At 64.5% G+C, this 50,645-nt stretch carries 49 protein-coding genes (1 of these 49 running past the window's edge); 32 read left to right on the forward strand and 17 right to left on the reverse strand.

The genetic code is table 11. The annotated features are described in order from the left end of the window. Both DBO33_RS17495 and DBO33_RS17500 read right to left on the reverse strand, forming a co-directional pair. On the reverse strand, nucleotides 1-376 hold the 5' portion of the coding sequence (locus DBO33_RS17495) for a polysaccharide pyruvyl transferase family protein (RefSeq protein WP_234390893.1). It extends 959 nt beyond the left edge of the window; only the first 376 of its 1,335 coding nucleotides appear in the window; its start codon is at nucleotides 374-376; its stop codon lies beyond the left edge, outside the window. Nucleotides 377-452: 76 nt separating this feature from the next. Continuing rightward, entirely contained in the window at nucleotides 453-1,934 is a 1,482-nt protein-coding gene (locus tag DBO33_RS17500; RefSeq protein WP_325050718.1) for a sugar transferase, read from the reverse strand. A gap of 585 nt (nucleotides 1,935-2,519) precedes the next feature. Between DBO33_RS17500 and DBO33_RS17505 the strand changes: the two genes are divergently transcribed. From DBO33_RS17505 to DBO33_RS17520, 4 genes are read left to right on the forward strand one after another with little or no spacing between them, the layout of a single operon-like run. Next, nucleotides 2,520-3,743 (forward strand): class I SAM-dependent methyltransferase, encoded by a 1,224-nt coding sequence (locus DBO33_RS17505; protein ID WP_107655990.1) that lies wholly within the window; start codon nucleotides 2,520-2,522, stop codon nucleotides 3,741-3,743. Then, nucleotides 3,740-4,537 (forward strand): sugar phosphate nucleotidyltransferase, encoded by a 798-nt coding sequence (locus tag DBO33_RS17510; RefSeq protein WP_107655991.1) that lies wholly within the window; start codon nucleotides 3,740-3,742, stop codon nucleotides 4,535-4,537. Before DBO33_RS17505 ends, DBO33_RS17510 begins: the two co-directional genes overlap by 4 nt. Beyond that, nucleotides 4,534-5,184 carry a PIG-L deacetylase family protein gene (locus tag DBO33_RS17515; RefSeq protein ID WP_107655992.1) on the forward strand — a complete coding sequence of 217 codons (651 nt, stop codon included), beginning with the start codon at nucleotides 4,534-4,536 and terminating at the stop codon, nucleotides 5,182-5,184. Before DBO33_RS17510 ends, DBO33_RS17515 begins: the two co-directional genes overlap by 4 nt. 2 nt (nucleotides 5,185-5,186) lie before the next feature. Then, a complete protein-coding gene (locus DBO33_RS17520) occupies nucleotides 5,187-6,215 on the forward strand; it encodes an NAD-dependent epimerase/dehydratase family protein (RefSeq protein WP_107655993.1) in 1,029 nt (342 codons plus the stop codon). Here the strand turns inward: DBO33_RS17520 and rfbC are convergent. Then, a complete protein-coding gene (gene rfbC / locus DBO33_RS17525) occupies nucleotides 6,199-6,771 on the reverse strand; it encodes a dTDP-4-dehydrorhamnose 3,5-epimerase (protein ID WP_107660358.1) in 573 nt (190 codons plus the stop codon). The two genes, DBO33_RS17520 and rfbC, sit on opposite strands and share 17 nt — an antisense overlap. Nucleotides 6,772-6,845: 74 nt before the next feature. On the opposite strand from rfbC, the gene DBO33_RS17530 reads away from it, so the two are divergent. From DBO33_RS17530 to DBO33_RS17590, 13 genes are all read left to right on the forward strand, one after another. After that, a complete protein-coding gene (locus DBO33_RS17530) occupies nucleotides 6,846-7,943 on the forward strand; it encodes a class I SAM-dependent methyltransferase (RefSeq protein ID WP_107655994.1) in 1,098 nt (365 codons plus the stop codon). Beyond that, nucleotides 7,940-8,794 carry a glycosyltransferase family 2 protein gene (locus DBO33_RS17535; RefSeq protein WP_107655995.1) on the forward strand — a complete coding sequence of 285 codons (855 nt, stop codon included), beginning with the start codon at nucleotides 7,940-7,942 and terminating at the stop codon, nucleotides 8,792-8,794. Before DBO33_RS17530 ends, DBO33_RS17535 begins: the two co-directional genes overlap by 4 nt. 29 nt (nucleotides 8,795-8,823) lie before the next feature. Next, a complete protein-coding gene (locus DBO33_RS17540; protein ID WP_107660359.1) occupies nucleotides 8,824-9,906 on the forward strand; it encodes a glycosyltransferase family 4 protein in 1,083 nt (360 codons plus the stop codon). Further along, nucleotides 9,903-11,051 carry a glycosyltransferase family 4 protein gene (locus DBO33_RS17545; RefSeq protein ID WP_107655996.1) on the forward strand — a complete coding sequence of 383 codons (1,149 nt, stop codon included), beginning with the start codon at nucleotides 9,903-9,905 and terminating at the stop codon, nucleotides 11,049-11,051. Before DBO33_RS17540 ends, DBO33_RS17545 begins: the two co-directional genes overlap by 4 nt. A 64-nt stretch (nucleotides 11,052-11,115) precedes the next feature. After that, nucleotides 11,116-12,369 carry a lipopolysaccharide biosynthesis protein gene (locus DBO33_RS17550; RefSeq protein ID WP_199856979.1) on the forward strand — a complete coding sequence of 418 codons (1,254 nt, stop codon included), beginning with the start codon at nucleotides 11,116-11,118 and terminating at the stop codon, nucleotides 12,367-12,369. Then, a complete protein-coding gene (locus tag DBO33_RS17555; protein WP_107655997.1) occupies nucleotides 12,366-13,370 on the forward strand; it encodes a CgeB family protein in 1,005 nt (334 codons plus the stop codon). Before DBO33_RS17550 ends, DBO33_RS17555 begins: the two co-directional genes overlap by 4 nt. 21 nt (nucleotides 13,371-13,391) lie before the next feature. Beyond that, complete coding sequence (locus DBO33_RS17560; protein ID WP_107655998.1) at nucleotides 13,392-14,777, forward strand: hypothetical protein; 1,386 nt, start codon at nucleotides 13,392-13,394, stop codon at nucleotides 14,775-14,777. Continuing rightward, nucleotides 14,768-16,102, forward strand: coding sequence for a polysaccharide biosynthesis tyrosine autokinase (locus DBO33_RS17565; RefSeq protein ID WP_107655999.1), 1,335 nt, complete (start codon nucleotides 14,768-14,770; stop codon nucleotides 16,100-16,102). Before DBO33_RS17560 ends, DBO33_RS17565 begins: the two co-directional genes overlap by 10 nt. Further along, nucleotides 16,099-17,484, forward strand: a complete 1,386-nt coding sequence (locus DBO33_RS17570; protein WP_234390895.1) for a glycoside hydrolase family 55 protein — start codon at nucleotides 16,099-16,101, stop codon at nucleotides 17,482-17,484. The genes DBO33_RS17565 and DBO33_RS17570 overlap by 4 nt, the downstream gene beginning before the upstream one ends. Before the next feature lie 4 nt (nucleotides 17,485-17,488). Further along, nucleotides 17,489-18,079 (forward strand): YdcF family protein, encoded by a 591-nt coding sequence (locus DBO33_RS17575; RefSeq protein WP_107656000.1) that lies wholly within the window; start codon nucleotides 17,489-17,491, stop codon nucleotides 18,077-18,079. Nucleotides 18,080-18,096: 17 nt separating this feature from the next. After that, nucleotides 18,097-19,440 (forward strand): glutamate-1-semialdehyde 2,1-aminomutase, encoded by a 1,344-nt coding sequence (locus tag DBO33_RS17580; RefSeq protein WP_407670516.1) that lies wholly within the window; start codon nucleotides 18,097-18,099, stop codon nucleotides 19,438-19,440. Between the two features lie 11 nt (nucleotides 19,441-19,451). Next, complete coding sequence (locus DBO33_RS17585; protein WP_107656002.1) at nucleotides 19,452-20,633, forward strand: glycosyltransferase; 1,182 nt, start codon at nucleotides 19,452-19,454, stop codon at nucleotides 20,631-20,633. 436 nt (nucleotides 20,634-21,069) lie between these two features. Then, nucleotides 21,070-21,783 carry a choice-of-anchor P family protein gene (locus DBO33_RS17590; RefSeq protein ID WP_107656003.1) on the forward strand — a complete coding sequence of 238 codons (714 nt, stop codon included), beginning with the start codon at nucleotides 21,070-21,072 and terminating at the stop codon, nucleotides 21,781-21,783. Nucleotides 21,784-21,868: 85 nt separating this feature from the next. Here the strand turns inward: DBO33_RS17590 and DBO33_RS17595 are convergent, their stop codons facing one another. After that, nucleotides 21,869-22,486 (reverse strand): class I SAM-dependent methyltransferase, encoded by a 618-nt coding sequence (locus tag DBO33_RS17595; protein ID WP_107656004.1) that lies wholly within the window; start codon nucleotides 22,484-22,486, stop codon nucleotides 21,869-21,871. 290 nt (nucleotides 22,487-22,776) lie between these two features. Here DBO33_RS17595 and DBO33_RS17600 point away from each other — a divergent pair, with 290 nt between their 5' ends. Next, nucleotides 22,777-22,995, forward strand: coding sequence for a hypothetical protein (locus DBO33_RS17600; protein ID WP_107656005.1), 219 nt, complete (start codon nucleotides 22,777-22,779; stop codon nucleotides 22,993-22,995). Nucleotides 22,996-23,071: 76 nt separating this feature from the next. On the opposite strand, the gene DBO33_RS17605 is transcribed toward DBO33_RS17600, so the two are convergent. Then, entirely contained in the window at nucleotides 23,072-23,785 is a 714-nt protein-coding gene (locus tag DBO33_RS17605; protein WP_159080334.1) for a methyltransferase family protein, read from the reverse strand. A gap of 254 nt (nucleotides 23,786-24,039) precedes the next feature. Between DBO33_RS17605 and DBO33_RS17610 the strand changes: the two genes are divergently transcribed. The 6 genes from DBO33_RS17610 to DBO33_RS17635 are packed head-to-tail and all read left to right on the forward strand — an operon-like array spanning nucleotide 24,040 to nucleotide 28,973. Then, nucleotides 24,040-24,366 (forward strand): hypothetical protein, encoded by a 327-nt coding sequence (locus DBO33_RS17610; protein ID WP_107656007.1) that lies wholly within the window; start codon nucleotides 24,040-24,042, stop codon nucleotides 24,364-24,366. Beyond that, nucleotides 24,363-24,644, forward strand: a complete 282-nt coding sequence (locus DBO33_RS17615) for a helix-turn-helix domain-containing protein (RefSeq protein ID WP_107656008.1) — start codon at nucleotides 24,363-24,365, stop codon at nucleotides 24,642-24,644. The genes DBO33_RS17610 and DBO33_RS17615 overlap by 4 nt, the downstream gene beginning before the upstream one ends. Further along, nucleotides 24,589-25,725 (forward strand): radical SAM/SPASM domain-containing protein, encoded by a 1,137-nt coding sequence (locus DBO33_RS17620; protein WP_107656009.1) that lies wholly within the window; start codon nucleotides 24,589-24,591, stop codon nucleotides 25,723-25,725. The genes DBO33_RS17615 and DBO33_RS17620 overlap by 56 nt, the downstream gene beginning before the upstream one ends. Continuing rightward, on the forward strand, nucleotides 25,726-26,859 hold the full coding sequence (locus DBO33_RS17625; RefSeq protein WP_107656010.1) for a radical SAM/SPASM domain-containing protein: 1,134 nt from the start codon (nucleotides 25,726-25,728) through the stop codon (nucleotides 26,857-26,859). A gap of 6 nt (nucleotides 26,860-26,865) precedes the next feature. Continuing rightward, entirely contained in the window at nucleotides 26,866-27,828 is a 963-nt protein-coding gene (locus tag DBO33_RS17630) for a hypothetical protein (protein WP_107656011.1), read from the forward strand. Further along, complete coding sequence (locus DBO33_RS17635; RefSeq protein WP_159080335.1) at nucleotides 27,825-28,973, forward strand: 2OG-Fe(II) oxygenase; 1,149 nt, start codon at nucleotides 27,825-27,827, stop codon at nucleotides 28,971-28,973. Before DBO33_RS17630 ends, DBO33_RS17635 begins: the two co-directional genes overlap by 4 nt. Before the next feature lie 382 nt (nucleotides 28,974-29,355). Here DBO33_RS17635 and DBO33_RS42840 read toward each other — a convergent pair whose 3' ends face one another. Continuing rightward, nucleotides 29,356-29,523 carry a hypothetical protein gene (locus tag DBO33_RS42840; protein ID WP_159080336.1) on the reverse strand — a complete coding sequence of 56 codons (168 nt, stop codon included), beginning with the start codon at nucleotides 29,521-29,523 and terminating at the stop codon, nucleotides 29,356-29,358. Nucleotides 29,524-29,780: 257 nt separating this feature from the next. Between DBO33_RS42840 and DBO33_RS17640 the strand changes: the two genes are divergently transcribed. Next, nucleotides 29,781-30,320: a hypothetical protein gene (locus DBO33_RS17640; protein WP_107656013.1), complete on the forward strand. Its 540-nt coding sequence runs from the start codon at nucleotides 29,781-29,783 to the stop codon at nucleotides 30,318-30,320. 358 nt (nucleotides 30,321-30,678) lie between these two features. After that, on the forward strand, nucleotides 30,679-31,446 hold the full coding sequence (locus DBO33_RS17645) for a hypothetical protein (protein WP_234390896.1): 768 nt from the start codon (nucleotides 30,679-30,681) through the stop codon (nucleotides 31,444-31,446). A gap of 397 nt (nucleotides 31,447-31,843) precedes the next feature. Here DBO33_RS17645 and DBO33_RS17650 read toward each other — a convergent pair whose 3' ends face one another. The 5 genes from DBO33_RS17650 to DBO33_RS17670 form a co-directional block, all read right to left on the reverse strand. Next, nucleotides 31,844-32,641, reverse strand: a complete 798-nt coding sequence (locus tag DBO33_RS17650) for an FAD-dependent oxidoreductase (protein ID WP_325050803.1) — start codon at nucleotides 32,639-32,641, stop codon at nucleotides 31,844-31,846. A gap of 145 nt (nucleotides 32,642-32,786) precedes the next feature. Beyond that, a complete protein-coding gene (locus DBO33_RS17655) occupies nucleotides 32,787-33,410 on the reverse strand; it encodes a hypothetical protein (RefSeq protein ID WP_199856676.1) in 624 nt (207 codons plus the stop codon). Between the two features lie 10 nt (nucleotides 33,411-33,420). Next, nucleotides 33,421-34,329, reverse strand: a complete 909-nt coding sequence (locus tag DBO33_RS17660) for a hypothetical protein (RefSeq protein WP_107656015.1) — start codon at nucleotides 34,327-34,329, stop codon at nucleotides 33,421-33,423. Then, nucleotides 34,326-34,697 carry a hypothetical protein gene (locus DBO33_RS17665; protein WP_107656016.1) on the reverse strand — a complete coding sequence of 124 codons (372 nt, stop codon included), beginning with the start codon at nucleotides 34,695-34,697 and terminating at the stop codon, nucleotides 34,326-34,328. Before DBO33_RS17665 ends, DBO33_RS17660 begins: the two co-directional genes overlap by 4 nt. A gap of 181 nt (nucleotides 34,698-34,878) precedes the next feature. Next, complete coding sequence (locus DBO33_RS17670) at nucleotides 34,879-35,505, reverse strand: helix-turn-helix domain-containing protein (protein ID WP_159080337.1); 627 nt, start codon at nucleotides 35,503-35,505, stop codon at nucleotides 34,879-34,881. Between the two features lie 507 nt (nucleotides 35,506-36,012). Here DBO33_RS17670 and DBO33_RS17675 point away from each other — a divergent pair. Then, entirely contained in the window at nucleotides 36,013-36,858 is an 846-nt protein-coding gene (locus tag DBO33_RS17675) for a class I SAM-dependent methyltransferase (RefSeq protein WP_107656018.1), read from the forward strand. Nucleotides 36,859-36,905: 47 nt separating this feature from the next. Here DBO33_RS17675 and DBO33_RS17680 read toward each other — a convergent pair whose 3' ends face one another. Next, a complete protein-coding gene (locus DBO33_RS17680; protein WP_107656019.1) occupies nucleotides 36,906-37,151 on the reverse strand; it encodes a hypothetical protein in 246 nt (81 codons plus the stop codon). A 76-nt stretch (nucleotides 37,152-37,227) separates the two neighbouring features. On the opposite strand from DBO33_RS17680, the gene DBO33_RS17685 reads away from it, so the two are divergent. Further along, nucleotides 37,228-37,938, forward strand: coding sequence for a helix-turn-helix domain-containing protein (locus tag DBO33_RS17685; protein ID WP_107656020.1), 711 nt, complete (start codon nucleotides 37,228-37,230; stop codon nucleotides 37,936-37,938). Between the two features lie 99 nt (nucleotides 37,939-38,037). After that, complete coding sequence (locus DBO33_RS17690) at nucleotides 38,038-38,364, forward strand: hypothetical protein (RefSeq protein ID WP_107656021.1); 327 nt, start codon at nucleotides 38,038-38,040, stop codon at nucleotides 38,362-38,364. Nucleotides 38,365-38,449: 85 nt separating this feature from the next. Here DBO33_RS17690 and DBO33_RS17695 read toward each other — a convergent pair whose 3' ends face one another. From DBO33_RS17695 to DBO33_RS17705, 3 genes are all read right to left on the reverse strand, one after another. Next, nucleotides 38,450-39,268, reverse strand: a complete 819-nt coding sequence (locus DBO33_RS17695) for an alpha/beta fold hydrolase (RefSeq protein ID WP_234390897.1) — start codon at nucleotides 39,266-39,268, stop codon at nucleotides 38,450-38,452. 227 nt (nucleotides 39,269-39,495) lie between these two features. Further along, on the reverse strand, nucleotides 39,496-40,035 hold the full coding sequence (locus tag DBO33_RS17700; protein ID WP_107656023.1) for a hypothetical protein: 540 nt from the start codon (nucleotides 40,033-40,035) through the stop codon (nucleotides 39,496-39,498). An 854-nt stretch (nucleotides 40,036-40,889) separates the two neighbouring features. Then, nucleotides 40,890-42,932 (reverse strand): hypothetical protein, encoded by a 2,043-nt coding sequence (locus DBO33_RS17705; RefSeq protein ID WP_159080338.1) that lies wholly within the window; start codon nucleotides 42,930-42,932, stop codon nucleotides 40,890-40,892. 1,122 nt (nucleotides 42,933-44,054) lie between these two features. On the opposite strand from DBO33_RS17705, the gene DBO33_RS17710 reads away from it, so the two are divergent. Next, nucleotides 44,055-46,454: an MrcB family domain-containing protein gene (locus tag DBO33_RS17710; RefSeq protein WP_159080339.1), complete on the forward strand. Its 2,400-nt coding sequence runs from the start codon at nucleotides 44,055-44,057 to the stop codon at nucleotides 46,452-46,454. A gap of 36 nt (nucleotides 46,455-46,490) precedes the next feature. Here DBO33_RS17710 and DBO33_RS42845 read toward each other — a convergent pair whose 3' ends face one another. Beyond that, a complete protein-coding gene (locus DBO33_RS42845; RefSeq protein WP_159080340.1) occupies nucleotides 46,491-47,564 on the reverse strand; it encodes a hypothetical protein in 1,074 nt (357 codons plus the stop codon). A 195-nt stretch (nucleotides 47,565-47,759) separates the two neighbouring features. Between DBO33_RS42845 and DBO33_RS42850 the strand changes: the two genes are divergently transcribed. Then, the gene (locus DBO33_RS42850) at nucleotides 47,760-47,999 is read left to right on the forward strand and encodes a hypothetical protein (RefSeq protein ID WP_159080341.1); all 240 of its coding nucleotides are present in this window, start codon (nucleotides 47,760-47,762) and stop codon (nucleotides 47,997-47,999) included. A 77-nt stretch (nucleotides 48,000-48,076) separates the two neighbouring features. Further along, nucleotides 48,077-48,316, forward strand: a complete 240-nt coding sequence (locus DBO33_RS17720; RefSeq protein ID WP_159080342.1) for a hypothetical protein — start codon at nucleotides 48,077-48,079, stop codon at nucleotides 48,314-48,316. Between the two features lie 834 nt (nucleotides 48,317-49,150). On the opposite strand, the gene DBO33_RS17725 is transcribed toward DBO33_RS17720, so the two are convergent. Next, a complete protein-coding gene (locus tag DBO33_RS17725; RefSeq protein ID WP_107656028.1) occupies nucleotides 49,151-50,248 on the reverse strand; it encodes a hypothetical protein in 1,098 nt (365 codons plus the stop codon). Nucleotides 50,249-50,645: the final 397 nt, after the last annotated feature.

A 50,645-nucleotide genomic window follows, 5' to 3' on the forward strand; every position in this document is an offset into this window, starting at 1 on the left:
CCGGTATGTCGTCGTGGGTGGGGACAGCCTGCTGCGCTGCGGCACGAAGCCGACGCAGTCGCTCTTTCGGCGGATCCGTGAGTGCCCGCCACCGCAGCGCCGCCGCCCCGGCGGCCCACGCGCCTCGGGTGGACTCGCCGCGTCCCCACTGCCCGCCCGATTCGGCACAGATCGGCTCCGCATCGGGCAGCAGCGCCCGCAACACCCGGGGGTGGTCGGTCAGCATCCCGATGCGCGCGTCCGGCCAGTGTTCCCGCAACCGCCGCACGGTCACCGCCATCATCGCGATGTCGCCCCGATTGCGCAGCGCGTACTCGCCGTTCTCGATCAGCACTCGAATCTGGTCGGTGCCGCATACTGTGCCGAAATCACTCACGCCGGCAATGCCTTCCGCAGGTCCGGCGGATCGCCGGAGAATTCGATGGACACCCGAACGACGGCCGCGTCACAGCTCAGTAGGCCCCGTGGCCGCTCGTGACGGTGGTGATCGTCCTGGCCAGGATCATCAGGTCCAGCCGCATGGACCAGTTGTCGACATAGAAGAGGTCCAACCGCATCGCCTTCTCCGGTGGCAGGTCCGACCTGCCGCTGACCTGCCACAGTCCGGTGATGCCTGGTTTGACGAGGAGCCGCCGTCGCATCACCGCGTCGTAGGTGTCGACCTCACGTTGCACTTGGGGACGCGGGCCTACCACGCTCATCTCGCGGCGCAGCACATTGAAGAACTGGGGGAGCTCGTCGAGGCTGTACTTGCGCAGGACTCGGCCGAGCGGCGTGATGCGCGGATCGTTCTGCAGCTTGAAGAAGACCGGATTGCCGCCTGCCTCCTCGATCAGCACGCCCACGTGTTTGTCCGCGTCGGCGTACATGCTCCGGAACTTGATCATCCGGAAGGGCGTGCCGTGCAGGCCGATTCGTTCGGCGCGATAGAACACCGGGCCCGGGCTGGTGAGTTTGATCAGCAGCGCGATGGCGAGCAGGGTCGGCGCGGTGGCCAGGATCGCGAGTAGCGCGAAGCCCAGATCGAAGGTGGTCTTGCCGAGCGACCGTGTTCGTGGATGCCTGGGCTTGCCGATGTGCAACATCGTCATGTCGGACACGGACCGCCTGGTCAGCCGGTGTTCGGCGACGTCGACGAGGCCGGGAGCCACGATGAGTTCGACGCCGAGCGCTTCGAGGTCCCAGGCGAGCCGGCGGAAGTCGTCGGGTTCGCCCACGTCGCCTGCCGTCACTACGACGGCGTCGGCGCGGGTGCGGTTCACCGCTTCGGTCACCGATCGCAGATCGCCGACTCTCGGCACTCGCCGCCCCGCGGCATCGATGTCGCGCTCAGCGGCGCCGGCCGGGGTGCATACGCCGATGACCCGGTAACTCGCGGTCGGATCGTCGGCGAAGGCCGACGTGATCGCCTGTGCTGCCGAACGATTCCCGACAACGAGTACCGAAGCAGGGTGTCGGGCACCGAGTCGGTAGTACGTGGCGAACTTGCGGCACAGCGCGCGCGTGCCGAGCAGGCCGACCAGGCCGAGTGGCAGGGCGACTACGAAATACTCGCGGGTGGCATCGAGCCGGAGCGCGAACGATACGATCGCGATGACCGCGAACAGGTACAGGGTCGCCGTCAGCACCCGGCGGTATTCCTCTGTGCCATAACCTATTACGCGCGGTGAGCGGGTATCGGACACCTGGAGGGCGGTCACCCACCCGAGACCGAGACCGACGGACATCGTGACGTGCAGCAGCTCGCCTGGCAAGGAATCGGCGACCGATTGCTCGAACAGCGGAACCAGATGTGCCACAAGGACAGCCACACAGACAACCGCGAGATCAGTCGCGCGCAGCAGCCGGATGTACTCGGCGCGCCTGCGCCGACCTCGCTGAACGGCCGGCGGCAGTCCGAAGACAACGCCTGGCCGGTGCATATCCAATCGCATAGACACACGTTCCTATTGCATCGACGAGCGTGGCGATATCGGTTGTGGAAACCGACGCTCGCAGAGGCAGATAATCCCGACCGTGGACAAAAAGATTTCCCGGCTACGGCCGGGAAATAGCGCCTGAACTAAAGCGCGAAAGCGAGTGTTGCAGATGGATCCAGGAATGAAAACCAGCGCGCTCGGACTGAGACCCCCATCACATTTCGAGCTAGTAGCTATAACTTTGCCGTCATTACTATGATCGGCAGCTATGTCGACTATTGGCGTTGCGGTCCTGGAACTTACAGAGGTGTAGTTCGAGTGCGTGCAAGCGGTGAATGATGAACGAATACGGGCGGAAACCTGTTCGAGGAACGCTGGTGGCAGTGTGGAAACCGGCCCACGGTCACTGTAAAGCGGGCACTGGCGGGCGCAAGTTGCCATGGGTATGCTGTCGCGCAATATGGAGGAATGAAGGTATTGCCCGTCCGCCTGGATTCGTGTGAGCATGGCCTGTAACGGTCGGTCGATTCATAACGACGTAGGAGAGAATGTTCCAGCTTCAGTAGATTAACTTTTCGGTCGATCCGAGTGGGAGCTCGCATGTTTTGTCGGCTTTGTGATTCGGGCTTGGTGAGTGTGCTCGATCTGGGCGCTTGCCCACCTTGTGAGAAATTCTTAACGGCAGATGAACTCGATGAAGTGGAAATGAACTATCCATTGCATTTGAGATTGTGTGCAAGCTGCCTGCTGCTGCAGATTCCGGCCCTGATCACGCCGGAGGACACCTTCACCGAGTACGCCTACTTCTCCTCCTACTCCGACAGCTGGGTGCGGCACGCGAAGTCGTTCGTGGACCAGGCGGTTACGCGCTTCGAGCTCGGCGCGCGCTCGCTGGTGGTGGAGGTGGCCAGCAACGACGGCTATCTGCTGCAGCATGTGGTCGCCGCCGGCGTGCCGTGCCTGGGTATCGAACCGTCGGTGAACGTCGGCGCGGCGGCGCGGGAGCGGGGGGTCCCGACGGTCACCACGTTCCTGGACGAGGAATCGGCTGCGAAGATCCGCGCCGAGCATGGACCCGCGGATCTGGTGGTCGCCAACAACGTTTACGCCCACATCCCGGATCTGCTCGGCTTCACCCGATCGCTGCGCGAAATGCTGGCCGATGACGGATGGCTCGCCATCGAGGTGCACCACGCGCTGAACCTGGTGCGGCTCGGCCAGTTCGACACCATCTACCACGAGCACTTCCAGTACTACACGGTGCTCTCCGCCCAGCGTGCGCTCGCCACCGCGGGCCTGAGCGTGGTCGACGTCGAACACCTGACCACCCACGGTGGGTCGATCCGGATCTGGGCCCGGCCGGATCCGGTCGCCTTACCCGGTCGCCGGGTCACCGCGGCCCTCGCGGAGGAAGCCGCAGCCGGATTGCACGAGGTCGGCGGCTACTTGTCGCTGCGTCCGCGCACCGAGGTGGTCCGCCACGACCTGCTTCGTTTCCTGCTCGACGCCCGCGACAAAGGAAAACGGGTCGTCGGCTACGGCGCACCGGGTAAGGGCAACACCCTGCTCAACTACTGCGGTATCCGGGCCGACCTGCTCGAGTACACCGTCGACCGCAACCCTTACAAGCACGGCCGATTCACCCCGGGCACCCGGATCCCGATCCACCCGCCCGAGCGCATCGACACCGACAAACCCGATGTCGTCCTGGTGCTGCCCTGGAATCTCGAGACCGAGCTCACCGCCCAGCTGCGCCACATCGGCGACTGGGGCGGCGAACTCGTCTACCCACTGCCCACCCTGCATACTGCGGAGCTCTCATGAAGGTTGTCCTGTTCTGTGGTGGTTACGGCATGCGCATGCGTAACGGCACCGACGATGCGATCCCCAAACCCATGCAGATGGTCGGGCCACGCCCGCTGATCTGGCACGTCATGCGCTACTACGCGCACTACGGGCACAAGGAATTCATCCTGTGCCTCGGCTACGGCGCCGCCCACATCAAGAACTACTTCCTGACCTATCAGGAGTCGGTCTCCAACGATTTCGTCATCCGCGACGGACAGGTCGAGCTGCTGCAATCCGACATCAGCGACTGGACCATCACCTTCGTCGACACCGGCGTCGACTCCGCCATCGGGGAACGGCTGCGCCGAGTCCGCGGGCATCTGGACGGCGAGCAGCATTTCCTCGCGAACTACGCCGACGTCCTCACCGACGCGCCACTGGATCGCATGATCGATACGTTCACCGCGACCGGCGCGGCGGCATCGATGCTGATCGTGCCGCCGCAGTCGTCGTTCCACTGCGTGGACATCAACGACGCGGGCGAGGTCGAGAACATCACACCCGTTGCGCGACTACCGATCTGGGAAAACGGCGGCTATTTCGTGCTGACCCCCGAGGTCTTCGACCTGCTTCCGCCCGGCGGCGATCTGGTCGAAGACGCCTGCGGCGCGCTGGCGAGCCAGGGCAGACTCTTCGGTTACCGGCACCTCGGATTCTGGAAGCCCGCCGACACCTTCAAAGAACGCGCCGAGCTAGACGACGGCTACCACCGCGGTGACCGCCCCTGGATGATCTGGGAAAACAGCGACACCCTCGAGGCGGTGTCGTGAAAGTGCTGTCACCGGAACGGATCAGCGAGGTCGCGGTGCTCGGCGCACACTGCGACGACATCGCGATCGGCCTCGGCGGGACGCTGCTCACCCTGGTGAAAAGCGTTCCGGCACTGAGGGTTCGAGCTCTGGTACTCAGCGGGGCGGGCACCCGCCGGGAAATCGAGGAACGCAGGGCACTCGAGGCGTTCTGCGGTACCGCGACCGTCGAGCTCACCGTATTGGATGTGCCGGACGGCCGCGCGCCCGCGCATGCGGATCGGATCAAGGACGAGGTGGCTGCCCTGCGCCGCCGCTGCGATCCCGATCTCGTGTTCGCCCCGCACCGGGGCGATGCGCACCAGGATCACCGGCTGCTCGCCGAACTCGTGCCCACCGAATTCCGGGACCACCTGACCCTCGGCTACGAGATTCTCAAGTGGGAGACCGATACCCCACGGCCGACCGTTTTTCATCCGCTGCCGCCGGGTGTCGCCGAGGAAAAGGCTCGGCTGCTGCTGAAACATTATCCCTCGCAACAGGATCGGGACTGGTTCGACGAACGCGCCTTCCTCGCGTCGGCGCGGCTACGTGGCGTCCAGTGCCGCGCCGAGTATGCCGAAGCGTTCGTGGTCGAGAAGGCCGTTGTCGGCTTCGGAGGTGTGTGAAGATGCGTGTGCTCGTCACCGGCCATCAGGGCTATCTCGGCACTGTTCTGGTGCCCGTGCTGCAGGCCGAAGGGCATCGGGTGACAGGCCTGGACATCGGCTACTTCGCCGACTGCGTACTCGGTACCGCGCCGGATGACCCGCCCGGCTTCGCCGTGGACCTGCGCGAGGTCACGGCCGATCAGCTCGCCGGATTCGACGCGGTCGTTCATCTCGCCGCCCTGTCCAACGATCCCCTGGGCGCGCTCGCGCCCCAGATCACCCATGACATCAACCACCACGCCTCGGTGCGGCTGGCCCGGCTGGCCAAGCTGGCCGGGGTGCGCCGGTTCCTCTACGCCTCCACCTGCTCGGTGTACGGCGCGGCGGGCGATGAGCTGGTCACCGAGGACGCGCCGCTGCGGCCACTGACCCCCTACGCGGAGAGCAAGGTCCGAGTCGAGGACGATGTGCTCGCCCTGGCGGATTCCGGCTTCGCGCCGGTATTGCTGCGCAACGCAACGGCTTTCGGATTCTCGCCTCGGTTGCGGGCCGACATCGTGCTCAACAACCTCGTCGGGTACGCGGTGCTGACCGGCGAGGTGAAGGTGCTCTCGGATGGCACGCCGTGGCGGCCCCTGGTGCATGCCGAGGACATCGCGCGCGCCGTCGCGCGCTGCCTCGTCGCGCCTGTCGAGTCCATTCACGGCCAAGCGTACAACATCGGCACCGAGGTCAACAATCGCACCGTCGCCGAGATCGCGCAGGTCGTCGTCGATACCGTGCCCGGCGCACGGCTGCACATCGCCGGGACGTCCGGCGCCGACTCGCGGTCCTACCGAGTCGACTTCGGCAAGGCGCGAACGGAATTGGGCTTCGAGGCGACGTGGACCATTGCGGACGGCGCCGCACAGCTCCACCGCGAATACGTCGCGCGTGGCCTCACCGCCGACGCGTTCTTTCAGAAGTTCACTCGGCTCGCGCGGTTGAACCTGCTGAAAGACACCGGGGTGCTGGACGATTCGCTGTACCGGGTCAGGATCGGTGCGTAGCGTGCGGCAGCGCGGCGAGCAACTCGCGCCAACTCCCCGCGGCCGCGTCGCGGGGCGAGACCACCGTCACCGGTTCCGGCCAGTCGATGGCCAGGTCGGGGTCGTCGTAGGCGACGCCGATGTCCTGCGCCGGATCATGCGGCCGGTCGATCCGATAGCACACGTCGGCGACTTCGCTGAGGGCCTGGAATCCGTGCAGGAACCCCGGCGGTACGTACAGGTGCCGAAAGTCCTTGTCGTCCAGCAGGAATGCCTGCTGATGCCCGAAAGTCGGCGACTGCGGCCGGATATCGACCAGCACATCGTGCACGGCGCCGTGCGCGCACCGCACCAGCTTCGCCTCGCCGGGACCGGATCGCCCGTGCATGCCGCGGATCACGCCACGCGCCGAACGGGATTGGGAGTCCTGGATGAACGCCGCCGCTGTCCCGGGTGTACCCAGGTAGTCGTCGAACTCGACGGCATCGAAGGTACGGGTGAACAGGCCTCGATCGTCGCGGAACGGCTCCGGGGTGAGAACCAGGACGTCGGCGAGGTCGGTCGGCTCGATGCGCACGACGCCATAGTGCCCCAGGATCACTCTGGTCCGCGAGCATACGGCGCGCTCCGCGCGTCGGTGGGCGGCCGTCGATGAACGGCTGCCGAGCGTGCGGGAAGACCGACCTGCACCGAGTTCTCGACCTGGGCGCGATGCCCGCCGCCGATGACTTCCCGCCCGCCGAAACGCTCGTTCGGCCGGACGAGGCCGCGTATCCGCTGGCCATGGACCTGTGTGCGAGCTGCGGACTGGCGCAGCTAGCCGAGGACGACACCAATACTGCGGAACCGCGGGGTATCGAACCGCTGGCCCTGCGCGAGCAGGCCGCCGTCGCCGTCGCCCGCGTCCGGTCCGAGGGCTGGTTGTCCGGCGCGACGGTGCGTGAATTCGGCAGCCCGCACGGCGGCAGCTGGCTGCCCTGCTTGGCGGAGCACGGTTTCACCACAGTGGCGGAGCAAGCCGACGTCGTGCTCGACTGCTTCGGCATCATGCACGAACCCGACCAGCGCGCCGCGTTCACGCTACGAGCTGAGGCCACCGCGCCCGGCGGCGTGCTGCTGCTGCAGTTCCACTCGCTGCACGCGATCGTCCGGAAAGCACAGTGGAATGCCCTGCGGCACGGTCACTTCGCCTACTACTCGTTGACGACGCTGCGGTGGTTGCTGCATGAGGCCGGGATGAGCGTAGCGACCGCATGGGAGTTCGATCTGTACGGCGGCACCGTGCTGGTCGCGGCTGTGCACGGTGTACGGGAGCCGGATGCGGCGGTGCGGGCCATGCTCGCCGCGGAAGCCGGAATCACCGATCCGGTGGTGGTCGGGCAGTTGCAGTCGGCCGCCGACCGGCACGCGGATTCGCTGCGCCGCCGACTCGAGCACGAAAGTGCCGGTGGCCGAGTAGTTTACGCCTATGGTGCGGCGTCCCGAGCGGTCGCGTTGTTCGGCCGCGCAGGTATCCACCGCGGGCTGGTGCGCGCGGTCGCCGACGCGTCACCCGCCAAGCAGGGCAGGCGGATGCCGGGTACCGATGTCCCGATCGTCTCGCCGTCGCAGTTGGTGCTGGCGCGCCCCGATCGAGTGCTGCTGACCCTGCCGGATCTGCTGCCGGAGCTCGAAGCCCGTTTCCCGGAACTGTCCGGCCGCTGGATGTCCGCCGAGTACGACCGACCTGCTGAGGGATTGCACCGATGACCGACCTGTCCATTTGCGTGCCCGCCTACAACGCGGGCCGAACCCTGGCGGCGACCATGCGGTCGATTCTCGATCAGGATCTCGAGCTCGAACTCGTCGTGCTGGACAACGCCAGCTCGGACGAGACGCAGGCTATCGCGAGGTCCTTCGACGATCCGCGGGTGCGGATCTTCCGCAACGACGTGCTGCTCCCGATCGGCGACAACTGGAATGCCGCCATCCATCACTCGACCGGGCGGTTGGTGAAGGTGGTGTGCGCCGACGACGTCCTGCTGCCGGGATCCCTTGGCGCACAGCTCGATGTCATGGCCGATGCCGGGATCTCTATCAGCTCCGCCAAGTTTCAGGTGATCGATGAAGGCGGGACCGTGGTCGAGTCGGGATTGGGCCTGCCCGGCCTGGTGGGCACGCACCCCGCACGCGCGGTACTGCGCACGATCGTGCGGGAGGGCCCCGCCGAATTCGGCCCGACCGCGGCGGCGATGTTTCGCCGCGAGCACTTCGATCGAGTCGGCGGCATCCGGGGCGACCTGGTGTTCCCGATGGACGTAGACCTCTTCGCCCGTATCGCGTCGATCGGCCAGTTCTTCGGCATGGCGGGAGTCCTTGCCGCCTGGCGTGATTCGACGTTCAACCTGTGCAGCCAGACCTCGACGGTCAGCAAACTGGTCGAGCTGTTCCGCTTTCATCACCGGATCGCGGGCGAGTACCCACAGCACATCGGCTACCGCGATGTGCTGGCCGCCGACGGGCGCCTGCTGCGGACCGCCCTGCACCGGGCGAATGTGCGGGCTCGGGCGGTGACCGGTGACGTCGTCGGCCGGACCCACTTCGGCAGGAGACGCACATGACCGGGCACGCTGAGCCGGTCAACGTCCACATGACCGGGGCCGAATGGTTCGGATCGACACCGGGTGGCCTCAACCGGTACTTCACCGATCTGTTCGCCGCTTTGCGGCAGCATCCCGGCACGAAGGTGTCCGCGGCGGCGTTCGGCGACCCGCCACCCGGTGGCCGATCGTGGGGGCCGATCGGGGGCTCCACGCTGCACCGTGTGCGCAGGTCGGTCATGGCGGGCCATGGCACCGCGTGGGGAGGCACCGCACGCCCCGCGATTCTCGATCGGCACTTCTGCCTGTACGGACCCTCGAAAGTTGGTGCACAACAGGGTAATCGGCTGGTCGTGCACTTCCACGGTCCGTGGGCGGCGGAGAGCCGGATGGCAGGCGCAGCCGAAGTGGTCGCGCGGGCCAAGTATCTCGTGGAGCGGGTCCGTTATGCGGGGGCGGAGCGATTCGTGGTGCTGTCCCAGCACTTTCGCGATGCGCTGGTGACGGACTATCGAGTGCCCGCGGAGCGGATCGAAATCATTGCGCCGGGTGTCGATCTCGATCGATTCGCCGCGGCGCCGCGGCCCGACGGAACAAACGAACGCGTCGTACTGTGCATCCGCCGGCTCGAGCGCCGAATGGGCATCGATCGACTGATCCAGTGCTGGCCCGCAGTGCTGTCCGCGCACCCCGGCACCAGGCTGATGATCATCGGAACGGGTAGCGCCGAGTCGGAACTGCGCGCGCAGGTTCGGTCGAGTGGACTGCAGCGAGCCATCAGCTTCGAAGGCCGGGTCGCCGATGACCTGCTGGCCGCGCGGTACGCGCAGGCCGACTGCACGGTGGTGCCGTCGGTGGCTTTGGAGGGATTCGGGCTGATCGCCCTCGAATCTTTGGCCAGCGGGCGAGCGCCGATCGTCACCGATTGTGGCGGGCTGCCCGATTCGGTGCGCGGACTGGATCCGTCGTTGATCGTGCCCGCCGGTGATGTCGAGGCGCTCGCGGCGCGCATCGTCGCGGCCTTGGACGGCGCGGGGCCTACGCCGGACCGCTGCCGCGCGCACGCCGAGTTGTTCTCCTGGGCGGCGGCCGCCGCCCGGCACCACGCGCTGTACACGGAGTTACGCGGATGATCCGCGCGCTGTTCCTCTCGCACACCGCGGCGCCGTCGGGGGCCGAGCTCGCCACCATGCGCCTGCTGTCGGCGCTGGATCCCGCGGCCGTCGAACCCGTGATGATGTTCACCGAGAACGGTCCGATGGTCCGCCGGTTCCGGGCTCGCGGTATCCGAACGCTGGTGCTGCCCAACCACTTCGACAGCCGTTCGATGACGATCGACGCGGCAGGTATCCGGCGTCTGGTCGTCGGCGGTATCGGGCTGGTGCGGTTGGGCTGCAGGCTCGGATCGAAGGCGCGCAGGCTCGAGGTCGACGTGCTGGTCGCGGGAAGTACCAAGGCCATGCTCATGGGTGCGGTGGCTGCCCGGCGGGCGCGCGTCCCGCTGATCTGGTCGGTGCACGACCGGATCTCGGCGCAATACTTCGGGCGCCTGCTCGCCGGGGTGATCCGGCTGCTCGGCTGGCTGGTCAGTGCCGGATATCTGGTCAACAGCCGGTCGACCGCGAGTTCGCTGATCACCCGGCGCAAGCCGCTGGCGGTCGTATACCCCGGTGTCGAGCTCGATCCCGCACCGGTCGCCGCCCGGTCGCCACAACGGCCGCCCGGCGAGGTGGTCGTCGCCGTGGTCGGCCGATTGACTCCGTGGAAGGGACAGGACGTCTTCCTGCGCGCCATCGCGGCGGTGAAAGCCCGTCCGCGCCAAGTGTTCCTGGTCGGCGGCGCCTTCTTCGGCGAGGAGCCGTACCGGGCCGAGCTGACGCGCCTGGCCGACGTGCTGCGACTGGAGGTGACCTTCACCGGCCATGTCGAGGATCCGCGACGCTACCTGCGCCAGGCCGACATTCTGGTGCACTGCTCGGTGCTGGCCGAACCCTTCGGTCAGGTCGTCGTCGAGGGGATGGCCGCGGGTTGTGCGGTGATCGCCACCCGGCCGGGCGGCCCCGCCGAAATCATCGAGTCCGGCGTGCACGGCCTGCTGGTCGACGGGGGTGACACCGCGCAGCTCACCGCCGCGCTGGATACGCTCATCGCCGATCCCGCCCTGCGCAGCGAACTCGCCGCCTCGGGTGCGTCGGCGGCCCGCGCGTTCGACATCACCGAATCCGCGCGCATCGCCGCGGACTTCCTCACCTCGGTGGTGGAGGTGCGTCGTGGTTGATATCGACGACACCGGTGCACGATACGCGGGCCCGTCGCGGCCGCGTCGCTGGCGTGACCTCGTCGTGGTGCTGCGCGACATCGGCTTCGTCAGCTTCGGCAAGTACGGCCAATACCTGATCACGGTAGTGACCCTGCCGATCATCGCCAGGGTGCTCGGTGCCGCGGGACTCGGTCTGCTCGCGATCGGTATGTCGGCCTATTTCCTCGGATCGCTGGCAGTCGACCTGGGCATCACCTCCTTCCTGGCCGCCCGGGTGCCGGAATTGCGAACGCACGCAACGAGAATCGCTCAGGTCCGCGGCGACTACCTGGCGATTCGGCTGACGATTCTCGGGTGCCTCGGCGCGGTGCTGGCGGCGAGTTTGCTGCTCGGGGTGCCCGCACCGCTGCATATGGTGCTGCTCGGTCTGTTCGCCGGTGGCTTCTGGTCGATCTCGGAGGATTGGCTGCTGATCGGCCAGGGCAGGTTCGGCGCATCGGCCGCGTACCAGGGTGCCGGGCGGATCGTCTACCTGGTGTTGCTGGTGGTGCTGTTGCCACGATGGCCGAGCGCGTCGGTCGCGGTGCTGTGCCTGCTCGCCTCGGCCACCGTACCCGTCGCGGCGACGTGGGCGGACGCGTGGCACCGGTTCGGGCCGCCCGCCCGCCCGCGTGCGGTGCGGGTGATCCTGCGGATGGGTGCCCCGGTGTTCGTATCCCGCATGCTGGTCACCGGTTACGGCCAGGGTGCCCCGGTGGTCTACGCGGCGGTGCTCGACGCGGCGTCGCTCGGGTTGTATTCCGCCGGTGACCGTTTGGTCCGGGCGATGCAATCCTTGCTCGACACCATCGGCTTCGCATTTCTGCCCCGGATGGCGCAGCGCGGCGCGCACGATCAGTTCTGGCGCAACGCATTGCAGGTGCTGGCGGCGTGCGTCGGCGCCGCCGGTCTCGCGGCGGCCGGGGTGTGGGTGCTGGCGCCGACGCTGATCCAGCTGATCTTCGGTAGCGGATTCACCGGCACGGTCGCGCTGCTGCGGGTGGAGGTGCTGATCCTGCCCGCGATGACGGTGACGTCGTTCATCACCACGGCCCTGCTGCCGGTCCGGCAGGATACGGTCGGTGTGCTGATCGGCGCGATCATCGGCACGTGTGTGGCGGCGTCCGCGCTCGCAGTCGCCTTCCGGAACCACTCGGTGTGGGCACTGGCATACGGCACCGTGCTCACCGAATTCACCGTGGCGCTGTGGTATCTCGTGCGGATACGCCAGCTGATCGTGCGGGAGCGGCGTGGCGACAGTGCGGCACCCCTGGTCGTGCAGGAGCGGGTGCGATGAAGATCCTCTACATCGGCGACGACTGGGTGGGCAGCAACGCCCGATCGCTGGCCGACGGATTCCGGCAGGCCGGGCACGAGGTGGTCGTGATCGATTCCACCCCGGTCACCTTGCCCGCGCGGCTGTCGCCCAGCTGGCTGTACACGAAGGCGGCCGGTCGGCGGGCGCCCTGGACGACCGCGGCTGTGCACGATCGGATCGAGCGCGCCACCGCGAGATTCAAGCCCGATATGCAGTTCGCGTTCAAGGCGGTCCACCTCGATCAGCAGCGCCTGCTGAATACTCCGGCAGCCCTGCATGTCCACTACAGCCCCGACGACGTGTCGAATCCCGACAATACGAGCCCGGATTATCTCGCGCACGAATCCGCGTGGGATCTGGTTGTCACCACCAAGCGCCACAATGTGCCCGAACTGCTCGGCCGGGGCGTAGGCAAGGTCGAGTTCGTGCGCAGTGCCTACGATCCGGCCTGGCATCATCCCTGTGCCCGCCGCGGTGCCCAGCGATTCCTGGCCGGCTTCATCGGCGCTCGCCGCCCCGATCGCACTGCGCTGATGATCGATCTGGCCCGCGAGTACGGACCCGAGTTGTCGGTACACGGGCCCGGTTGGCGGCGGGTGCGTCAGCTACGTGCTACCTCCGCCGAGATCGGCGCGGCGGTATACGGCCAGCGTTTCGCCGCGGCCGTCGCGTCGATCACCGCGAACCTGGTGCTGCTCAACTCCGGCAACCGGGACACGCACACCTGCCGGTCGTTCGAAATACCGGCTGCCGGTGGGCTTTTCGTGGGGGAGCGGACCGACGAACATGCCGAGCTGCTCGACGATCGGACCGAGTGTTTCCTGTTCTCCGACCGGGCCGAGCTCGGCGAGATCCTCGACTGGTGCGCGCGGCGGCCGGACGCGGCCGAGCAGGTCGCGGCGGCGGGATACCGGCGGATTACCGGGGAGCGGCACCGCTACGTCGACCGAGCGGAGGAGATCATCGATGCGCTCACCTGAGCTTGCCGCGGGAGCTCCCCGATGATGGGCGCCGTTCCCGAATTGGTGCTGATCGCCGGGGCATTGGTGACGATGGTCGCCGCCGCGGTGGTCATCCCCGGCGTCGCCAGGGTCCTGCTCATCGCGCAGGCGCTGTACTGGGCGATGTCCTACCTCGCCAGACCTGTTGTGCTGCTGGTGGTTCAGCCCGAGCCACGCTTCGGCGACAACGTCGCCGACCCGCGCCTGGCCGCGCTGGGATACGACTACGGCATCGCGATGGTGCTGCGGCCCGTGGTATTCGGATTGTGGGTGTACGCGGGATTGGTTGTGGCGCTGGCATTCTGGATGAGACGCCGTCGCCGACCGGGGGCCGCGATCACCGAGGACCCGAATTTCCTGCCGACCCTGTGCGTGCTGTACTGCCTCGGCGCGCTCGGCCGGCTGGTCATGCTCGCCACCGGCACCGCCGGAAAGGCCGGAGAAGTCGAAAGCAGCAGCCCGGCCCTGACATTCGTGACAATGCTGGGCACGGTCGGCGCGGTGGGCCTGATCGTTTTCGTCCGGCTCGCGGGAACGAGGGCAACCTCGCTCGCTGTCGGCCTGCTGCTGGCCGGCGAGCTGCTGTGGACCATGGCCGTCGAATCCAAGACCCCGATCATGGGCGCCGCGCTGGCGGTCGGGGGGCGGTTCGCACTCGGCGGCTGGACTCGTCGGAAAGTCGTTGCCATTCTGCTGGTCTCGATCATGGGCATCGGCGGCTTCGGCTGGCTGCAATCGCTCAAGGCGACGGGGGAGGCGAAGGCCGATGCCGCCGTCACCGACTCCGCGTACCCCGCAGGCGTCCGGCCGATGCTCAGCGTACTGCGCCGATTCGATCTGCTCGAGGCGGCGACCGATGTGTACTACACACCACCCGGCTCGTGGTTGTCACCGGAACAGGCGGCTGAGAACGCGCTGCGCAGTCTTGTTCCCGCGCAACTGCTCGGCGAGCCGAAGTTGCGATCCGGAACCGCCTGGGCCGCCGAGGTCCGGGGCGCCTCGGTGGATATGACGCAGGTGTCGGTATCGCTGGCCGAGGGCGGCATCAGCGAGGGCTACCTGCTCGGTGGATACCCCGGGATCGTGGCGGGAGTCGGATTCACCTTCCTGCTGTTGGTGGCCTGGTCGCGCGCGCTGTACTCGCGCCATATCGCGCTCGTCGTGCTGGGGCTGGCGCTCATCGAGATACCGGTCATCTTCGAGCGCGGAATTCTCGGCAGCATGGAGATGCTCGGCAAGTACCTCCAGGCCGTGGTGCTGGTGTGGTTCGTCTATCTGCTGGTGGGCTGGTACCGCGGTGCGCGCGGCCAGTCCTCGGCACACCAATCGTGGGAGCGGGCCGAATCCGTTGTCCCCGTAACACAAAGGACTGGCCAATGGGCTTGATGGAGTACTGGCGAATCGTCCGGCGGCGCTGGATCATCATTGCCGTCGCGGTGCTGGTGTGCCTGGGGGCGGCGGCGGGGTATGCGCGGACAATTCCCGTGACGTACAAGGCGTCGAGCAGCATGTACGTGTCGATGTCGACGGGGACCTCGGTGAACGACTCGTACCAGGGCGGTTTGGCCGCCCAGCAACGAGTGCGGTCGTATCTGGACCTGCTCACCAGCGCCACCGTCGCGCAACGCGTCATCGACGATCGCGGCCTCCGGATGGACGCGGGCGAGCTGCGCGGCCGGATCTCGGCGAGTTCACCGCCGGCGACCGCGATACTCCAGGTCGCGGTCACCGGTGACACCGCCGTCGAGGCCCGCGATCTCGCCGACGCCGTGGTGGCCCAATTCCGGCGTCTGGTAGGCGAATTGGAGACCACCCAGCTCGGTGCCGCGCCCGCCGCTCGCGTCGCGGTGGTGGACCGGGCCGAGCTGCCGACCGCGCCCACGGGGCCTCGGCGCACCCGGTTGCTCGCGCTCGGCCTGCTGGCGGGGCTTGCGCTGGGATTCGCGGCGGCGTTCCTGCGTGATCGCACCGACCGCAGGCTGCGTACCTCCAACGATCTGGAGGCGGTCCTGGCTGGTACGGATCGGCTCACCGGCGAAGCGTCGCCCGGGGTGCCCATTCTGGCGATCCTCGACGTCGGCCTGCCCGGAGAGGTGGGGGAGACGCGGCGGCTGCGCGCCCGGCTGACCGGTGCCGGCGCCGGAAAGAGACCCAGAACTATTGTGCTGACCAGTCTTTCACCGCGATCGGCGCCCGACATCGCGGTGCGGCTGGCCCGGTCGCTCGCCGACGCGGGCGCCAGGGTGGTGCTCGTCGACGCCGATACCACCGGCTCGGGCAGCTCCAGTCAACTGCTCGCGCACACCGGTCCTGGGCTCGCCGAGCTTTTGCGCGGCGGGGCCACGTTGAACGACGCGGTAGTGCTGTTGCCCGACACCGGTATTCAGATACTGCCGATGGGGTCGATCGATGCGGAAACGCCGGATGCCCTCACCACCGCGCGATTCGGCGTGATTCTGGCGGATCTGCGCAGCGGCTTCGACTATGTGGTCGTGGAGGTAGCGCCGGTCACGGCTGCTGCGGATGTGCTGTCGATCGTGCCCAGAGCCGACGCGACCGTCGGCGTCGTCGAACTCGGCACCAGTACCGCTGCGCAGGTGCGCGGCGCGCTCGCGACATTCGGCTCCGCCGGTTCCGCCATGGTCGGCGTCATCGCGGTCTCCAGACCGGCCGACTCGCCGTGGCAGCAGATCGCGAGGTGGCGAAAGTGACTGCATCGCGCAGTGATCCGAAGGGTAAGCACGATGACGCGGTGCAGCGCCGTCGTCTGCTGGCCGGGTCGCTCGGCTTTGCCGCCGCGGTGCCGTTGGCCGCCTGTGCAACTCCCGCCGACTCCGGTCCGGAGTTCCGGTCACCCAGGGTGACCGACGCCCCTGCCGCCCGTAACGTTCGTGATTTCGGCGCGGTGGGGGACGGGAAGGCTGACGACACCGCGGCCATCGCGAAGGCTGCGGCGGTCGGCGACGGACCGCTGGTGCTGTATCTACCCGCTGGGCAATATTCGGTGACGGCTTGGCCCGAATTGCCCGACTACGCCACGGTTCTCGGTGACGGCGGTGACGTCAGCATGATCAACTACGCGGGCGGCGGAACCCTCATCGCGCTGCACAACCGGCAGCGAGTGCGCTTCGCCCGCGTCGGCGTCTTCGTATCCAATCCAACCGTCACCGCGGTGTCGCTGTCCCAATGTTTCCGGTGCTCCTTCGAGTCGGTGGTGCTGCGTGGCAATCACCTCAGCAGCAACTTCCCGCGCTATGTCGAACAACGCGGCGTCGTGCTGGATCAGAACACCGGTGGTACCGCATTCGTGAACTGCGACATCAACAATTTCGGCTACGGCCTGGTGACCTCGTGCATCCAGAACTACGTGACCTCGTCGAAGTTCACCAACAACCGGATCAGCGTGCTCGGCACCGGCAACGACCACAATGCCGGATTGGCCGCGAGCAACGTCGAATTCGTCTCCGACACCGATCCGCGCACCACCGACCGGCACGTGCTCGTCGACGGCGCCGCCAATGCCTGGTGGTTCACCAACGTCTGGTTCGAAGGCGCCGATACGGCGTTGTCGATCGGCAGTGCCGAACGTGGCGGGCCGGCCCAGTTCGGGATGGTCAACTGCAAGATCGCGGCCAGGACCGTCTGCCTGGACCTGTTGTATTGCCGTCAGCCGTATCTGGCGAACGTGCAGTTCGACCCCGACCTGGACAAGCCGCCGACCGAGCTGCGCATCGACTACCGAGGGTGCCCGGAAGGTACTGCTGTGAACCTGATTTCGAGCTCTGATCGAGATATTGATCCGAGGGTCTTTCCCGGCGGCTGGCAGGTGCTGGGGCGCGACAGGATGCTGGGGGCCCGGTTCGCCGGCACCACCGTCGCGCAGGCGAGCGGCCCCGACACCGACATCCTCCAGGTGCTGGCGGCCGACGGCGCGGTGTCGGCGGCCGTGCTGGCCAGTGGCGCCTGGCTTTCCGAGCGTAGCGACGGCGGGATCGTGCTCAAGGACGCGGACGGTGGGTATTGGCGGCTGTCGGTATCCACCTCCGGCGCGGTCACCGCCGCGGCGCTGGGCCGGAACAGACCGACGAGGTGATGGCATGCACGACACGGTGGTAGTCGCGCCGCCCGACACCCGGCGTCCGTGGCGCACGTATCGGCGAATGCTCGTGGGCGCGGGCGCGTTGATCGCCGTCGTCGCCGCGGTAGTCGCACTGGGCTGGCCGGTATACGTGCGACCGCAGGTGGATCCGCTGCGTCCCGCCGACGCCATCGTCGTGCTCGGCGGCACGCCTTACGAACGATTCGACCTCGGCCTGGATCTCGCGCGGCGCGGTTATGCGCGGCAACTGCTGATCTCGCGTTCCACCGGTGCGGACGATCCCGCCATGGACAAGTACTGCGACGGCCACTTCGACTTCCAGGTCAGCTGCTTCGTGCCGGACCCGTGGACGACGCAGGGCGAAGCGCAGGAGATCGGGCGCAGGGCACGGCAATTCGGCTGGCACCACATCATCGTCGTGACGTTCACGCCACATGTGTCGAGAGCGCGGTACATCGTCGAGAAGTGCTTCAGCGGCGAGGTGACGATGGTCGCCAGCCCCAGTCCGTCGGGACTCGCGTTCTGGGCGTGGATGTACCTGCGCCAGTCGGGCGGTTACCTCAAAGCGTTCACCGAACGCGGATGTTGAGTGAGAGGGGCACGAGCGTGCCGAGTAACGAACGTAACTTCGCGCGCAGCAACGCGCTTCAGGCTCGCCTGCATGATCTGGTACCCGGCGGCGCGCATACCTATGCCCGCGGCGCCGATCAGTATCCCGAGGCGATGGCACCGGTTCTGCTGCGAGGCAGTGGATGCCGCGTCTGGGACTGCGACGGCAACGAATACGTCGAGTACGGCATGGGTTTGCGGTCGGTGACGCTCGGCCACGGCTACCGGCCGGTGCTCGAGGCAGTGACCGCCGCCATCGCCGACGGGGTGAACTTCTCCCGGCCCACCGAGCTGGAACTGCTTGCCGCCGAAGACTTCCTGTCCTTGGTGCCGGGCGCGGACATGGTGAAGTTCGCCAAGAACGGCTCCGACGCCACCACCGCGGCGGTCCGGTTGGCCCGCGCCGCCACCGGGCGTGTGGTGGTGGCGGTGTGTGACCAACCGTTCTTCTCCGTCGATGACTGGTTCATCGGCACCACCGAGATGAACAGCGGGATCGACGACACCGCCACGGTGAAATTCGCCTACAACGATCTCGGCGCACTCGCGGAGGTGCTGGCCGCGGTGCCGGTGGCATGCGTGATCATGGAGGCCGCCACCGCGCTGGCCGAGCCCGAACCTGGATATCTGCAAGGGGTTCGGGCGTTGTGTGATCGGTACGGTGCGTTGCTGGTCTTCGATGAGATGATCACCGGCTTCCGGTGGTCCGCCGGTGGCGCGCAGCAGGTGTACGGGGTGCGCCCGGACCTGTCGTGCTGGGGCAAGGCGATGGGCAACGGGTTCCCGATCTCGGCGCTGGCCGGTAAACGCGAGTTCATGGAGTTGGGCGGCTTACGTACCGACCGGGAGCGGGTGTTCCTGTTGTCGACCACGCACGGGGCCGAATCCGCCTCGCTGGCCGCGTTCCGTGCGGTGGTCCAGGCGTACGCGAGCACCGATCCGATCGGACGGATGGAGCGGGCCGGGCGGCGGCTGGCCGAAGCGGTGAACACGATCGCCGCCGACCTCGGAATCGCCGACTACCTGCAGGTGGTCGGGCGGCCGTCCTGCCTGGTCTACCTGACCCGGAATCCCGAAGGTAAACCGTCACAAGCATTTCGGACGCTGTTCTTGCAGGAGCTGCTGACGCGCGGGGTGCTCGGGCAGTCGTTCGTCACCTCGGCCGCACACACCGACGACGACATCGACGCGACCGTGCAAGCCTGCCGGGAGGCCGCCATCGTCTACCGGCGCGCACTCGAACAAGGCAGTGTCACCGGACTTTTAGCGGGCTTACCGGTCGCACCCGCGATCCGGCCGACGGCCGCACCGCGCCAGATCACCACGCCACCGCAGACCTGAACGGAGTTCCCATGACAGCGCCACGGGTCGCCCTCGTGCACGAACGATTCACCGAATACGGTGGGTCCGAAGCGGTAGTCGCGGAGTTCATCAAGACCTGGCCGGGCGCGGCGGTCTTCGCGCCGATCGTCAGCCGGGAGGGGCACGACTCGCTGGTGGCGGCCGTCGCATCGGGCCGACGCGGCGCACCGGCGCACGACGGTGCTGCGGACGATGCTGCGGGACAGGGCATTTCGATTCACGACAGCTGGCTCAGCCGGGCCCACGCCGCGATCGGTGGCGGCGCGCACGCCCCGCTGTTGCCTTTCGTGCCTCGCACACTGCGCCGCTTGCCACTGGCCGAACGCTTCGACGTGGTGGTCGTCAGCCATCACGCATTCGCCACACAGGCCGTTTTCGCGACCGACGCACCGGTGATCGCCTACGTGCACAGTCCGGCACGCTGGGCCTGGGACGGGGCTTTTCGCGCCCAGGAGGCCGGCGGCAAGCCGGGGCAGTTGGCGCTGGCGGGTCTTGGCCATTTCGCGCGCCGCGCCGAGCTACGGGCCGCGCCGCGGCTGGCGCACGTGATCGCCAACTCGCACGCCGTCGCCGACGGGGTGCGTGATTGGTGGGGCCTGCCCGCCACTGTCGTCAATCCGCCGGTGCGGATCGACCGCTTCACCCCCGACCCGTCGATCCCACGCGAGGACTTCTTCCTGTTCGCAGGCCGGCTCGTACCGTACAAGCGGGCCGACCTCGCGATCCGCGCGGTGCAGCGCGCCGGCGGCCGGTTGGTCGTGCTCGGCGACGGCCGACACCGGCAGTACCTCGAGACGATCGCCGGATCGGAGACCACCTTCCTGGGCGCCGCGCCCGACCACGTTCTGCTGGACATGTATCGGCGCTGCCGCGCCGTACTCATGCCGGGAGTCGAGGACTTCGGCATCGTTCCGGTGGAGGCGATGGCTTGTGGCGCACCGGTTCTCGCGGTCGCGGCGGGTGGCGCGCTGGACACCGTCCGCCCCGGCCGCACGGGGGAGTACGTCGAGTTCGGTGACGACACAGCCGTTGTCGAGGGCATGGCGTGCCTGATCCGCGACTTCGACCCGTCCCGCTATGACCCGGCCGCGATCAGCCGACACGCGGGGACATTCGCGCCGACCGCGTTCCGGGCCCGCATCGGCGATGTGGTCGCGCGGGCCGCAGGTTGAAAATACTCGCGTTAGTCAAATTCCTCCCATACATATAGCTATTAGTTAGTTATTACTGAATAGATGGTTAACAGTGTGTGTCGAGATGGCTGGATTGCAGGTCTCGATGCGAAGCGCTGCGTCTCCCTAGGATTGCTCTGGAGTGCTGGATCGCAGACCATGGGCGTGCCTGCGCGCAGTTTATTCGGTCGTACGTCCAACTTATTGGCCGCCCAAATCGGCTGATCGAGAAATGAGTCAATTCGATAGCTCATTGATTGAGCCCTGCATCGCCGTGTGGACGTGAATGTTACCGGGCGCATGTGTGATCTGACGCACGTGAGAATCGATCGGATCTTATGCATTTATCTATTGACGGATTTGTTAATTCCGTGCAAACCTCTAGCCGTTCCAGCAATGTGTCAGCAAATCAACTGATCTACGAAAGGTACTACTGATGAAGACGGCTTCCTTCACCAAGCGCGTCGGCGCCACCGTCGTCGGTCTGGCCGCGACGGCCGGCGTTCTCGCCGCCACCGCCGGTCCGGCCGCTGCCACGATCCAGCATCAGTCCACCGCATTCGGCTGGTACCTGAGCGCCCACGACGTCAACCACGGCCCGATCGGAACCACCGCTTACCCGCAGGGCCCGACCCACGCCTCGCTGGTCGACACCCACCATGATCTGGTCGTGGTCGGCGGCGGAGAATCGGACTCGAATGGCGACGGCACGACGGGCGCCAGTTGGGCCAAGGCCAAACTGACCGAACTCGGCATCGATCTCTTCCACGTCCATCCGTCCATCGACCTGCCCGGCGGCGTGCTCACCATTGTCGCCGATTCGCTCGAATCCAGCTGCCGCGCAGACGCTTCCGGTACCACGGCAACCAGCAGCCTGACCGGCGCGCACGTGACGATCAACGGCAAGCAGACCGACATCCCGGCCAGCCCGCCGCCCAACTTCAAGATCAGCGTGCCCGGCCTGATCGACGTCACCTTCAACAAGCAGACCCGGACAGCGACCGGCGCACTGTCGGTGCAGGCGCTGGCGATCGAGTCGACGCCACTGTTCGAGACCATCGTGCAAGGCAACCTCGACGGTTACTTCGCCTCATCCACCTGCGGGGAAACCGTGACGGTCGGCGAACTCACCGGCGGTCACGGGCACTGATGCCATAAGAACCGGGGGTGCGGGCCGACAAAACAACGGCCCGCACCCCCGGTTCGGCCGTCGACCGACCACTTCACCGTGTCCCTCATTCACTCCCGCGGGAGAACACTGCCACGAGGAAATCGGACTGGTCGGTGAAGGGGCGTAGGTCCCACGTCGAAAGGCGCAAATCCACTGTGAGTCCGGCGGTCTCGGCGTCGGTCAGGAATTGCGGGAATTCGTAACCGCGATCGGCACCGAACCCCACCACCACCCGACCGGCCGGCGCGAGATGGCGGGCGAACCCGGCCAGTACCGCGTGCCGGGTGGATGGCGCCAAGAAGGTCATGACGTTGCCCGCGCACACGACGACATCGAAGTCAGCGGCGATCCCACGGCTCGGCAAGTCCAACTCGGCGAGATCACCGACTATCCAGGTCGGACCGGGATAGTCCTGCTCCGCCGCGGCGATCAACACCGGATCGACGTCGACGCCGACTACGATATGGCCGGCCCGGTGTAGATAACCACCCACGCGTCCCGGACCGCATCCCGCATCCAGGACCCGGCTCTCCCGCCCGAGCATTGCGTCGACCAGCCGCGCTTCCCCGAAAATGTCGGTGCCGTCGGCCGCCAACGTTCGGAATCGCTCCACGTACCACGTCGAATGCGCAGGGTCGGCAGCGGTGAGCTCCTCCCACTGGCTGGGGATACGTGCGCTCATCGTCGGTTCCTCCTCGCTCGGGCCGGTCCCGGTTCACTGTGCCACCGTCGTGCTGATCGGTAGCGCACGGCCCGGTCACAGGGCTGTTCATTCGTGGCTCAACGGCTGCTCGAGCACAGGGCACAAGATCGGATCGCACACCGCGTTTCCTGTCCGATCGGAGCATCACCGCATGACGAACCCGCTCGCTACCTCTGTCAGCAACGGCATCAAATCCATTGATGTCATTGCGAATCCGCTATTGGCTTTCGTCGAACACGTGCTGGGTGCCGCTGCGCTGAGCGTCGGACGTGGGGCCGAGGCGATCACTCACATGGCGACCCGCGGTCGCGATCTTCGCCGATCTGGACGACCCGGCGTGGGAAGGGTGGGCCTCCGCCATCCTCGCCGACCGGTACGGCGAGGTCGCGCAGTGGGACAAATCAGCCGAATATGCCGAACGTGCATTGCAATTGGCCGCCCAGCTGGGTGGCGCGGCCTTCGAGCCGGCCGCCGAGCCGAGCGGATGAACCCGAACTCATGGCCGCGCTGCGCGGTGCGGCGGGTCGCTAGCCGCTCGTGGTGTCGAAACGGCTTGGCGCGGGATCACCAGATGTGGGGGAGTAGACGGTATTTCACCTGCTGGGTGTAATCGGAGTAGTCGGAGACTATCTGCCGTATGAGGTTCTCCTCGTAGAAGATCCGTATCAATGTCAGCGGCGTGATGACGGCGAAGACGACCAGGCCCCACCAGGATCCGAGGGCGACGGGGATCGCGGCCTGGTAGAGCAGGGTCCCGGCGTGTGTGGGGTGGCGGACTACGGCGTAGGGACCGGTCGAGATCATCCGCCGGTCCGGCGGCTCGTCGTCGGTGGCGTAGGAGTGGCGGACGATCTCCTGGCGTACCTGGTAGGTGATCAGCAGGCCGGCGGCGACGAGGAGGTCGGCGGCGAGGCTGATCGAGGGCGGGACCGACGACCAGCCGAACCGATGGTCGAAGCCGGGAACCACCAGCAAGGCAACGAAGCCGAGCGAGGCAAGGATCATGGTGATCCGCTGACTCGCCGGTGGTTCGATCCGCGGTGTTTCGACCCGTGGTGTTTCGACCCTCGGGCCCTCCGGTTTTCGCGGCTGCAGCGGTGCCGGCTCACGACGCACGGCGGACGCGATGATTGCCACGCTGTAGCTTCCGAAGACCGTCGCTAGCAGCGCCCATGCCTGCCAGTAGTGCAGCGTCCAGGCTGGGAGGAAAACAATGGCTGCGATTGGCAGGACCATCACCGCCAGCCCGAAGGCGTACGCCACATGTGTTCTGCCCATTACCCTGCGTCCCCCCATCCAGCCCGCGAGACGCATCGAGTCTAACAGTCCGACAGTCGGCCCGTCAGTGCAAGCGCCACGCAAACCTCCGGTGCCACAAGATGATTCGGTCGATGGCTTTGACGGCGGCCAGGCCGTGCCGGGTGAGGCTGAATTCGACCGACCGGCCATCCATCGATTCTCATTGCGCCGGGCGAGCCAGAGGTGGATCATTTCGAGATACGGGTTTGACTCTCTTCGGCAGGAGTATCGCCATGGTGGATCCGTCGGAACCGATTGACATCACCCCCGAGGACGTCAACGAATTCGCGCAAAAACTCGACTACTGGAGCAATCAGCTACCGCCGAAAGAACGAGCGGTACTTGCCGCCATGTTGGCGCAGACCTCGAGTCTCGTTCCGGTCGATGAGGAGGAACCGCTACCCCCGCTGGTGCGCTTCAAGGTGCCGCTCGAGTCCATCGTCGGGCGTTTCATCGTAGAGCGGCGGGAAGAATCCGCGATGTACATCAAGGAATCCGGACCGACCTGGGTGAACAGCCCACATATCGGCGACTGGGGTGAGGTTGTGCTCCCGGAATGAGCGGCCACTCGTCAACCGACATCGAGCTCGTCGACTCGTTGACCGCGAAGCTCGAAGAGCTGCACGCCACACTCACGCCGAAAGAACAGCGCATCCTCGAGTTGCTGGCCCGCGCGGCCGCCGATCCGGTCACGCGAATGGGGATGCGCGACAGCGACTCGTTGTTCTCCCCTGAGGAACAGTCCACTATCGAAGAGCTCGTGCGGCAGCGAGGTAACACAATTGGCGACAGCCGGTCTGATAGTCAAGGCGACCCGCCTGTGCAATCTGCGCTGTAAATACTGCTTCGATTGGCGCACCGGGCCCGACCAGATCATGCCATTCGACGTTCTTGTCCGGACGATCGCCGCCGCCACCAGCGACCCCCGCCACGACACCGTCGTCTTCAATTGGCACGGTGGCGAACCGACGGTCCTGCCGATCTCGTTCTACGAACGAGCGCTGCACCTGCAGGGGCGCTTTCGGCTCCCGGGCCAGCGCATCCTCAACACCGTGCAGACCAATGCGACTCTCCTGGATGCCACCTGGGTCGAGTTCTTCGTCACCAATGGATTCGCGATCGGCGTCAGTGTGGACGGTCCGCGGGATGTCCACGACAGCGCCCGAGTGGATCGCTCCGGGCGCGGAACGTTCGATCGAGTATGTCAGGGCATCGCACTGCTGCGCGACCACGGCGCCTCGTTCGCGGTCATTCTCGTCATCGACCAGCCGACGCTTGCCCGAGGACCAGACGCACTGCTGGACTTCCTCGTTGAGCAAGGCATTGCCGATGTCGCGTTGAACTTCGTCATGCCCGCACCGAACGCGGCCCCTGAAGCAGGCCTGCACTACGTCGATCCCGCCCAGATGTCACAGTTCCTGATCGGGCTCTGGGACGCGCGCGCGGCTCGCGCGTTGACCCGCATTAGCATTCGTGAACTCGAGGCCATCGATACCTCCCTCGGCGGCAACCGCCCGAACCCGTGCACGTTCGCCGGAGCTTGCCTGGGCATCGTGTTCCGAGTGGAACCGAATGGCGATGTCTACCATTGTGATTATTTCGGGCTCGATCCAGAGTATCGGTGGGGCAACATCATTCAGTCCGACTTCGGCGAACTGCGTAAATCGCCGCCGCTGGTCCTCGCGCGGCAACGCGAACGCGCGGACCGAGCCCAGCTGGAGTCATGCCCGCACTGCCAAGTTTGTCGTGGCTGGTGCCCGCACAGCCGAAAGACCGCGCACCGGCACTTCCCGGCATACAGCTCGACCTGTTGCGGCTTAGCCGAATTGATCAGTCACGTCGCGCGGAACCGTGCGTCGGCACCGGTCGGTCGACAACAGCGCGACCAAGCGCTGTCGGGCCTGATGGAGTTGGCGTAGATGGAAGTGTCGAGTGCGACCAGCATCGGACTGATCGTCAAAGCCACCCGATCGTGCAATCTGCGCTGCACCTACTGCGGCGACTGGCGCCCCGGCTCGGGCAATACCATGTCATTCGAGGTGCTCGCGCGGCTCATCTGCGTGGCATTGGCCGAGCCACGCCACCACGCGGTTCGATTCAGCTGGCACGGTGGCGAACCGACCCTGTTGCCGCGGGACTACTTCAGAAAAGCCATGGCACTGCAGCATCGGTTCCGGCGACCGGGACAGTGGGTGACGAACTCGATCATGACGAATGCAACGCGGGTGACCGCCGAATGGGCAGAGTTCCTGCGGGAGAACGAGTTCACGGTCGGGGTCAGCCTCGACGGACCACCGGAGATTCACGATCGCTACCGCGTCGATGCCGCGGGGCGACCGACGTACCAACGCGCGGCGCAGGGCATGCAGATGCTGCGGGACCATCAGGTGGATTTCGCGGTGACGGTCGTTCTCGACGAAGCCGGTTACGCATTCGGGCCGGATAAACTGTTCGATTTCCTTGTCGGCGAGGGGATCACAAACTTCGGCATCAACTTCGTCGTGCCGAAGATTGGACTGCCGCCCGAGCAAGCTCGCCACCACTACATTGATCCACAGCGCCGCAGCAGGTATCTCATCGGGCTCTATCAGCGATGGAAGGAATACGGAGACTGCACGATTCGCATCCGCGATCTGGACGCGTTGCGCAGGAGGACGAGCGGTCACCAGGCCGGGCCCTGCACGCTCAGCGGGTCATGTTGGGGCGGGATGTACACCATCGAACCGAATGGGGACGTGTGTCACTGCGACTTCTTCTTCCCCGACCAGACCTACGTCTGGGGAAATGTCATGCACGACAGTTTCGACGAAATCCGCAGCGGCGCTGCGCTGACCGCCGCGCTCACTCGCCATGAACCCGCACGGTCGGCAAAGTCGCAGTGCGCGGAGTTCAGTGTCTGCAACGGTGGCTGCCCGCACGAATACCTCATGTCCGAACGCCTCAACCCGCACCACGATGCGGGCTGTTGCGGCTTGCGCGAGCTGATCGGCATGATCCGCAGCGATGGGAAAACCGAACCCGTACTGCTGCCTGAACCCCGGGTGATCGGGTAGGCGCGCATGCCACGGGCGACGAACGACCCCAGCCTCGAGGCCGAGGTGACGATTGTGGGTGCTGCCCGCGATCTCGGGCCGATCGTCCGGCTCGGCTACGGGTCGCTGCGCAACACGACCGCAGGCAGCAGCCCGGTCCTGGTCGCCGACAACGGCTGTGACGCCGAGGGGCGCGCGTATCTTTCTGCGCAGCAGTGGATTCGGCTGTTTCCGCTCGAAGAGCGAATCACCGCGAGCCACCAGGAATACGAGGCCGCGGCTCGGGTGCTGGCGTCCCTGTGGACGGAAATGGGCGCGGTTCAGCTGTCGCTGACCGCGGCGGAGCGTCGGCTCCTCACTCTGCTGCAATCGCGAGTACATCCGGAGCCGGTTTCGTCGCCTGAAGATCAGGCACAACTCGGGCAGACCATCGACTTCCTACTCGCACAGGTGCGCACCCGCTACACGGTTCTGGTCGATTCCGACGTCGAGTTCCTCGAGCCCGGTTGGCTTTCCGACCTGGTCGAGATGATGAACGACAACGACATCGACCTGTTCGGCTTCCTCGAACCGGCGAGACACCCGATACAGGAACGCTTCGCAACCTTCGTCCTCGCCATGCGGACCGCAAAAATCCTCGCCCTGGACTGCTCATTCGCGACCTCCCTGAGTTTCGGTGCACCCGCGGAGGCGACGATCTGGCACTCACGCAACTACGGAAAGTTCCTGGACACCACCGCTTTCACCGATTTCCCTACTGCCAGATTTCACGACACCGCAGCTCAGGTGTATGAGTCAGCCCGAGCGCACGGCCTCAACTGCACAGAATTTCCGAGTCAGTGGCGCCGGAGGTTTCTGCACCTCGAACACATGGCGTGGGCTGACAGCACCGACGACTCGTATGCCGGGGCAGACGCGCTGCGCCACCATCGACATCGAGCACTCGTTTATGCTCGCGCACGATGCGAGTTGCTCGGTATCTCAGGGTGATCACCACGGTGACAACGGCGAGGCGGCCCTTTCCTTTCCTCGTGAGCTCCGATGCCATCACGAGTGAAGCTGCCGCGTCGATCGGCAATTGGTTTGCCACACAAGCACAATGGGTGCACGAAAACCGCGGGTTCTACCGCAACAGCCGGTGCCCGAATCTTCGATCCCTGCTACGCGGGCCGGCGCGTATCGCGGTCGCCGAGTCCACCATCGCCGACCTTCGGCAGCTCATCGAAGACGCCTTCGACGTGCAGCTGGATCCCTCCTACACCGAAGTGGCGGCCCACCGGCTCAGCTGCGGCGACTTCATCGGCCGACACACTGACCAACCGCAGAACGGAACCGAAACGCATCGAGCGATCATCCACCTCGGCGGCGAATCTCTCACCGGCGGAACCCTGATAATCGGCCTGGAGGGCGATCAAACCCATATCCCTTTCCAGGACCGGCTTCTGGTTGCGTTTCCGTTGAGCGGTCAGTCATTTCATGAGGTGAGTCCGGTCGAGTCCGGGACTCGGCACACGTTGGTGTACTCCTTCTGGGCCGTCGAAGCGACCGCCGAGCGACCCGACCTGACGGCGTACGAAATGCCCACCAACACTCTGGAATTCTTGGCGGCGGCAGATGCATTCCGCCTCCACCATCGCTCCAAGCATCGAGACGCGGCTGCCACCGATCAGCACAGCCTCGGGGAACACCTGATAGCGGTGGCCACGACACTCGCCCGATGGCGACTCAGCGAACACGTGGTGCAAGCGGGATTACTGCATTCGATCTACGGCCCGCTCGGATTCAGCCAGCAACTGATCAGTCGTCGAGAACGCGACACCGTTCGCGCCGTGATAGGCACCGATGCAGAACGACTAGCTTTCCTGTTCTCAGCCCTCGATCGTGACTCGATCTCGCGCGGACACCAGAGAGGTGTGCTCGACGGATATTTGGACGACGGATCACCGATCGAAGTCACCATCGCCGACATACAAGCGATCGATCAGATGGTCTGGGCCAATCTACTGTCACAACGAGCCACGTTGGACCCTTCCTCCTACACGCAGCTGGCGCAGGCAGCGCTCGGCAGAAACTCGCTACCGCTAATAGCAAGAGACGACATCAGGCAGGCTTGCCGTCAGCCGACGCCGAGTTAGCGGCCGGCACCCAATTGCAGGTGCTCGGATGGATCAACGCCGCTCGTCGCGTCTGCGCACGGTACGCAGCCCGTAGCTGTGGGACTGCGTGCGTTTGCTGACGCGCATCACCGCTCATTTGAACGGACGATGACCGCCATGGCTTCACAGCCACGCAATCGACACGATCGCCGCCGGTCACCGACAACACACGCACATCGGAATGAGCGCGCGCTGCCGACGGCCGTGAAGCGCTCGCCCGCTTGATCTTCCGAGGTGCTGCGCTGGCCGGTTCGATCAGCGCGGTATCGCTCACTCGCCCTGACTGAAGTCAGCCTGGCGAATGCAATCCTGGCCATCTAACGCTGATAATGACACGTCTTTAGGGACGCCACACCAGCACCTAGACGAGCGCATAGACGAATTTCTGCCGATGGGGTACATGCTCGACCCGATCGACCAGATCCTCGCCGGTCACGAGTGGCGAACCACCTTCAGCGCCGAGAATCGAGCATTGGGCTTGGGCGAGGAGACCCGCTACGGCCATGCCCGCCAATGGGTTCCGATCCATCGAACCAGCCCTGGTACCCCCCACGACTGCGCCATATCGGTTGACTTTTCGGCAGTCCGGAACCCGCATGGCGGCTTGAGGTCTCTGGCGATCCCCAGTTGGGTATTGCTGCACGTCAAGCATTGGGGGGCAGCGGGTTCGGGTGTCCGGGTGGGTGGGGTCGTATCGTGATCGCGCCGCTCGGCGGACAAACCTTTCATCGGGTCGGCTTGCCGCTGAAGCAGCGTGCGAACAGCACAGTAGTAGGAGGTACGACGATGGCACGACGCAGCAGAACCGCGACCATTCTGGCGGCGGTGGCACCGCTCGCCACAGCCCTGATTTTCCTTCCCGCGGCACCCGCTCAGGCCGCCGAGGGCGATCTGAGCTGCTCGGCGACGATCGAGTTCACCTTCGACCCGGCGTTGCGGGCGAACGGCTCTTCGAAGGTCACGATCAGCGGTGACTTCACGGCTTGCTCCTCACCCAACGGCAAGCACGCCGATCTCGGCTCGGGCAGGTTGCAGGGCACGGGTTCGGCGACCGCGACGGCAGGTGGCTTCAACCCGTGCCGGTTGTTGATCAGTGTGCAGGGAGACGGCACCATCGGCTGGGCGCCCGGCGGCACGAGCACCTTCGACTGGGAGATCACTCACGTCCCGTTCACCGGCGGAATCGAGTTGAGCGCCAACGTCACTGGCGGCGAGCTGAACGGTGATGCGATCACGCTGTCCGAGCACAGTGCCACCTCCAACCCCGGTTGCGACACCGAGGGTCTGTCGACCTTGTCTGTGCATGCGCAGGTGGCGTTCAACTGATCCAGGCCACGGTGACCGGGTGGCATCCGTTCGCGCGGCGGGTGCCACCCCGCGCGCCGTCCGGGCCCGAGCTATCAGGTTGCCCTGTGCGCTGGTGGTGCCGCGAAATCGTTCGATTGTCGATACTGCGGGGTTCAAAGCCATCCTGTATTGGTGCCATTACCGAGCGTCGGGAAGCCTTGCTGGCCAGCGATCTGAACGGCTGACCAACGCGCGACCAGCGGCATTACAGTGCGTTCGCCGCCAGGCAAAGAAGGCGCGTACCCGCGGGCGGGCACGCCGATCTAGCCCCCAATTCCCATGGGAGGCGAACCGGAACGGAAGCTGGTTTCATGCATCTGTGTGTAATGGCGGTGCCGTGGAGTGCGGCCGGTTCGGTCTGTTGTCCTGGGCGGACTGGAAGCGGTTTTTCCATTTGTTGCTGGTCGCTGCGACCGCCGCGGTCATCGCGTCCTGTGGCCCGCCGAACCCGGGGATGCCCGAGCTGCCGGAATTGCCGCCGCTGGGTGACGTCACGGCCGCCGCGCCGGTGGTCGGCGAACCGATCGCGGATGCGGGCACGTTGCGCAACCTATTGCTGACCGGGACGGACCTGCCGCCGAACTTCACGGTGGTGCCCGAAGTCCCCGCACGTGTCAAGGCACCCGCAGACCCGCCGACCGATCCAGCGGAATGCGCGAAGGTGCTCACCCCGCTGGCCGTGCAGCGGCCCGGTGCGCTCGCCCAGGCCGTCATTCAGTACCAGAGCTACTCCTCCAGCATCTACATCGATGCCGCGAGTTATCCGAACGAGGCGGTGGCGCAAGCGTTTGCGGAGGGGCAGGCGACAGAGCGTCGCTGCACCCACTATCTCAGGCACTCTGTCGACGTCCGCGGCAACGATATTACGTACAACTACCGGGTCGGTGGTCTCGCGCAGCCGCCGGCGGGCGACGCGGCCACCGCCTTCCAGGTGCGTGTCAGAGACGACAGCGGATCGGCGGTGCGTTATTTGGTCGCGGTCGTGCAAGTCGGCAGCACGCTGACAAAGGTGGGGGTCACCGCGCAGGAATCAGTCGATGAGCGGGTGCTCAGCGATCTCACCGCCGCGCTGGCGCGTCGGCTGCAGAGCGTTTCGGGACCTTGACTGTTCCTGTCCAGCTATCGGTTCGGGGCGCACGGACCAATGGCAGCCGCAGCCCATCGGTGAGTACATGGAACTGCTCGGCAGCCTCGGTGAGAACCTGGCTGGTTTCATCGTCGAACTCAGCCGCATAGCACTGATTGGCCCGGTCCGCATCCACACTGACCAGATTGACTGGGAATCGGCCAGATTCACAGAGACAGGACAGTCCTGGTCCGTGCACCTCGCGGCAACATTTCCGGAAACACACTGGAATCGGCAGTTGAGTGCGTTCGCCGACCGCCGACGCGGCTCTCAGGATCGCGCGGGTCGCGGCAGTAGAGGATGTTCTCGGCGTGGACACGAACGACTTAGTCGCTGGTGCGCGAACTATCGTAGGGAGTCCGACCGTGAGTGGGGTTCAGGGGGTGTCGAGTAGATGGGGTTGGCCGGCGGCATAACGTTGACGGTCGAGCTGTTTGGCGGGTTCGAATTGTGGCAGGCGGTTGAGCTGGAACACCGTGGCGGGTTCGGCGTTGGAGCCGGTGGCGTCAAGGATGGCGTTGGCGGCGGCGCGGCCGGATTCGTTGGCGCCCTCCATGGTTGCCAGGTCGATGTTGGTGCGGACGTAGTCTCCGGCCAGGAAAAGGTTGGGGATGTTGGTGTGTGTGGTGGGGCGTTGGTCCCAGGAGCCAGCGGTGTTGATGAGCAGGGGTTCGTCGTTGGTGTTGCGCCCCTCGGTGTTCGACCATTGGATGGCGGGGTCGAGGTACCACGAGTGCACGCAGTCATCGCGCAGGAGAGCTTTGTTCTTGCCGTAGAGTCCGGCCTGGATCTGTGCCCAGGTTTCGGCGGCGATCTGTTCGCGAGTGCAGTCCATGGCTGGTTTGCCGTACAGGATTCCGGGGGTGTTCCAGTCGGATATGTCGACCGAGAGGATGTCGCGGACAGTGCCGTCGCCGTAGTCGCGGGCGAGGTCGCGGCTCTTCCAGAATTGTCCTTGGTTGAGGGCGCTCAAAGCCCACGGTGAGTCGATGAACCCCAGGTGCCCGTTGGTGATCGGAGTGTCTGCGGTGAGGTAGAACTGGATCCCGTTCATCCAGTCGGTGACCAGATTGTTCATCGCTGCCAGTGTCGGATCGAGGTCGAGGATCTCGCGGTTCCACAGCATGCGCGCGCGCTCGGCAGGCATGGCGCAGACGAACCAATCGGCATCGATGCGTTATCCCACGTAGGTACGGGACGCGCCCTCGGCAAAGTGGTGGTCCAGATCCGCTGATCGACACCACCAAATGCACTGAGCCACAACCGGTCTGGCCCGCCAGCTGTCGACGGCGGTCTCACCGCGCACTGACCGGTCAACCTCACCAGGCACGTTCGCTGAACCCACTCGAACGGGGTTCGTACGTGTCGTCGAATATGGTCTGCTGCTGACGTTCGACTTCCAGTCGTGCCGAGTTCGCCTCTGTCAAGCTGGATATCGTGTCGAACCGGGAGTCGGCTGAATAGTAACGCTGCTTGAGTTCTTGGACTTTCGCTTGGTAATCCTCGATCAATAGCGTGGCCGCTTCGGCGGCGCTTCTGCTGAACTGGCTTTCGGTTATCTCGCGTACGGTGCCGGGTTCGATGTGAACCGAGAAACTCCGCATGCCTATCGTCAAGAAAGTCATTCGCTGGTCGCTCGATGCGCCGACAGCCTCGGTTTTGTCTCGGTCGGCGAAGAATTTAATATCCACTGAATTAACAGCATCAATGGTCAGGTTAGTATACTCGAGCGCCCTTCGGTACTGCCGCTGCCATCCGACCCACAGCAGCTTTGCGATGCTGGCCAGCGCTTGCTCCAGCATCGGTTCGTCGACGAATGCGTATGCGCCGTCCCCGAAGAACAACGCAATATTGGTCCGCCGGGACAATTCGGCTTCGATTTCAGTCCCGGGCGCACGCACGCGTACCTGAATATTGTCCAGCCTAGCGGCTAAATCCTGCACAGTTTCCCCCCTAGCCTGTGTGGCCTATACCGTCATCGCCGACGAGGTCGCGATCGCTCATCCCAGCCAGCCTCGGGCGCGCGGAGACGAGGAGGTCCTTGTTCGCGTGCATTGCCTCGTTCAGCGCCCGCACCCTATCGGCCATCTGCTGTGCCTCGACGTCATTAATGTATTCGGTGAGGTCGGCAACGGCCTGTTTCATCGAATTGAGGACGGAGCTAACAGTACTCGCATTCACTGTCGCCTTGCCAGCGATGCCCGCATTACCGACGGCCGCAGCCGCGCCGATCGCTACGACCGGCGCCGTAGCGCCCCCGGTCGCGATGGTGATAATCGCGGCAAGGGTTGTTCCTACTGCGGAGAGCACCGAGAACTCGAAAGTCACATCAGCCTTGTTACAGCTACCGGCGTTGGCGAACACATCCAGGGTGTCGTGCGCGATTTTGTCGATGTCTGTGCGCGCTTTGCGCCACATCTCCTGGTGGGCCTCGAGGACACCTTTCATCATCGACAGCGCCGTGAACTGGTTTCCGGAAATCGTTCTGAAGGTGTCGAGGAAGTTGGCCTTGAATGCCGTCGCGGCCGCACCGGTCCAGTCATGCAGATAAGCACCGTCGGTCGTCGTTACCTTATCCAGGTGTGTCTCGACGAATTTTACGTCCTGGCTCAGTTTAGTGACCGGTGTGGATTGAGTCATCAACTGCTGCATCGCTGCGGTCAGGTCAGCGATCAACGGGTTGTATTTATCCGGATGGGGCAACCTGGAGAATGGCTCGAACAGTGGCTCAATGTATGCCAAGCCCGGCATAAAATCCTCAGCCTTGTATACCCCTGCCGTCCCGGACCTCTCCCGCGCCAACAATTTAGCGGCCTGCTCCCTGATGTTCTTCGCATCTTGCATGAGCTGCTCGAAACTCATCGCTTACCGTCCAGTTCCGGGTCGTTGCGCACGAGGCGGTTCATCTCGTCGCCCGCCTTTCGATCCATCCCCGCGAAAATCTGCGCTGCCCTGTGCAGTGCTGTCGCCGTGTCGTCCAGATTTGTTCTGGTTTCCTTCAGAAATCCCATCACGGTGTCGTGCAGATCGAGATAGGCGTGGTACACCGGTCCGAGGGTGTCACCACCGAATTGCTCTGGACGCCGCATCGCCTGCTCTATCTGACCCCGGACCTGGTCACACTTACCGATCGCCTCGCCGTAGTCGGCCGAGACCGCCGGGAAGTGCACCTTCGCCGCTTGCTCCAGTCTGTGCAGGTCGACGCCGAGAGCCTTACCTTGATGAACCACATTCCACCCCTTTATATACAACTGACCTCATATAGGCTGAGACCTCGCCCCCCGCCCCGCAGTCGGGCCGTTCGAATATTACTCGGCAGCGAATGGGTTTTGAAGACAAAGGATTTGGGGTCTGCGGAAGTGAGCCATCGGCTGATCCCGCTAATAAACCATCCGTTCTGTTCGTTCCCAGCTAGCGGCACCCTTCGAATCGTCTGCGCGACGATCGTTGATCGTTTCCTCGGCACAGGCGGCCACATGCTCGAATGCAAGAATGCGACTCAACGGCGATTGGCGGGTTTGGTGCGGCGCTTTGGCTGCGGCGATGACCGGCCTGGAGTTTCAGTTCCCCGGGTTGGATGTCGAACCGGGCGGCGAACGCGGCTCGGAACCCGCTCAGGGAGTTGTATCCAGATGAGGTCGCCACGTCGACAACCGCTTGCACGTTGTCAGGGTCGGCAAGTCGTCCATATGCTCGCTGCAGCCGTGTTTCGCGGAGCTCGTCCCCGGAAGTCTTCCCGGTGACGGTTTTGATCGCTACTTCGAGCTGGCGTCGTGAGCAGCCAAGGCTGTCGGCCAGAGTCTGCACCGACAAACGCGAGTCGTCGCTGTAGAGCTGGATACGGCGACGGGCGTCTGCGGCGATTCTGGCGTACACGTCCAGCTCCGGGGCCCGTCGATCATCGAGTGCCCCTGCGACGAGATCGACCAGTGCTCGGCTGATCGCTACGAACTCCGCCTCGGTCAATACCGGGCGCTCGGCACAAAGGTTGTCGGCCAGCAGCCGGACGGTTTTCAGGATGACATTACGCGGCCGCATACCCAACGGCCCGCCGGTCCGGCACCGGCGATCCCTTTCTGAAAATCGTCTGATCGGACGGCGCGCGCCGGAAACTGCCGCAAGGCGAGCATCCCAACAGACACTTGAGTCGACCGAACTAGCGGCTCTTGCCAGACAGGATGTATGTCCTGTAATCGGCATGTGCGCGCGCTGTAGTACTGTCAGCCAGCCAGTTTGGACGGCTGCCCAACGCATGCTCTGCGGCATAGCGGAGGTAGATAAAGCTCACCGCACGAAGGTCACGTCGACCGTTCTCTGCACAGTTGAGTATTTGGGCCCGTCCTAATACTGCGCCTTGGCGATTCGCGGTATCTTCACCAGCTCCGGACCTCCGAAAGCCTTGTTCGACGCTTGAACAGCGTGCTCCTCGGCTTCGGCCGCCGTATCGGCTATGGCCGTCAGGGCCCTTCAGGCGCATCCTGTGAAGTGCGCGGAGTTGGGCGAGCGTGGCCGGCATGCTGGGTTCTGGCCAGCGAGGAGGAATGCATGGAAAGCGCACCGAGCAGGACGGCGATGTTTGCTGCCGTGTCGCGCGGATTGTTTCGCCTGGAGACGGCGTCGCCGTGGGTACTGGACGATGTGCTGGCCCTGGTGCTTGTCGGCCCGGTATGGCAGCAGCTGCGAGACCAGTTCGATCCGCTGTTCCCCGCCCCGGTGCGCCGCGAGTCACGTGCGGCTGTCTGTACCCGCAGCCGGTACGCCGAGGACCGGCTGGCTGCCGGCGCCTTCACGCAGTACGTGATTCTTGGCGCGGGGCTCGATTCGTTCGCGTGGCGGCGGCCGGATCTGCTCGGCTCGCTGACGGTGTTCGAGGTTGATCACCCTGCCTCCCAGGCCTGGAAGCTCGAGCGGGTCAGGGAACTCGGCCTGCCGCTCAGCAACTCGCAGATATTCGTGCCGGTTGATTTCGAGGCCGGACCGGTCCAGGATGCTCTGGGCCCGGCCGGGTTCGACTGGGCGCAGCCGGCGATGTTCTGCTGGACGGGCGTCGCCCCCTATCTGACGGCACAGGCGATCGAGTCGACGTTGCACACGATCGCGGCGGCTGCTCCCGGGTCTGAGGTGGTGTTCTCCTATCGGGCCGAGGACTGTGCGCTCGACGACGTGGGGACGGAATTCGCCCGTATCTACACCCCGATCGCGGCTTCTGTCGGCGAGCCTCTGCAGCCTGGCTGGCCGGTATCCGAGATCGAGAGGCTGATCAGCCGGTGCGGGCTGAAGGTCGTGGACCACCCCGCACGGGCAGACCTCCAGCGGCGGTACTTCGCCGGCCGTACCGATGGCCTGCGGCCCTATACCTTCGAGACTCTGGTGGCCGCACGGGTCACCTGAGCGAGTGCAGGCCATGTCCGGCAGCTCAAAGCGCCTGCCGTGCCGAATCATTCGATTACGACACGGTAAGTGATGGGTGCGGCGGCGGACAGCAGGCCATCAGCAGCGCCACCGTAAACCCGCCCTGCACAAGGGTTTCGCTCCAACCGCGCTCCGCGCCGGTCGCGTCGGACGAAGATGCCGATCAGGTAATAGCCGGCACCCCAGCAGACGTGGCCGGTTTGCTTGCGGGTGTCGTCGCGCAGCTCGCGACCGCCGTCTCCTGATGAGCCGTGCAGCGTCGATACCTTCACACAGCGGTTGACTCTGCCCCGAGGGCACGGTTCAGAATGTGCTCCACAGCGACGGACACGAGGCACGGGAGACGGAATGGGTTGGAGCACTCGCGAACTCGCTGAACTCGCGGGCGCGACCGTGAAGGCGGTGCGGTACTACCACGACGTCGGTGTGCTCGACCAGCCGGTCAGGGCCGCCAACGGGTACAAGCGATATGGCATCGCGCATCTCCTCCGGGTGTTGCAGATCAAGCGGCTGACGGCCCTCGGATTCTCGCTGGCTCAGGTCGCGGCCATGGGAGACGAGATCGATCATCCCGAGCACTCCCTGCGCGTGCTGGATGCCGAACTCGCGGCGACGATCGAACGCTTGCAGCGGGCGCGGACCGAATTGGCTTCGATCCTGCGGCATTCCGCCCGGCCGGATCTGCCACCCGACATCGCCCTGGCGAGCCGAAACGGTGAGTTGACCGATGCCGACCGGTCTTTCGCGACCTACCTGAGCAGCGTGCTCGACCCGCCGGCTCTCGCCGCGTACGGCGAAATACTTCGAACCCCCGCAACGCCCGCCGGAACCGACTTCGACGAATTGCCCACCGACGCCGACGAATCGACCCGAGCCGACCTCGCCCGCCGCATGATTCCGGAAGTCGCGGCTCTGACGGAGAAGCACCCGGGTGTGTCGGCAGCACTCATCGCCCGCGGCCCACGCACGAGGCAGGCCGTGCTGGATGTGATGTTCGAGCTCTACAACCCCGCTCAGCTCGACGTCCTGCGCCGGGTGGGTCGCGGCCTGCGCGACTGACGCCAACCCGACGGACCCTTCCCCTGATCCACCTTGTCTTTCCCGATTGGAGTTTCTGCACCTATGTTCAGATCACGACGAAAGCGTGCGGCTGCCACGGTGGCGGTGGCGTCGATGACGATCGTGGCTCTCGGCGCGTGCAGCTCCGGGTCCACGGCCCCGGGCGCACGAAGCCCCGAGCCGGAGCCGTCGACCGAGCTGCAAAGGTTCTACGATCAGACCCTGAACTTCGAGGCATGCGAGGGATACGCGACGACCTCCGCCGACCGCGACACTTTCACCCTTGATCCCGGGTTTCAGTGCGCGCGTATGAAGGTGCCACTCGACTATGACGATCCCGGCGGGAAGACGGCGTCGATGGTGATCGACCTCGACGGCCAGGGCGACGCAGCCCGGGGCCTCGCACACCGGGTCACGCGGTGTTGATACCCGGACGCCCGCATCGATGATCAAGACGTCGAAGCGGTTGCCGGTCAATGCCTTTCACGGCGCCGAGTGGTGCGCCGGGTGGTCAGGAGCTGCCTGCCAGCAGCACAGCACCGATCAGCGCCGGATCGTCCGGCATGGGCACGTGGCCGAGCCCGGGCAGGGTGAGCATGGTGGCCTGCGGGAACAACTTGCGGGCCTGCCGCACCTGATACACCGGCAGGATGAGATCGCGCCGACCCCAGGCGATGGTGATCGGGCAATCCACGTTCGCGGGGTCGGTGAACCTCGGGACCGGCGCGCTCGTCGCTCGGTCGATGACTGCATTGTCGAGCAGCGACCGGACGTCGATGGCCGCGGTGATCGGATCGGCCTTCCATCCTCGCGCATAGAACGCCGCGAGCAGTATCGCCCGCAGCGGCGCGCGCAGCAGCGCGGCGCTCACCCGATCCGCGGTCATCAGGCGCACAGCGGCGCGCAGGGCCGTGAACATCGCGACCGAACGCCGGTGGTCGAGCGCTCCGAGAGCGAAGCCCGCGGGCGAGAGCGCCGTCACCGATTCGGCCATACCGCGGCATGCGAGCTCCAGCGCGAGATAACCGCCGAGTGAATTGCCCGCAAGATGTGGTTTCTCGCCGGGCGGGGTCACCGCGCGGACGAAACGCGCCAGCCGTTCGATCGAGCCTTCGAGAACATCGGCGTCCTCGGGCAGCTCGGGCGAGTCACCATGCCCAGGCAGGTCCACCGTGACGACTCGGCGATGGCGAGCCAGCCGCTCGGCCACCGGATCCCAAGCGTGCCGTCGGTGCACGAGCCCGTGCAGCAGGATCAGCGTCGGGCCGTGACCCCGCACGTCGTAGGCGAGTTCGAGCTGTTCGGCGCCGGTATCGAACGCTAGGGACACCGCTGTCCTCCGCATCTGTGGCCCCGCAGGTTGTTAGCGAGACGCTCGGTTACACATAAGTTACCGAGACAGTGTGTGCCAATCAATGGCCCTTGGCAAGCGCCGCGCCACAAGAGAGTCGGCAGCGCCGCCACACGCCGCAGACATCGACGACGCCGCGCGCATGTCTACGGCGGCGCGGCGCGGCTGTGCTCCGACGCCAACGCCGATACCTCGCGCGGTGTCGGTCACGGGAGGTATCGGCGTGCCTGTGCCCACTCGAGTAGTTGATCCCGCAGGGCGCTCGGCTGCAGGTGTGCGGCGAGTCTTTCGACGTGGGCGGTGAGATTCTTATGTCGACGCAGTTCGCTGATTTGGTCGATGGAGAGTTCGGCCCAGTGCCCACCGAGGGCGCGGGCTTGATGGGGGGTCAGGGAAAGCTCAAACAGTGTGTGGGTCGCGAGTGCCTCGGGACTCCAGTCCAAGTCTTCGGCGATTGGGCCGAGCTGGTCTATGACCCACATGCGAAGCATGAAATTGTTCTGAGCCTTCCGCTCTCGGCCCGCCGAGCCCTCGCCGGACATCCGTCCATTGGCCCACAGCGACAGCTTGGCCCATCGACGGCGGAGGTCTGAAGGTCCGCCGAAATCGTAGACATGACCCTGAGCGGCAACGCGAACAGCTTCGAGCTGCCGGTCTCCGGCGACTGCCACCAATGCCTGAAGGCGTTCGATCGTCCATGTACTCAAATCGGTGAGCGGATCGTGTGAATCGTCGGTATTGCTCACGGCTTCTTCACTTCTGCTGATCGGTTGCGGGACTGGAACCAGATGTCTTGTCGACTCCGATAGCGTCGCGTCTGCGAGCCCCGGATTCTCACACACCGCGCAAGGAGCAGAGTACGGGAAGCTCGGGTTTTAGCTCGCGCCGAGCACGAGCCCAATTCGCTTGCGCTAGTTGCGGATGCCGGTCGACTGGGAGGGGAAACAGCAAGCACCGACCACATCGAGAGCTTGCTGACTGGCGTTGCGTCCGGCTCCGCCGTTGCGGTTACCGGGATGGCCCAACAGAAAGGGCGTTCTAAAAGGGTAGGCCGCTGCGGTGAACTCTCGAAACCATTCGGCATCCGTCCGGCGATGCCGGAATCGCGCGGATTTATGGGCTTCGGATGAGTAAGGGGGTCTGCGGTGAGACGCACCGTACGAACGCCCGGTGAACCCATTGACTACGTCTGGGCCTGCTGGACCCGTCGACCCGGGGCGTACGCCCTGGTCCCAAATTGGTCCCCAACTCAGGATCATCAAATGAGGAAATCCCCTCCGACCGCAGGTCAGAGGGGATTTTCTTGGTCGGGCTGACAGGATTTGAACCTGCGACCACCTGACCCCCAGTAGTCAGTACTGGGTATTGCTGCACGTCACGCACGAGTTGCGAGTTCAGCCGTGGTGAGCGTGAGCTGGGGATGTTCATGCCCGCGCACAGCGTTTGGTCCCCAAGTGGTCCCCAGGTGGAGAGTCCCGAACGTCGTCGGCGCGCCCCACAACCCGGGATGATTCCCACTGGCCGCAGCCAGGACCCGCCCTCCCGAGGGCGGGTCCTGGCTCCCGGTGCGGTCGTCAGAATCTTGTTGTCGAGCGGCGCTTTACGAAGCGGAGGCCTTCTTCATGCGACCAGACAACCTCGACTTGATCACCGAGTGTTCAGACGCCAGCCCGAACAGGGACGCGGTTAGCGCTTCGTTACTCATGAAGCCCCTTGTGATCTCGTCCTCAGTGAGACCCTGCTCGTTTGCCAGCGCTAGAATCTGCCCGACCCGACATGCCATCGCAGTCTTATAGACGACCTGAACAGCCTTCCTGGCGTCTTCGTGTTGCGGTGGAGCGGTGTGATCGACCCAGTACTTCGTGACGTCGTCGAGCAGAGGGAAACGCGGGTCGATCATGACCGTGCCGAGCTGTCCGGTTTTGCCTGGGATGTACTTCACTCCTATACGTGGTCGCGCCTTCACCTCGTCTTCGTCGAAGGAGTCGGCACTGAAGTGGCATTCGGGAATCGCTGCTGGCACTTTTCGAGTGTCGCCCTCTTCGATGCCACCCTCGTGACCACTTGCGTTCGAGCCTTTGCCGCCACCGGGAATTGCCCCGTCACTGCCGCCGCGCTTGCGGTGTCGGCCGTTGCCCCCGCCTGACCCGCCTGACCCGCTCGACCCGTTACCCGTTGTCGTTCCCTTCGTCGCCCCGTTCGCCTTCGGGAACCAGACAACGCGCTTGAACATCTCCATGAATGGTTGCGCGACCTTGTCGACGATGTCTTGGTCGATGTCGTCGTGGTCATCGGGGATGGATGCCTCGATCGCCTTGACTACGAACGCCGGCATATTGTCGATGAACGTCTGTTCCCACATTCCCCAAGGCAAGTCGCGGCCCAACGTTGTAGCCGTGGCGGGCTGCACGTAGTTGAGCGAGGTGCGTGACGACATTGGGAACACGCCTCCGAGAGGATCATTGGTGCTGTCCGCACGGCGGGGTTCGATGACGATCGAAAGGCGCCTGTAGACACTCGCAGACGAGATCGCGAATTTCTGATAGTCGCGCGCAGCTTCGCGCCGGTGGTACAGCTCATTCTTATACAGGACCGAGATACCTGGCCGCTCGGCACCCCGCCGGCCACCGCCCGTCTGAACCGCGTCTGGGTGGATCAGATTGACCAGAATCTTGCCGCCGTCGGGGAGTGGAATGGTCGCCGACTGTGACTTTCCCTTTGTCGAAATATCACCCGACATGAGAATGCTGGTAGCACGGACCGGCTCGTTGAAGACACGGTCATTACTTCCGGCAGTAGAGCCGTCGAGAGTGGTGCGACCGACACGGTCGCGCCGGCGGCGTGCCCAAGCGTCTACGTCGCCGGTACGCGGATCCTCGTAGCGGATGTCGACGTTCGGCGGATACTTGTAGTATCGGTGAGTGAGATAGTTCGGTCCGGTGTGGGTCTTCCAGTTGCCCTCAGGTCCGAGAAACGTGTGCTCCTGCCCGGTATTCCCAAGGAACAGAAGCATTGTGCCGGTGCCGATTTCGCCGCCGTCGTCAAGGCGGCCCAGCCATTCGGGGCGGTCGGAAACGAACTCGGTGAATAGATCGGCCGGCGCGACCTCGCTGGCCATGGACTTACCGTCGTCGCCCTCCCACCGCAGGGTCGCGGCTTCATAGAAACCCAAGGCTTCTGACTTATCGGGCACGTACCGCAACCACATCAGCTTGCCTTCGGGGAATTCCCTCGTCCAACTTGCGACGATGACGCCGGCCTTGTTCCACGGCAGCGTGGAGACGCGGACTCCCATGGCAAAGTTGCCGTGCAGATCACCAGCGGATTGGTTCTTCGAGCTCAGGTCAAGGAGACCAGCCATATAATCGACCATCTGGTCGCCCATGCCGCATCCGTTGTCGTAGTACACCATCCGGTAGCGCTGCGGGCGGATGGTGTACGGGTAGTCGTCGGGCAATTCCACTACACGCCAGTCCGCGGCGGCGCTCGGCCAATGAATGCCTAGCTGGATCTTGGTTGCCCCCGCTTCGAGCCCGTTCTGAACGAGTTCCCGCAGGAATTGGGTGTCGTCGCCCTCGCGGTAGCTGCGTTCAATCAAAACCGCGCCCGCGCGCGCACCATCTGCTGAAATGGCTCTCGCCACGATATTCTCCTTGCTCTGCCACAGGCCGCCGGCCCCGGGCCCGCTGTCATGCGTGGTCCAGCAACTCGACTGTCCGTGGTCCGTCTTGGACAGCTCGACTGTACTCCTGAGCGGGGTCGACGAACGTCAACCTCCAGTGATCGAGGGCTTCCGGTCGTTGTCTTATCGGCATCAGGACAGCGATTCTGGGGGAGGTCTACTGTCCGCCCTCAGGCGTCCGCCCCTGATTGCCCTCCGACCAGCGGTTTCCGAGGTGTTGTCTGTCTGCCTGCCGACAGACAGTTGAGAAGGTGGGGCTGGTCGGAGGGGCGCACAGGGGGCTGGTCTGAGACATGAGAGGGGAGGGACGAGACCAAGGAGGGAGGACTAGACCGAGGAGACCGGCACCGGGTGGGGGAGTAAACGATGCAGTGTGTCCGGTGGCCGTGCGGTGGTTTTACGACGAGAGATGACCGGCACTGTGGAAGTGGTTGGCAGCGGACTCGGTGGGTGCAATACCCACCCGGACAGGGGCACAGTTTGTGCCCCTCGGCATGCGTTGACGGCGTTACGTTGCGCGCATGCACAGATTCGAGGGTGCCGAGTCGGCAGCTATATGTAGCCTCAGAAGGCTATTACTTTCCTATCAGTTCGCGACTTACGGCGACCGTATCGTCGGTGAGCATGTTTGAGCATTCACCGGCGCCGCGGCGGTGTTCGGAGGCGTCGGTGGACTTACCTGGTGGCTGCGGCACGACGGCCTCGTCCGGTTGATGGCAGGCTTTATCGCGGTGGCACACTCTGATTCGGGCCGACGGGCTGACGCGATCAAGGTGCTTCGCTGCACCGGGATCGCTTGCGTGCCGCCGCGGAACCGTACTACGCGAGGGAACACCAACGGTTAGGTGCTTAGCGCTGCGGTGAGTCGCTACGTCTAGGCTCCGGCGCTCGGTGGAGCCAGCTGTTCGGCGAGTTCAACCGCGCGTTTCGGAAGGACTCATAGAGCGGCTGCGCTACCCCAAGGACCACTCACCGGAAGGATGCGAGCATGCATGCGCTGCGTTGCTCGCCGCCGGGCCGCATGCGTGCCGGGTCGGCGAGTTGGTCGGCCGTACCGGCTCGGCTTTCTGTAGATTGCTCTGCATGCCTTTGGGGGAACTGCTCCGCGAAACGCTGACACGACAACAGAATTGGACGTCGGAGGCCAAGAGTCCCCCGATGCGACGGCGGCGTGAGCTGGTCGAGCGTGAGATTCCTGCGTGGCTCGAGGAGCAGCAGCAGTACTTACCTCGCGGCGACCACGCATGGGAGGCGGAGGGGAGCAGTGGCAAGGGCGGTCCAGCCGAGATTCCCTGGAGTCGCTCGTTCCTTCGTGAGTTCAGCCCGAAGGCTGGCGTCGGCTGGTACCTGGTGTACCTGTTCGCTGCTGATGGAAGTGCGGTGTACCTGTCGCTTAACCAGGGCACAACGACGTGGGACACCGAACGTAAGGACTTCGTCTTCCGCTCCCAGGAAGGGTTGCGGAAACGAGTCGAATGGGCGCGCGACCAGACCCGTGCCACCGAAATCCGGGACACAGTCAGAGCGTCGCTCGTCGAGGAGATTGACCTGCAGTGCCGCGGTCGGCTGGGGCGTGCGTATCAGGTGGGCAATGTCTGGTCAGTCGAGTATCGGCGGGATGAGATACCGCCCGAGGAACAGTTGCGCGTCGACTTCCGCAACATGACAGCTCTTCTGAACGCTCTCTACAACGCCGACCCCGAGACCAGCTCTCTCGGAGAAATCACGGGCATCGCCCCCGAGTTCGAGGACGATCTCCGCTCGTTAGCGCGCCAGCCTGACGGGTCTGAAGGCGGCGACCTCGGGTTGGAGGAGCTGGTAGAGGTCGGCGGGCGTGAGCATGCTGAGTGGCAACCAGATGGGCCGGCAAGCATCGACACCCTCAAGCGCAATGCACTGGCGAAAGTGTTGGCTACTCGCCTGAACGCCATTCGCAAATCGGCGCCCGAGGAGTCGTTCCTTATCCACATCGACGGTCCGTGGGGTGCTGGCAAGTCCACCCTCCTCCGCCTGCTGAAGACGGAGCTTGACAAGAAGTTCGTTGTAGTGGAGTACGACGCATGGCGTAACGCGCGTGTCGACCCACCTTGGTGGGCGCTGCTGACGACGTTACGAGCTGCGATACAGCAAACGCTGGGAAGGCGTGAGCGGCACACACTTCGGTGGATGGAGACGCTGCAACGGGTCCGGCGGACCGGTGCCCCATTCGCTCTGGCTTTCGTAGTTCTAGCGACAGTTGTCGGTCTACTGGCGTGGCTCGTTGTCTGGGGAATCACCCAGCCTCCGCCGCCGCCGCAGGTCGATACGTTCTTCAACCGGTTCAAGAATCTAGCCGAGTTGGGTTGGCGCCTCGTTCCGTTGGCGGCCGGTTTGATCGCTCTGTTTGTCACGCTATGGACCGGTGCGCTCACGCTGGGCCGTAGGTTCCTGTGGGAGTCCGCTCGCGGCGCCCGCCTGTACGAGCAAGCTGCTCTCGATCCGATGGAGAATGTGGCCGCGCATTTTGGTTGGCTGCTGAGCAAAGCCCCACAGCCAGTGGTGTTCTTCATCGACGATCTTGACCGCTGTAAAGAAGGCCAAGTAGTTGCCTTGCTCGAAGCTGCACAGACAATGATGCGCACAGCCCCTCCTCCACGAGGCAAGCGTCCGGTCCCTGTCAGTTTCGTTGTGGCGGCCGACGGTGCCTGGTTGCGCCGTGCCTATGAAGTGTCCTACGACAAGTTCCAGGACGCAGTAGCCGAGCCTGGACGCCCTCTTGGGTACCTGTTTCTGGACAAGTTGTTCCAACTAAGCGTCCCGTTGCCGACCATCGGTGCAGCAGGCCAAAAGACTTACTTCCGGGGCCTGCTCGGCGGATCGGTCCGCGAAGGCGACACGCTAGGCGACGAGGTCGACAAACTGCAACGCGTCATCGCCGAAAGCACCAACGAGACCGAAGTGCTCGACGCGCTTCGGCAAGCCACTCCCGCTGCACGAGAACGAGTCAGCCCCGAGGCAGTTGAACGCATGAGCGGCGCTGAACTGGCAACCGGTGTCGAGCATGCCTTGGAGCGGTTCGCTCCGCTGCTGGATGGCAACCCACGCCGGATGAAGCGATACATCAACTGCTACACGGTTACTCGCGCCGCTCGAACCCTGGAAGGCTCGGTGATCGAGACTGATGCGCTGGCACTCTGGGTTCTAGTGCAGATCCGATGGCCAGAACTAGCTGAATACCTGAAGCACAAGCCCGACGCGATCGTAACAATCAACGAGAAAAAGGCGGCGAATGACTGGCCTGGTGACCTGGCCGGACTCCTCAAGTCTCGTGAATTTCGTGAAGTGATCGGGCAAGCCCCGCTCAAGCTCACCGGCAATCAGATCCGCGAATGCTGCGGTGCACAACCTGACGACGAACCTCCCGAACACGAGCCAGATGGGAGCGAGTCGAGTCCGGCCGGTGCAGACGGTCCGGCTCTCGCTGCCAACCGCGAGGCGACCTGAAGTTATCCGGTCACGAAATGCAAGTTACGGAGTTTGTCACGGCACCCCGCCGCTGTCGAGCAACATGAGGTAGGCCGTTGTATGCATGACCGCCACTACGGCATTAATCCGAGAGTACTGTCGTTTAGAGACGCCATGAGCGCTGGCGTGGCGTGAAAAGCGGTGTGGAATTTTGTCGCCTTGATCCTCAAAGAAACGAGTGTATGATCCCCAGATCCCGCCGAATACGATCGCTGATCGTAGCGGCCAATTTCCGAGGTCGGGTCGCTTATTTTGGCCTGTCACCTTCGTGTGGGCAGTTTTGAGTGTCTGCCGTAGCATTGTGTCTAGTAAATTAGCCGCCAATGCTTGAGCCGTCTCGTGGTGACCGTTTTCGAGAGCTTCTGTGGCTTTTAGTGCAAAATATCTGTAATGAGAATACTTGGTAGATGCTATGGACTCGACTTCGGACCGGCATGAAGATGTCACACGCTTCCACTTGCGACCGAGGATCGTTCGACGTTCTTGCACCGACCTGGCAGTGATCAGCTGATCGAGAAGCTCGGCATCGGGGACCCAAGCCAATGCCAAACCCTCATCCAGTAGCAGCGTCTTGAGCTTGTCTTCGGATATGCCGTGATGTGCACGCCAATTCGGCAGAAATAAATGAGCTCGCGGAGGGGTTAGCTTTTCAAGGAAGTGTTCGATGTGTTCGAACACCGTTTTAAACTCGTCGCGCTGCAACTGGTAGATCGACTGAAAGGCGCTAAAGGACTGTGTGAGGCTAGATAGCTGGCCCGCCAGATCGAGCTGGTATCTTACGGCGGGTCCAAATAGTTGCGCGTAGTCGAGCTTGAGTACTGGCAAGTCTAGCCGGAAACCTTTTAGTGCTTCGGAGTATGTTGAGCTAGCAGCTTCGGTGAGACTTCTGAGCTGGAATATTTGTTTTTGATAGCCCGCTATGCCGTTTGTTAACTGAAATAGCGGCTGCGTGTATCTTTCTTGGATGATTTTCGACGTCTGACTTAGCTGCTCGGTCAGTGCTAAGAGATCTTTCCGCTCCACCACTTGCCTAGCCTGGCGAAGGATCAGGCGCTCTTCCGGTGTGCGGTTCGCATCGGACTGACTCACACCCTGTTCATCCTGATCCGGACGAGCGCCGTTACGATTGTCCTTTACGGATGGGCGCAGGTCCAGCGAGAAGCCGGCATGAAGGGGGCTTTGACTTCACGGCGACAGCGTGTCCGTCGGTTCCCGGATGCACCCTGCTGCGCGGGTACTCGTGAAAGCTGCTCCCGTACCGCTCTCGGCGGTATGCTCGGCGGTATGGCAGGACGAAAGACGTCGGTGAGTTTCGACGATACAACGCTGGAGATCCTCGCGCGCCGCGCTGAGGAGGAAGGCATGGACCGTTCGGCCTACCTCGCGGACCTAGTGCGCCGTGACGATCTGCGCCGCCGCATCGCTGCCGACACCGCCACGCTGAACACAGCTGGCCACACTCTTGAACGCGCCAGTGCGCTGACTGCGGCTCTGATTACGCATCGCCGCCGTACTGCCGGCTGATGGCGCTTCCCAGATTCGGCGAGGTCTGGAACGCCCCGTCAGGGTCGGTGCTGCCCGGCGGAATGCTGTGCTTGATCGTGTCCAGCGACGACTACAATCGCATCCGGCGCCAATTCATCATCGTCGAGGTGCTCGCCGAACCGCTGACCGGCGATGCGATTATCTGCAACCTTGGCGCAGTTGGTGTCGCGCTCACAGGCGCTCCCTTCACCGTCGGCCCTGGTTGGTTCGCCGAAACCGACGAACCGATCGCGGTTCTCGACGACGCGACCGCGCGTCGCGCTACAGACCAGATCAAGGCCATCCTCGGTCCCTAGGAGTTCCAGCTCACGGAGATCTCCGGGGCCTTTCTATGCGCTATCTCATTATGTCGGTGTGCCATCGAGCGCCGGTAGCCGCATTTGTGGAGAGTGCAGGCGACGTACTCGATCTCTCACTGTCGGTGCTCGATCAAGTCCGTTTCATGCTCGTGCACACGTAGACTCCTGGGAAACGTCACAAGCACACACCTCCCATCGCTTACGTGATCAGCCTCCTCTTTTCGATCTCGACACCTAGGGAGGGCCGATGGTGGATCCAGGGGTAACCTCAATGCCTAAGTACCCAGCGGGGCTTGGCTGGCTTCAGATACGAGTTCTCGATTGTCTAGAGGGAGATGACTGGGCTCTCTCAGTAGCTGAAATCGCTACCGAGATCTATCGCGCAGAGGGCGACTGGCCGGATGACTCCGAAGTTAGGTCCGTATATCAGTGCCTGAAGCGGCTTGAGAAACGGGGAATCGTCAAAGGCTGGAAAACCTGGATCAGAGAGATTGGGGTGATCACCGTTTGGCGGTCGAGGATCGATCCCTTGCGACAGGTGTTCGATCCGGGTGGCTAGGCGAACCCGGATCCTCCGGGCTTGCGGCGGATTGGCGACCAGTTCGGGCCCATCGCTGTCGGTCGATCAGAGCTTGCGAGGCCGGCTGGTGGGCACTGTTGATTGTCTGGCAGATCACTCCTCGTGGGCTTCCTCCTCTTCTTCGGCAACCTCGGTCATGCATGAATCACAAAGTACTGGATACGGTCGCCGCCGTGATCGGGTGTGCACGATGCCTTCGCCTGGCGCGAGCGAGGTGCCGCACCGGGCGCATGCTGCGTCGAACCGATTTCTCATGACGTTCCCTCCTCCGCCGAACTGGCTGGCTGTGAGTCGATTCCGCCGTGTCCGGTGTCAATGACGATCGAGCGTGTGGCGTCTCGATCCTGCGGATGTACCAGGACCGGGTGCAGCCACCGCACTTCCGCAACTTGCTGATCGCGAGGCCCCGTCCAATACGTGTGCCAGTGTGCACGTCGAATGTGTGCCCGGACAGCTTTGCCGGATGCCCCCGCCTGCTCAGTTGCCGTCTTCCGGGCGGCCAGGAGTTTGGGTCCGATGTCGAAGCCCATATCGACAATTGTGTTGAGTGCGGTTTGCTTTCGGCGCTTCTTGATTCCTGGCACCAACTCGGTCGGTGCGCTGAGGTCGCCTCGGCTGCTGCACAAGTAAAGCAGCAGACTCACCCCAAGTCGGTACGCGTCGACCTCAAGTTGATGCATTACGGCCGTAAGCTCGATAGCCTCGAAGGCCAGACGGTTTGTCATGATCATCTCTTCGACGGTGAACCGCTGAGAGACGCAGGGGATTCGGATGTTGTACTCCTGGAAGTCCGGCTCCTGTCCGGCAAAATGCAGGCGTCCGATCAGTGCAGCATTTAGGTAGTGCACAGCTGGGTCGGCTGTCGAGCACAGTTCGAAGGCTTTTGTACGGCCGGTCACCAACATGCCGACGTAAACCGGCGACTTGGTCATCGGCGGTGACTCCGACGAACGGGGCGCCGGCAGCGGTACGGGGAACACCACGAACGGGTTTGGGTGCGGCAGCCGCCGGAACACTTCGCAGGGAATCGGGGTTCCGCGATCGGTCTCGGCAAGTCCGGCAACCAGTTCGGGATGCACCCTATAGACCACACGATGGGCCTGCCATTCACGGACACCCTCCGCCGCGAACAGGAGATCCCGCAAGTATTCGACCGACGCGCGCCCTTCGGGAAAGGCGGAGGCCACCGCCAAACGGTCCAAGTCTGCGTCGCTGGCGTCGCGGATCCATGGGGTGAGGATGTCGATGGCTGCGGCAATCCGCGGGTCGGTGTGGAGTTCGGTGATGAATGAAAGCTTCTGCTTCTCGTAGGCCTGCGTGACCGCCACCGCCTGTTTCGCGGTCTGCAAGCTGGAGGCCCCGAGTCTGGCCGCAGGTCCAGTATTCGGCATACCTCAATGACACCATCCGGCACTGACAGTCGGGCGGAGATTGCTGTCGGCCAACAGGTCTGAAGCGAAACAGCCTCCGCCGGTACCTCCGTGACCGCGTCGAGGAACACTGCGATTGGATGTGGACCTGATGCGGTCCTGATCCGAATGTGATGCGGTCCTGATCCGAATCCCATTCCGATCAGATTCCGATCAGCCAGGGCCCTGACCTGCGCCTTCGGCGGATGGCTTCTGCTCGTCTGGCTCCAACTCTCTACCGCTTCGCAGCAGAGAGTTGGAGCCAGACGAGCAGAAGCCATCATCAAAACAGTTGGGAGCCAGGAGGTGTACTGGGGAGTACTCCTATATCAAACCG

Origin of the sequence: Nocardia suismassiliense (assembly GCF_900269665.1) — a bacterium.
Lineage (GTDB): Bacteria > Actinomycetota > Actinomycetes > Mycobacteriales > Mycobacteriaceae > Nocardia > Nocardia suismassiliense.

What these genes read in the sequence shown, in the direction of transcription:
- DBO33_RS17710 (WP_159080339.1), top strand. Translation starts at nt 44,055, where the DNA reads ATGCCTTTGGGGGAACTGCTCCGCGAAACGCTGACACGACAACAGAAT.
- DBO33_RS17585 (WP_107656002.1), top strand. Translation starts at nt 19,452, where the DNA reads ATGACAGCGCCACGGGTCGCCCTCGTGCACGAACGATTCACCGAATAC.
- DBO33_RS17575 (WP_107656000.1), top strand. Translation starts at nt 17,489, where the DNA reads ATGCACGACACGGTGGTAGTCGCGCCGCCCGACACCCGGCGTCCGTGG.
- DBO33_RS17520 (WP_107655993.1), top strand. Translation starts at nt 5,187, where the DNA reads ATGCGTGTGCTCGTCACCGGCCATCAGGGCTATCTCGGCACTGTTCTG.
- DBO33_RS17605 (WP_159080334.1), bottom strand. Translation starts at nt 23,785, where the DNA reads ATGGGCAGAACACATGTGGCGTACGCCTTCGGGCTGGCGGTGATGGTC.
- DBO33_RS17510 (WP_107655991.1), top strand. Translation starts at nt 3,740, where the DNA reads ATGAAGGTTGTCCTGTTCTGTGGTGGTTACGGCATGCGCATGCGTAAC.
- DBO33_RS17675 (WP_107656018.1), top strand. Translation starts at nt 36,013, where the DNA reads ATGGAAAGCGCACCGAGCAGGACGGCGATGTTTGCTGCCGTGTCGCGC.
- DBO33_RS17555 (WP_107655997.1), top strand. Translation starts at nt 12,366, where the DNA reads ATGAAGATCCTCTACATCGGCGACGACTGGGTGGGCAGCAACGCCCGA.
- DBO33_RS17660 (WP_107656015.1), bottom strand. Translation starts at nt 34,329, where the DNA reads ATGAGTTTCGAGCAGCTCATGCAAGATGCGAAGAACATCAGGGAGCAG.
- DBO33_RS17610 (WP_107656007.1), top strand. Translation starts at nt 24,040, where the DNA reads ATGGTGGATCCGTCGGAACCGATTGACATCACCCCCGAGGACGTCAAC.
- DBO33_RS17590 (WP_107656003.1), top strand. Translation starts at nt 21,070, where the DNA reads ATGAAGACGGCTTCCTTCACCAAGCGCGTCGGCGCCACCGTCGTCGGT.
- DBO33_RS17540 (WP_107660359.1), top strand. Translation starts at nt 8,824, where the DNA reads ATGACCGGGGCCGAATGGTTCGGATCGACACCGGGTGGCCTCAACCGG.
- DBO33_RS17500 (WP_325050718.1), bottom strand. Translation starts at nt 1,934, where the DNA reads ATGCGATTGGATATGCACCGGCCAGGCGTTGTCTTCGGACTGCCGCCG.
- DBO33_RS42840 (WP_159080336.1), bottom strand. Translation starts at nt 29,523, where the DNA reads ATGGATCGGAACCCATTGGCGGGCATGGCCGTAGCGGGTCTCCTCGCC.
- DBO33_RS17595 (WP_107656004.1), bottom strand. Translation starts at nt 22,486, where the DNA reads ATGAGCGCACGTATCCCCAGCCAGTGGGAGGAGCTCACCGCTGCCGAC.
- DBO33_RS17505 (WP_107655990.1), top strand. Translation starts at nt 2,520, where the DNA reads ATGTTTTGTCGGCTTTGTGATTCGGGCTTGGTGAGTGTGCTCGATCTG.
- DBO33_RS17625 (WP_107656010.1), top strand. Translation starts at nt 25,726, where the DNA reads ATGGAAGTGTCGAGTGCGACCAGCATCGGACTGATCGTCAAAGCCACC.
- DBO33_RS17670 (WP_159080337.1), bottom strand. Translation starts at nt 35,505, where the DNA reads ATGCGGCCGCGTAATGTCATCCTGAAAACCGTCCGGCTGCTGGCCGAC.
- DBO33_RS17535 (WP_107655995.1), top strand. Translation starts at nt 7,940, where the DNA reads ATGACCGACCTGTCCATTTGCGTGCCCGCCTACAACGCGGGCCGAACC.
- DBO33_RS17615 (WP_107656008.1), top strand. Translation starts at nt 24,363, where the DNA reads ATGAGCGGCCACTCGTCAACCGACATCGAGCTCGTCGACTCGTTGACC.
- DBO33_RS17630 (WP_107656011.1), top strand. Translation starts at nt 26,866, where the DNA reads ATGCCACGGGCGACGAACGACCCCAGCCTCGAGGCCGAGGTGACGATT.
- DBO33_RS17560 (WP_107655998.1), top strand. Translation starts at nt 13,392, where the DNA reads ATGATGGGCGCCGTTCCCGAATTGGTGCTGATCGCCGGGGCATTGGTG.
- DBO33_RS17685 (WP_107656020.1), top strand. Translation starts at nt 37,228, where the DNA reads ATGGGTTGGAGCACTCGCGAACTCGCTGAACTCGCGGGCGCGACCGTG.
- DBO33_RS17545 (WP_107655996.1), top strand. Translation starts at nt 9,903, where the DNA reads ATGATCCGCGCGCTGTTCCTCTCGCACACCGCGGCGCCGTCGGGGGCC.
- DBO33_RS42850 (WP_159080341.1), top strand. Translation starts at nt 47,760, where the DNA reads ATGGCAGGACGAAAGACGTCGGTGAGTTTCGACGATACAACGCTGGAG.
- DBO33_RS17530 (WP_107655994.1), top strand. Translation starts at nt 6,846, where the DNA reads ATGAACGGCTGCCGAGCGTGCGGGAAGACCGACCTGCACCGAGTTCTC.
- DBO33_RS17565 (WP_107655999.1), top strand. Translation starts at nt 14,768, where the DNA reads ATGGGCTTGATGGAGTACTGGCGAATCGTCCGGCGGCGCTGGATCATC.
- DBO33_RS17640 (WP_107656013.1), top strand. Translation starts at nt 29,781, where the DNA reads ATGGCACGACGCAGCAGAACCGCGACCATTCTGGCGGCGGTGGCACCG.